At 71.4% G+C, this 57671-nt stretch carries 42 protein-coding genes (2 of these 42 cut by a window edge); 18 read left to right on the top strand and 24 right to left on the bottom strand.

Annotated features, from left to right (window positions below; translation table 11 throughout):
- The 16 genes from NGK70_RS08440 to NGK70_RS08365 all read right to left on the bottom strand — a co-directional run.
- Positions 1 to 1581, bottom strand: partial view of a putative bifunctional diguanylate cyclase/phosphodiesterase gene (locus NGK70_RS08440; RefSeq protein WP_251972805.1) — the 5' portion only. 381 nt of this gene lie to the left of the window's left edge; only the first 1581 of its 1962 coding nucleotides appear in the window; it begins with the start codon at positions 1579 to 1581; its stop codon lies beyond the left edge, outside the window.
- Positions 1578 to 2399: a substrate-binding domain-containing protein gene (locus tag NGK70_RS08435; protein ID WP_251972804.1), complete on the bottom strand. Its 822-nt coding sequence runs from the start codon at positions 2397 to 2399 to the stop codon at positions 1578 to 1580. The genes NGK70_RS08440 and NGK70_RS08435 overlap by 4 nt, the downstream gene beginning before the upstream one ends.
- 128 nt (positions 2400 to 2527) lie before the next feature.
- Complete coding sequence (locus NGK70_RS08430) at positions 2528 to 4006, bottom strand: type II secretion system protein GspD (RefSeq protein ID WP_251972803.1); 1479 nt, start codon at positions 4004 to 4006, stop codon at positions 2528 to 2530.
- On the bottom strand, positions 4003 to 4557 hold the full coding sequence (locus NGK70_RS08425; protein ID WP_251972802.1) for a hypothetical protein: 555 nt from the start codon (positions 4555 to 4557) through the stop codon (positions 4003 to 4005). The genes NGK70_RS08430 and NGK70_RS08425 overlap by 4 nt, the downstream gene beginning before the upstream one ends.
- Positions 4554 to 5177: a hypothetical protein gene (locus NGK70_RS08420; RefSeq protein WP_251972801.1), complete on the bottom strand. Its 624-nt coding sequence runs from the start codon at positions 5175 to 5177 to the stop codon at positions 4554 to 4556. The genes NGK70_RS08425 and NGK70_RS08420 overlap by 4 nt, the downstream gene beginning before the upstream one ends.
- On the bottom strand, positions 5177 to 7027 hold the full coding sequence (pilM, locus tag NGK70_RS08415) for a pilus assembly protein PilM (RefSeq protein ID WP_251972800.1): 1851 nt from the start codon (positions 7025 to 7027) through the stop codon (positions 5177 to 5179). The genes NGK70_RS08420 and pilM overlap by 1 nt, the downstream gene beginning before the upstream one ends.
- Before the next feature lie 247 nt (positions 7028 to 7274).
- A complete protein-coding gene (locus tag NGK70_RS08410; protein WP_251972799.1) occupies positions 7275 to 8780 on the bottom strand; it encodes a DNRLRE domain-containing protein in 1506 nt (501 codons plus the stop codon).
- Positions 8777 to 9325, bottom strand: coding sequence for a PilW family protein (locus NGK70_RS08405; protein WP_251972798.1), 549 nt, complete (start codon positions 9323 to 9325; stop codon positions 8777 to 8779). Before NGK70_RS08405 ends, NGK70_RS08410 begins: the two co-directional genes overlap by 4 nt.
- The gene (locus tag NGK70_RS08400) at positions 9322 to 9759 is read right to left on the bottom strand and encodes a hypothetical protein (protein ID WP_251972797.1); all 438 of its coding nucleotides are present in this window, start codon (positions 9757 to 9759) and stop codon (positions 9322 to 9324) included. Before NGK70_RS08400 ends, NGK70_RS08405 begins: the two co-directional genes overlap by 4 nt.
- A gap of 8 nt (positions 9760 to 9767) precedes the next feature.
- On the bottom strand, positions 9768 to 10346 hold the full coding sequence (locus NGK70_RS08395; RefSeq protein WP_251972796.1) for a pilus assembly FimT family protein: 579 nt from the start codon (positions 10344 to 10346) through the stop codon (positions 9768 to 9770).
- Between the two features lie 68 nt (positions 10347 to 10414).
- Entirely contained in the window at positions 10415 to 10987 is a 573-nt protein-coding gene (locus NGK70_RS08390) for a prepilin-type N-terminal cleavage/methylation domain-containing protein (protein WP_251972795.1), read from the bottom strand.
- Positions 10988 to 11133: 146 nt separating this feature from the next.
- Complete coding sequence (locus NGK70_RS08385; RefSeq protein WP_251972794.1) at positions 11134 to 12237, bottom strand: type II secretion system F family protein; 1104 nt, start codon at positions 12235 to 12237, stop codon at positions 11134 to 11136.
- A gap of 98 nt (positions 12238 to 12335) precedes the next feature.
- On the bottom strand, positions 12336 to 14375 hold the full coding sequence (locus tag NGK70_RS08380; protein WP_251972793.1) for an ATPase, T2SS/T4P/T4SS family: 2040 nt from the start codon (positions 14373 to 14375) through the stop codon (positions 12336 to 12338).
- Positions 14368 to 15942, bottom strand: a complete 1575-nt coding sequence (locus NGK70_RS08375; protein ID WP_251972792.1) for an HD-GYP domain-containing protein — start codon at positions 15940 to 15942, stop codon at positions 14368 to 14370. The genes NGK70_RS08380 and NGK70_RS08375 overlap by 8 nt, the downstream gene beginning before the upstream one ends.
- Positions 15929 to 16324, bottom strand: coding sequence for a response regulator (locus tag NGK70_RS08370; protein WP_251972791.1), 396 nt, complete (start codon positions 16322 to 16324; stop codon positions 15929 to 15931). The genes NGK70_RS08375 and NGK70_RS08370 overlap by 14 nt, the downstream gene beginning before the upstream one ends.
- Before the next feature lie 14 nt (positions 16325 to 16338).
- Complete coding sequence (locus NGK70_RS08365) at positions 16339 to 18207, bottom strand: sensor histidine kinase (RefSeq protein WP_251972790.1); 1869 nt, start codon at positions 18205 to 18207, stop codon at positions 16339 to 16341.
- A gap of 302 nt (positions 18208 to 18509) precedes the next feature.
- Between NGK70_RS08365 and NGK70_RS08360 the strand changes: the two genes are divergently transcribed.
- From NGK70_RS08360 to NGK70_RS08330, 7 genes are all read left to right on the top strand, one after another.
- A complete protein-coding gene (locus tag NGK70_RS08360; protein ID WP_251973719.1) occupies positions 18510 to 19988 on the top strand; it encodes a sigma-54-dependent transcriptional regulator in 1479 nt (492 codons plus the stop codon).
- 2 nt (positions 19989 to 19990) lie between these two features.
- On the top strand, positions 19991 to 21007 hold the full coding sequence (locus NGK70_RS08355; protein WP_251972789.1) for an NADH-quinone oxidoreductase subunit B family protein: 1017 nt from the start codon (positions 19991 to 19993) through the stop codon (positions 21005 to 21007).
- Positions 21008 to 21015: 8 nt separating this feature from the next.
- Positions 21016 to 22065, top strand: a complete 1050-nt coding sequence (locus NGK70_RS08350) for an NAD(P)H-dependent flavin oxidoreductase (protein ID WP_251972788.1) — start codon at positions 21016 to 21018, stop codon at positions 22063 to 22065.
- 377 nt (positions 22066 to 22442) lie between these two features.
- Positions 22443 to 22982: a type IV pilin protein gene (locus tag NGK70_RS08345; protein ID WP_251972787.1), complete on the top strand. Its 540-nt coding sequence runs from the start codon at positions 22443 to 22445 to the stop codon at positions 22980 to 22982.
- On the top strand, positions 22976 to 23617 hold the full coding sequence (locus tag NGK70_RS08340; RefSeq protein WP_251972786.1) for a GspH/FimT family pseudopilin: 642 nt from the start codon (positions 22976 to 22978) through the stop codon (positions 23615 to 23617). Before NGK70_RS08345 ends, NGK70_RS08340 begins: the two co-directional genes overlap by 7 nt.
- A 23-nt stretch (positions 23618 to 23640) precedes the next feature.
- Entirely contained in the window at positions 23641 to 24072 is a 432-nt protein-coding gene (gene pilV, locus NGK70_RS08335) for a type IV pilus modification protein PilV (protein ID WP_251972785.1), read from the top strand.
- A complete protein-coding gene (locus tag NGK70_RS08330; RefSeq protein ID WP_251972784.1) occupies positions 24069 to 24902 on the top strand; it encodes a PilW family protein in 834 nt (277 codons plus the stop codon). Before pilV ends, NGK70_RS08330 begins: the two co-directional genes overlap by 4 nt.
- Here NGK70_RS08330 and NGK70_RS08325 read toward each other — a convergent pair.
- Positions 24862 to 25842: an IS481 family transposase gene (locus tag NGK70_RS08325; protein ID WP_251972783.1), complete on the bottom strand. Its 981-nt coding sequence runs from the start codon at positions 25840 to 25842 to the stop codon at positions 24862 to 24864. The two genes, NGK70_RS08330 and NGK70_RS08325, sit on opposite strands and share 41 nt — an antisense overlap.
- 83 nt (positions 25843 to 25925) lie before the next feature.
- On the opposite strand from NGK70_RS08325, the gene NGK70_RS08320 reads away from it, so the two are divergent.
- The 4 genes from NGK70_RS08320 to NGK70_RS08305 are packed head-to-tail and all read left to right on the top strand — an operon-like array spanning position 25926 to position 31524.
- Positions 25926 to 26345, top strand: coding sequence for a PilW family protein (locus NGK70_RS08320; RefSeq protein WP_251972782.1), 420 nt, complete (start codon positions 25926 to 25928; stop codon positions 26343 to 26345).
- Complete coding sequence (locus NGK70_RS08315) at positions 26345 to 26962, top strand: hypothetical protein (protein ID WP_251972781.1); 618 nt, start codon at positions 26345 to 26347, stop codon at positions 26960 to 26962. The genes NGK70_RS08320 and NGK70_RS08315 overlap by 1 nt, the downstream gene beginning before the upstream one ends.
- Before the next feature lie 43 nt (positions 26963 to 27005).
- The gene (locus tag NGK70_RS08310; RefSeq protein WP_251972780.1) at positions 27006 to 30836 is read left to right on the top strand and encodes a pilus assembly protein; all 3831 of its coding nucleotides are present in this window, start codon (positions 27006 to 27008) and stop codon (positions 30834 to 30836) included.
- Entirely contained in the window at positions 30814 to 31524 is a 711-nt protein-coding gene (locus NGK70_RS08305; protein WP_251972779.1) for a hypothetical protein, read from the top strand. The genes NGK70_RS08310 and NGK70_RS08305 overlap by 23 nt, the downstream gene beginning before the upstream one ends.
- Here the strand turns inward: NGK70_RS08305 and NGK70_RS08300 are convergent.
- From NGK70_RS08300 to NGK70_RS08290, 3 genes are all read right to left on the bottom strand, one after another.
- A complete protein-coding gene (locus tag NGK70_RS08300) occupies positions 31521 to 32237 on the bottom strand; it encodes a glutaredoxin family protein (RefSeq protein WP_251972778.1) in 717 nt (238 codons plus the stop codon). The two genes, NGK70_RS08305 and NGK70_RS08300, sit on opposite strands and share 4 nt — an antisense overlap.
- An 88-nt stretch (positions 32238 to 32325) precedes the next feature.
- Positions 32326 to 32988 carry a retropepsin-like aspartic protease family protein gene (locus tag NGK70_RS08295; protein ID WP_251972777.1) on the bottom strand — a complete coding sequence of 221 codons (663 nt, stop codon included), beginning with the start codon at positions 32986 to 32988 and terminating at the stop codon, positions 32326 to 32328.
- Between the two features lie 59 nt (positions 32989 to 33047).
- Positions 33048 to 41219, bottom strand: coding sequence for an SdrD B-like domain-containing protein (locus NGK70_RS08290; protein WP_251972776.1), 8172 nt, complete (start codon positions 41217 to 41219; stop codon positions 33048 to 33050).
- 194 nt (positions 41220 to 41413) lie between these two features.
- On the opposite strand from NGK70_RS08290, the gene NGK70_RS08285 reads away from it, so the two are divergent.
- Complete coding sequence (locus NGK70_RS08285; protein WP_251972775.1) at positions 41414 to 42397, top strand: MBL fold metallo-hydrolase; 984 nt, start codon at positions 41414 to 41416, stop codon at positions 42395 to 42397.
- A 31-nt stretch (positions 42398 to 42428) separates the two neighbouring features.
- On the opposite strand, the gene NGK70_RS08280 is transcribed toward NGK70_RS08285, so the two are convergent.
- Positions 42429 to 45272: an ATP-binding protein gene (locus tag NGK70_RS08280; RefSeq protein WP_251972774.1), complete on the bottom strand. Its 2844-nt coding sequence runs from the start codon at positions 45270 to 45272 to the stop codon at positions 42429 to 42431.
- A 141-nt stretch (positions 45273 to 45413) separates the two neighbouring features.
- Here NGK70_RS08280 and NGK70_RS08275 point away from each other — a divergent pair, with 141 nt between their 5' ends.
- On the top strand, positions 45414 to 46532 hold the full coding sequence (locus tag NGK70_RS08275) for an ABC transporter substrate-binding protein (protein WP_251972773.1): 1119 nt from the start codon (positions 45414 to 45416) through the stop codon (positions 46530 to 46532).
- Between the two features lie 8 nt (positions 46533 to 46540).
- On the opposite strand, the gene NGK70_RS08270 is transcribed toward NGK70_RS08275, so the two are convergent.
- On the bottom strand, positions 46541 to 47476 hold the full coding sequence (locus NGK70_RS08270; protein ID WP_251972772.1) for a DMT family transporter: 936 nt from the start codon (positions 47474 to 47476) through the stop codon (positions 46541 to 46543).
- Between the two features lie 108 nt (positions 47477 to 47584).
- Here NGK70_RS08270 and NGK70_RS08265 point away from each other — a divergent pair, with 108 nt between their 5' ends.
- A complete protein-coding gene (locus NGK70_RS08265; protein ID WP_251972771.1) occupies positions 47585 to 48403 on the top strand; it encodes an AraC family transcriptional regulator in 819 nt (272 codons plus the stop codon).
- Positions 48404 to 48437: 34 nt separating this feature from the next.
- Here NGK70_RS08265 and NGK70_RS08260 read toward each other — a convergent pair whose 3' ends face one another.
- Positions 48438 to 50567 carry a 3-hydroxyacyl-CoA dehydrogenase NAD-binding domain-containing protein gene (locus tag NGK70_RS08260; RefSeq protein ID WP_251972770.1) on the bottom strand — a complete coding sequence of 710 codons (2130 nt, stop codon included), beginning with the start codon at positions 50565 to 50567 and terminating at the stop codon, positions 48438 to 48440.
- Between the two features lie 133 nt (positions 50568 to 50700).
- Between NGK70_RS08260 and NGK70_RS08255 the strand changes: the two genes are divergently transcribed.
- Entirely contained in the window at positions 50701 to 51624 is a 924-nt protein-coding gene (locus NGK70_RS08255; protein WP_251973718.1) for a LysR family transcriptional regulator, read from the top strand.
- 22 nt (positions 51625 to 51646) lie between these two features.
- Here NGK70_RS08255 and NGK70_RS08250 read toward each other — a convergent pair whose 3' ends face one another.
- Positions 51647 to 52024: a hypothetical protein gene (locus tag NGK70_RS08250; protein WP_251972769.1), complete on the bottom strand. Its 378-nt coding sequence runs from the start codon at positions 52022 to 52024 to the stop codon at positions 51647 to 51649.
- 218 nt (positions 52025 to 52242) lie between these two features.
- Here NGK70_RS08250 and NGK70_RS08245 point away from each other — a divergent pair, with 218 nt between their 5' ends.
- The 3 genes in view from NGK70_RS08245 to NGK70_RS26450 are tightly spaced (at most 22 nt apart) and all read left to right on the top strand, a layout consistent with a single transcriptional unit that may run on beyond the window.
- The gene (locus NGK70_RS08245; protein WP_251972768.1) at positions 52243 to 53742 is read left to right on the top strand and encodes a nickel-dependent hydrogenase large subunit; all 1500 of its coding nucleotides are present in this window, start codon (positions 52243 to 52245) and stop codon (positions 53740 to 53742) included.
- A gap of 22 nt (positions 53743 to 53764) precedes the next feature.
- Positions 53765 to 57031, top strand: a complete 3267-nt coding sequence (locus NGK70_RS08240; protein WP_251972767.1) for a PAS domain S-box protein — start codon at positions 53765 to 53767, stop codon at positions 57029 to 57031.
- Positions 57021 to 57671, top strand: the 5' end (the start) of a protein-coding gene (locus NGK70_RS26450) for a sensor histidine kinase (protein WP_310742588.1). It continues 762 nt past the right edge of the window; the window shows 651 of its 1413 coding nt (coding positions 1-651); the start codon lies at positions 57021 to 57023; its stop codon lies off the right edge, out of view. The genes NGK70_RS08240 and NGK70_RS26450 overlap by 11 nt, the downstream gene beginning before the upstream one ends.

The following is a 57671-nucleotide window of genomic DNA, read 5'->3' as shown; positions in this document are numbered from 1 at the left end:
ACGCAGGTAGGCCAGCGAGGAGTAGCCGGTGCCGAAGTCGTCGATGGCCAGCGACACGCCCAGCGCGCGCAGCTGGTGCATCAGCGCCAGGCTCTGCTCGCTCTGGCTCATCAGCAGCCCCTCGGTCAGCTCCAGCTGCAGCTGCTGCGGCGGCAGGCCGGTCTCGGCCAGCACGGCACGCACGGTCTCGACGAAGGCCTCGCCCTGGGCGAACTGCAGCGGCGACACGTTGACCGCCACCTTCAGCGCCCGGCCGTGCTCATGGCTCCAGCGGGCGGTCACGCAGCAGGCGCGCTGCATCACCCAGCGGCCTACCTCGGCAATCAGGCCCATTTCCTCCAGCACGGTGATGAATTCGATCGGCGGCACCAGGCCGCGCTGCGGGTGCTGCCAGCGCAGTAGCGCCTCGCTGCCCAGCAGCTGGCCGCTGGCCAGGTCGATGAGCGGCTGGTAGTGCAGGAGAAACTGCCCCTCGGCCACGGCCACGCGCAGGTCACCCTCCAGCTCCAGGCGGGCGCGCTGCGCCTCCTGCATCGCCGGGGCGTAGCGCAGGTGCTTGCCGCGGCCGGCCCGCTTGGCGTTGAGCATCGCAGTGTCCGCGTGCGCCAGCAGGGCGTCGGCGGTGTCGGCATCGCTCGGGTAGACCGCGATGCCGACGCTGGCGCCGATGCGGTGGACCTGGCCCTCGAAGCTGAACGGCCGGCCGCACTGCGTCACCACGCCGGAGGCCACCTCGCGGGCGACGCCGGCAGCCACCTCGGCATCGTGCGTCACGTCGAGCAGGATGGCGAACTCGTCCCCGCTCAGGCGGGCCACCATGTCGCCCTGGCGGATCGTCGAACGCAGGCGCTGGGCGACTTCGCACAGGGTGGCATCACCCGCGTCGTGGCCGAGCGCGTCGTTGATCGCCTTGAAGTGATCCAGGTCGATGAACAGCACCGCCACCGCGGTGCGGGCCTGCGCGGCCTGCTCGATTGCGGCAACCACGCGGGTGCGGAAGTGCTCGCGGTTGGGCAGGCTGGTGAGCGTGTCGTGCTCGGCGCGGAAGCGCAGGTCCGACTCGGACTGGCGCAGCGCATGCAACAGGACGGACTTGATCAGCCAGATCAGCAGCAGTGCGATCGCCAGCGACGCGGCCGACACCAGCGCCGTGCCGAGGACGAGCGGGCGGATCGACCGCTCGACCACCAGGTTCCCCACCGGGCGTCCGGCGTCGTACAAGGTGAGCGCGACCTCGATGAGCGGCCGAGGAGGCGCCTGCGGCACGTTTTCCACCGCCACCTGGCCCTTGGCATCGAGCACCCGGCGCCGCTCGCCGGGCTGGGCACCCAGCATGCTGTCGTTCACGAAGCCGACCAACCGCGCCTCCTCGAACTGCCAGTACTGCGGGTTGCGCGCGATGTACTGGGCGAGGAGGTAAGAGCGCGTCTGCGCGGTGGTGGCCAGCGTGCCCTTCTCGTACTGGAACTGGGCGACCGCATAGGTCAAGGGCACCGCTGCCGCCACGGCCAGCATCAGCCACACCGCCACGTGGTCCAGCCAGTAGGCTGCGGAGCGCAGCGGTCGCTTGGCGGAGGTCACGAGCTGCGCCCCGGCAGGTGCCCCAGCCGTGCCATGCGGGCCTGGGCGGGCGCACCGCCCACCTGCTGCAGCAGGCGCGTGGCCCCGGCGGGGGCCTGTGCCTGCGTCACCAGGCGGATCACCTTCTGCGCACGCCACCGGCCTTCGGCCAACGCACGCACGCTGGGTGCCACGCCGTTGACGTCAAGCGCCCGCAACACCCCCTTGCTGGACAGAACCAGCCCCAATGTGGTGGTGCCGATGGCGCCGGGGATCTGGCTCAGGTCATCCACCGCCTCGGTGTCGGTCATCGCCACCCGCACGCCGGGGCGCTGCAGCGCCAGCAGCAGCGCCTGGCCGAGGCCGGGGTGGAAGGCCTGCACCGCCAACGTGTCCGAGTCGCTGGCGGGGCGCAGCACCGGGCGCACCGGCACCCCGTCGGGCCACTGCGCCATCTGGCCGGTGTAGACGTCGATCAGCTCCTGCAGCTTCAGCGCGCCAACCCCGCGGTTGCGCGCGGCCACCGCCCACACCAGTGGGCTGCGGAAGGCCTCCACCGCCTGCAGCCCCTGGGCCTGCTCCTCGGCCGTGATCGGGCGGGAGATCACCGCCACGTCGATCGCGCCGGCCACCAAGGCCTTGAGCCCTCCGCCGCTGCCCAGGCTGGGCACCACGGACAGCGCCAGCCCGGCGTTCCAGGATCCGTCGAACAGCTGCGCCAGCGCATCCACGCCGCCGCCGGTGCCGCCGATGCGCACGGACACGCCATCGGCCGCCCATGTGCTGCCGAGCCACCCGAAGGCAAGAGCGGGTGCTGCGGCGAGCAGGCGGCGCCGCATGGGCTGGTCTCTGCCTTGGGGGAGTGGAGCAGGGGTCTTCATGGTGATTCCAGGGGCGTGGATGATCGACAAGGCGTCTATCGGCAAGCCGGGCACCGAACTGAGCCGGCCCGGCTCGTTGCGAGCGGCTACGGGCGGGCCTGGCGCAGCTGCCCGGCCATGCGGTTGAACCAGGCGCGCTCGTCTTCCTGCACGCTGTCGGAGGCAATGCTTTCGCCCGGAGCCGGCTGCGCTCGCGGCCCTGCGGAGGGGCCTGGCACCGGGCGGTTCGTGGCCGCGCCGCTCACGGGCGGTGCCACCTCGCTGCGCACGATGCGCGGCGTGATGACCACCACCGTCTCGGTGGAGGCGCTCGACTCCTCGGTGCTGGAGAACAGCCCGCCCACGGCCGGCAGGTCCTTGAGCAGGGGCACGCCACTGCGGCGCTGGCTGCTGACACGCTTGATCAACCCGCCGATGAACACCGCCTGGCCGTCCTCGCACAGCAGCTGGGTGGTGACCTCGGTGCTCTTCTTGGAGGGGATGCCGCCGGTCATCGTCGCCGAGCTGATTTCCGGGTGGATCGACATCAGGATGCGCCCGCGCTGGTCCACCGAGGGCGTGACCTTCAGGATCACGCCGGTCTCCAGGAACTGCACACTCTCGGTGGTCACCTGGTTGGTGGTGGTGGTGACCTTGTAGCCGATGCGCTCGCCGATCACCGCCTGCGCCTCCTGGTTCTCCAGCGCCAGCAGCTTGGGCGTGGACAGGGTCTTCACCCGCCCGGCGCCGGAGAGCGCCGACAGGTAGACGTTCAGGTTGCGGTTGACCAGGTTGAAGAAGAAGCCGGCCGCGCCGGGCGCCGCCAGGCCGCTCGTGCCGGTCGAGCTGGCCGACCCGGGGCCGAAGATGCGCGACCAGTCGACGCCGTAGGTTTCGCCCTCGTCGAGCGTGATCTCCAGGATCTTGGCCTCGATGAGGATCTGGCGCGGCTCGGCATCGATGGTGGCCAGCAGCCGCTCGATGCGCTCATGGAAGTCCGGCGCATCCTCGACGATCAGCAGGTTGCGTTCGGGCAGCGTGGTGACCTTGCCGTAGCGCGAGACGTACTTGCCCACCAGCTCGGCCACCTGCCGGACGTTGGAATACTGCACCTTGTAGGTGCGCACGGTCGTCGTGGTGCTGGGCGTGTCGCGGCCCAGCTCCTGGCGGTCCAGGATCAGGTAGTCGCCCCGGCGCGTGTCCACGGCATACCCGGCGGCGTGGGCCACCGCCTGCACGGCCTGGGCGGCATCGACATCGAACAGGTTCACCGACACGCGCCCGGCCACCCCCTTGGACAGGAGGATGTTGATGCGCCAGTGCCGCGACAGGATGTCGATGACCTCGCGCAGCTCGACATCGTGGAAGCGCATCGTGATCGTGCGCGGCGCCTCGGCCGGCCCTGCGCGCCCGGCCACGGCGGCGGTGCCGGCCGGCGCCCCCGGTGGCTGGGCGGCGGTAGCGGCGTTGGCCGTGTTGGCGGGCAGCGTCAGCATGGCCGCCATCGCCAGCGCCAGCGCCATCGCCATCGACCTCAGGCCGTTGAACCGGAAACCCCAGCGCTTGTTCATCTGATGCTGCCTCATCTCTCGCTGCCCGCCCGCTCGCTGCCCGTCTTATCGCCCAGCACCAGGGTGATGCTCTGGCGCCCCTTCGTGAACACGGCGCCGTTCTCGCTCACGGACTGCAACCGGTAGCCCTCCACGCTGCCACCCAGCTCGACCAGTTCGGCACCGACCAGCGCCAGCGAGCGTGCCCCGGCCACCACCACGGCGCGCAGGCGCGGGCGCCACTCGGGCGGCGGCGCGGCGTCGCCCGCCAGGGGCGCCGCCCCGGCAGCCGCTGCCCGCGCCCCGGTTGACGCGGCTGTTGGCGCCCCCGGAGGCGCTGCCGCAGGCATGGCGGGCCGGCTGAAAGGGTCGTGCCGCAGCGTGACGCGCATCACCCCCGGCCGCACCCCATCGGCACGCGCCGGCTCGGTCTTCGAGGCCGGGGCCCCCTGCGCCTGCGCCGCCGGCGCGCACCCCAGGGCGGCCAGCGTGCACGCCAGGGCGGCCGCTGCTGGCCGCGGATGCCTCCAGGCCGGTCGCTGTGGCTGGCCCGGCCTGCAGGGCGGACGGATGTCGATGTCGCTCATCGCGTGGCTCCCTTCGCGTCCGGCACCGGCAGAAAGGCGCTGAACTTGACCCGCAGGGACAACGGCTCCCCACCGCCCGCGCCCATCAGCTGCAGCTCGGTGACGGCCAGCGGCGCGATCTGCGGCTCCACCTCGGCCAGCCAGGCCACCAGGGCCAGGTAGCTGCCACGCGCTTCACCATCGAAGGTGGCAACCTGGATCTGCTCCTGCGGCAGCACCCCGGCGCCCGAGCGGACCTGGCCGAGCTGCACCCCGTGGCGCTGCGCGCTGCGGTCGAGCAGTGCGATCAGCTGCAGCACCATCTCGTCGTCGGCATGCGGCAGCCCGGCATCGCGCAGGGTCTGCTCGGCCTGGGCGAGCGCGCCGCGGGCCAGCAGCACCTCGGCACGCAGCGCCGCGGCGCTCACCGCAGCGGTGGCACTGCGCTGCTGCACCAGGCTGCGCCACTCGGCCAGCGGTGCACGCAGCAGCAGCAACCAGCACTCCAGCGCCACGAACACGAGCAGCGCACCCAGCAGCAAGCGCACGGTGCGGCGGTCCAGCGCCGCCAGGGCGTTCAGCCCCGCCACCGAGCGCGTGGTGCCCAGCCAGGGCAGGCCGGGCAGCGTCAAGCGCTTCATCACGGGGCCCTCCCTGCCAGCGCGTCGACCTGCGCCGACACGGTGAAGTCGACCACCTCGCCCCCCGGGTGGCGGCGCACGCCGGTATCGGCCAGCCGGGTGCTGCGCAGCCCCGGCTGTTCGGCGAGCTGGCGCACAAAGGCCATCACGCCGGCATGGTCGAGCGCGTGGCCGCGTATTTCCAGCGTCTGCCGCAGGTGCCAGCCCGCAACGACCTGCGGACCTGCCGGGCTGGCTGACGAGGCAGCCGCCTCGGCCGACGGTGCCACCACGGCCTGGGCGTAGCGCAGCTGGTCGAACCACAGGCCCGGGCTGAAGGCGGCATCGACGCTGTGCAACGCCTGCTGCCAATGGGCCGCCTCACGTTGCTGCTGCAGGCGTTGCAGGGTCTGGACCCTGGCCTCGGCCGCCTGGCGGCGCTGCGTCAGTGCGGCCAGCTCGCTGCGCTGCGCCGCGGCCGCGGCCGCTTCCTGGCGTGCGCGCTCCATCTGCGGGCGCTCACGCGAGATGCCCAGCTCCAGCCCCAGGCGCACCAGGCCGGTCGCGGCCAGCAGCGCCGCTGCGGCCAGGCCGACCCCGCGCAGCTGGCGGCCAAGCTGGCGCTGATGCAGGTGCTCGGCGGGCAGCAGGTCGATCTCCCGGCCGCGTTGCCCGGCCTGCGCGCCGCGCAGTGCCAGGCCGGCGGCCAGCGCCATGCCGGCGATCGGCTGCAGCCGCTCCAGCAGGTCATTCGGCGCCGCGCTGCGCAGGCGCCGGAAAGGGTTGAGCACCGCCACGGGGAGCGCCAGCTGGCTTTGCAGCAGGCGGTCCGCACCGGGGATGCGGCCGAAGCTGCCCAACAGGTAGACACGGTCGACGCTGCGGCCCCGGCTGCGCGAGGCGGTGTAGATCAGGGTCTTGTTGACCTCGGCGACCAGCGTGGCGATGTCGGGGCGCAGGATCTCGGCCAACGTACGCGCCATCGCCGCGTCGCCCGTCGCCGGGCTCCCCTCATCGCCCCCCTCATCGCCCCCCTTGTCGCCCCCCTTGTCGCCACCCGCACCGGCGGACGGGGCCAGCAGGCCCTTTTCCTGCAGCAGCCGGTCGGCCGTGCTGCGGTCCACGCTGAGCGCGCTCATCACGCGCTCCAGCAGGGCCTCCAGCGAGAACTCGATCTGCCGGTCAAGCATCAGCCGGCGGCCCCAGATCACGCTGAGGTGGCAGCGCTGCCGGCCGAAGTTGATCACCAGCGTGTTCGGCTGCGCCTGGTTGGTGTCGGCACCGTTCATCTGCGCGATCAGCCTGGCCACCGCGGCCGGGCCCACATCCAGCGCCTGCAGCTCCAGGCCGAGGCCCTCCAGCAGGGCGGCCCGCTGCAGCACACGCTCGCCGGGCGCGACCACCACCAGGGCGTCGCGCTGGCCGCGGTCGGCATCGTCGCCGCGGATGGGCAGGTAGTCGACCACCGCACCGTCCAGTTCGGCCCCCAGGCGGGCGCGCAGGTCGGTCGCCAGGGCGCTGCCCTCGTCCTGCCCGGGCGCAACGCCAAAGGTCACCGGAAAGAAGCGCAGGTCGCCGGGATCGGGGCAGGACACGACGCACCGGCCCTTGAAGCCGTACTGCCGCAGCGCCTTGTGCACGAAGGCCGCCAGCACCCGCGGCTGGGCGAGCAAGGCCTCGCGCGGCTGCGGGTAGGGCAGCGACGCCACCGCCTGCAGCGCCGGACCGTCGGGCCGGAAAGTGAACTGCACCAGATTGAGCCGCTCGGACGCCAGGTCCAGCCCGATCGGGCCGTGGGGGGCCGGGCGCAGCCGCGCCAGCCAGGCATGCAGGCCCACACGCAGCATGACGGTCAGCCCGGGCGACCTCATCGCCCTGCCCCGCCGCGGGCGGATGGGGTGCACCGCGTGGCGTGGCGCAGCGGCCCACGGCCACCGCACAGGGCGAGTGGCACAGCGCAACGGGCGACGGGATGCGGACGGACGGTCATGGCGGTCTGGGTGGTGGCAGCCGCCCGCACCACAGGGCAGGTCGGCTGCATGACCGGTTTTATCGGCTCGGCGGGCATGCAGCTTGAACGCGGATCCGGCCAGCGCCCCGCGGGAGCGCACCCCGGCCTCACTGGTAGGTGACGACCAGCTCGGGCGGGTTGCTCGCCGCCTCCCGGCTGTTGAAGATCAGCTCCTCGCTGGAAGCGGTGGGCAACCGCAGCAGGAAGCCGTGATTGGTGGAGGCGCTGTCCACCCAGCTCTGCACCTGGGTGGTGACGGTGAATTCCACCCACTGGCCGGGGGTCAGGTTCTTGGCCAGCGTCTTGGTGGCGATGGCCGTGCTGTTGTAGTCGCCACCCAGCGTCAGCCACAGGGTGCCGGCAAGGCTGCGCAACCAGGTCACCTCCAGTTCGTTCCACGGCTTGGAGGCGGCATAGACATCGGCCGTCAGGTTCTTGCTGAGTTTGGTCCCGGCAGCCAGGGCGCCGAAGTACATGCGCAGGGTCGCGCTCTGCACGGTCTTGCCCGCCGGGATGCCCGCGAGGTCGAACTTCAGCAAGGGTCGGGCTTCATGGCTCTTGGACAGGTACAGGTCCGGCTGGCTGCCGAAGTTGCTTGTCTGCAGAAGGAGGTCACCGTCGATGTCGGTGTCGGCCACCGGGTTGAGCGTCACGGTGGTGCTCGGCGGTGTCCAGCCGCAGGGCGGCAGGAAGGTAACGGCCAGTTTGGGGCGCTGGCTGGCGTTGGATCCGTCGCTGCTCGTGAGGGTCAGGCTGGAGATCGGGGCCGCCGGACGCACCTGCACGCCCTGGTTGGGCAGGCTGCCCTTGATCCAGCGGTCGGCCAGGGCGGCCACGTCCCAGTTCAGCCAGTTGCCAGCGCCGCTGAAGGTGGCCGAGGCGACCGCGGTGCCGTGCACATCGCCGCCAGCCGCGCTCCAGGCGGTGCTGCCGTCGCTGCTGCTCCAGTTGGCGGCCTCGGTCCAGTCGCCCGCCATGCGGTGCAGCGCCACCGGGCCGCTGTTGCTGCCACCCTCGGCATAGGCCGACAGCGTGGCGGCGGTGACGTGGCTGCCCGCGGGAATGGCGGACAGATCGAAGCGCAGGATCGGCAACGAGGTGCCCGGGCTGCCGATCAGCGTGCCCTTGTTGCCATTCGACGATGAGCTGGCGCTGTCGAGGTAGGTGTCGGTGCCCTCTGATGCCGGCTGCAGCGTCATCGTGACCGTGGAGGCCTGGTGCATCGGGACGTCCGAGCGGGTCAGCGTGATCGAGGCATCGCCGTAGGTGCCAGTGGAGTAGACCGTCACCGGCGAGCCGCTCAGGGCGCCGGCAACGGCGGAGTAGCTGGCGCCGTCGAAGGCCGTGTCCTTCGACGGGGAGAGGATGGTTGGGTAGATACCGCTGCAGCCCTTGGCATGCATGGCCATCGTGACGCGCTGCAGGCCGGCCTCGGCGGCGTAACGGGCCTTGTCCTGGTCGCGGGTGCCCGCGGCGGTGGCGCTGGCCAGTGCGGTTTCCCGGTGACCCAGGAAGCCCACCGCGGCCACCAACGCCAGCAGCAGCGCCACCGGCAGCAGGATGAAGCCGCTGCCTCGGCGGCCCTGGCGGCTGTGTCTGTGCGCCGCCTTCACAGCGTGCCGCCCCCCAGGCGCAGGCGCTCGCGCAGCGTCACAGTGCTGCCGGCAGGGCTGCGCGTGGTCAGTACCACCTCGGCACTCATCGCCTGCAGCGGCCCTGTGCCCGCCGGCTGGCTCAGGCCGAAGGCAGTGACGCGCTCGGCGATCACCTGCGTGCCGGTGCAGCCGGTGTCGGCGGTGGTGGTTTCCACCAGCGCACCAGCACCGTTGACGCAGAAGTACGCCGGGCTGAACACGTTGCCGCTGGTGTTGGCCGCCGCGGGCAGCAGGGCATGCGGCGCGGTGGCCCGTGCGGCGGCCTGCAGCCGTTCGAGCGCGAAGCGCGCCTGCTGCAGGGCCTCGGCGCTGCCGCCGGTTTCTGAACGAGCCGCCACGCCCAGGCGTGCCACCGAGCCCATACCAGCCAGCAGCAGCGCGCCGATGGCGGTGGCGACCAGCAGCTCGACCAGGCTCAGGCCCTCCAGGTGGTCGCGCCCTTGCCGCCGCCGCTGCGGGCAGGCCGCGGGTCGCCCCACCGTGCTGCCGTGACGCGGTGTCACCACCATCTGGATTTCATGGTTTCGAGCGCCAGGCCGCCGGCCTCGTAGGCCACGCGCACGCGCACCAGGCCGGTGTCGGCGGCGGACAGCGCACTGCCGTCGCTGCGGTAGAGGATGACGACGCGCCGATCCGCACCCGCCGCGTCGGACAGCGCGCTGCTCACCGAAACGGTGGTGTTGCCGCCGGCCAGGAAGGTCTCGGCATTGAGCGTCTCGAACGGCAGGCTCAGCACCTCTTCCATCTTGGCGCGCAGCAGCGCGTCCCGCCCGGCGGCGCTGGTGAGCACCGGCCCACCGCGCACACTGGACTGCAGCGCCTCCAGCGCCGGCACCAGCGCGCTGGCCACCAGCACCAGCGCGACCAGCACCTCGACATAGGCCAGCCCACCGATGCGGCGGCGGCCACCCTGGCGCCTTGCGTGCCCTGTGCTCATGGCGGGATTCACAGAATCGAGACGCGGCCGGTGGCCGGGTCCACCGCCACCGTCAGCTGCCGGTCGCCATGGGTCAGCAGCACACCGCTGCCCGTGGCGGGCGTGCCCTTGCTGGTCTTGCTGCTCACCTGGCAGACGCTTGCCGGTCGGCCCTCGGCGTCAAAGGTCAAACCGCCATAGGCGCTGCCGCCCACCAGGAAGTTGGGGGTGACCGTGACACCGCCGGAGAACGGCCCGTCGGTGACCTTCACGACGTAGGCGGACTTGGTGCGGGGATCGGTGGCCGCAGTGAAGCTGCTGAAGCTGGCACAACCGCCGCTGGTGGCCATCACGCGAACCTGCCCGGGGCTGCTTTCGGCATCGAAGAGCACGTACTTGCCACGGCGCATGGCCTCGGCCCGGCTGAAGCGCAGGGCATCGCGCACCTCGGCAGCAGCCACGTCGAGCCGCTGCCCGTCGTTGCCGCTGACGCTCGGCACCAGGACGCTCGCGATGACGGCCAGCAGGCTCACCACAATCAGCATTTCCACCAGCGTGACGCCCCGCGGCGCGGGCGTGGCAGACCGGCAGCAGGGCGACTTGGGCATGGGGAGTGGCGGCCAGTGCGGGCCGCAGCGGTGCCGCGGCCCTCGGCGTGGGCAGTTCAGCGGCGCGCTCAGTGCGTGGAGTACGCCGCGCCCTTGCTGTCGGTGGCGTTGCTGTTCATCACCACTTGGCCGGACTTGGTGTCGTAGGCCCAGCCGCCCGTGGCGGCGGCGGGCGCCAGTGGCGTGCCGGGGGTGGTGACGACGATGTCGGCCGCCACCGAGCCCTTGCCGGTGATGGCGTCGTTGGGCAGGCCCTTGCGCAGGTAGGGGCCGTATTTGTAGGTGGTGGCGTCACCGACGGTGCAGGTGGTGCCGGTGGTGCTCGAATAGGCCAGCAGCTGGTCCATCAACGCCTGGGCCGAGTCGGCCGCGCCGTTGCCGGCCGTCCCGGTGGTGTTGCAGGTGCCGCCGGAGCCACTGGTCACGTCGCCGGGATAGACGCTGTGCTGCGCCTTGTACAGCTCGACGGCATTGCGCAGGCCGGCCAGGTTCGAATCCAGCGCCGCCTCCTTGGTGTCGCTGGTGGCACTGCTGAACTGCGGGATCACGATCGCAGCCAGGATGGCCATGATGATGACGACGATCAGCAACTCGACCAGCGTGAAGCCGCGTTGGTCGGCATGGCGCAGGGTGGATGGCATGGGGACTCCGGGAACAGGTCTGGGCAGGTGGAGGCGGACACCGAGGTGAATGGTCAGAAGTCTTTTCGACCTTCGGTGCCTGAAATGAAGCCGGGCAGCAAGCGGGGATGCATGACTGGGGCCCTGGGGTGTGAACCGCTGCACAGTCAGTGCACGGCGCGGCTGAGCTTGAAGATGGGCAGGATCAGCGAGGCGACGATCAGCCCGACCAGCGCCCCCATCACCAGCAACATCACCGGCTCGGCCAGGCGCGAGATCAGCGCGATGCGGCGGTTCAGCTCGCGGTCGTAGAACTCGGCGATGCGGGTCATCACCTTGGCGAGGTTGCCGCTGTCCTCGCCGGTGGTGATCATCTGGCGCACCATCGTGGGCACCAGCGGCGAGTGCTGGAAGCCCTGCGCCAGGCCGCGGCCCTCGGTGACCTGCTCGCGCAGATCGGCCATGAAGCGGCGGAACAGCCGGTTGGGCACCAGGTCCTGGCAGGCCCGCAGTGCGTCCACCAGCGGCACGCCGTGCGCCAGGGACAGGCCCAGCACACGCAGCGTCTGGCTGAGGTAGATCTGCTGGTAGATCGTGCGCAGGCCGGGCAGGCCGAGCTTGAGTGCGTCGAGCCGCTCCAGCACATCGGGCCGGCGCAGCAGCACGGCCGCCCCGCCGGTCAGCCCACCCAGCGCCGCCATCACCCAGGGCCAGTGCAGCCGCAGGCCGTCGGACAGCGCCATCAGCACGCGCGTGCTCCACGGCAGGTCGTTGCGGATCTGCTCGAACATGTCGGCAAACTTCGGGAACACGCCCACCAGCACGAAGACGATCACCGCCAGCGAGAACACGATCAGGAAGATCGGGTAGGACAGCGCCGAGGCGATGGTCGAGCGCAGCCGATCGGCCTGCTCATCCATCTCCAGCAGCTGCTGCAGCACCTGCGGCAGGAAGCCGCCCCGCTCGCCGGCGTTGACCAGCGCGATGTAGGTGGGCGGAAACAGCGCCCCATGGGGCGCCAGCGCCACCGACAGCGGTTGGCCTTCCAGCACGGCGCCCGACACCGCGTCGAGCACCGCGGCCACGCCGGGGTGGCGCTCCTGCGCGTGCAGCTCGCGCAGCGCCTGGTGCAGGCTCACGCCGGTTTCGAGCAGCAGCAGCAGCCGCTCGGTGAGCAGCATGCGTTCGCGCGCGCCCATGCGGGTGCCGGTGCCGCCGAGGTTCATCTGCCAGCGCGACACCGGTGGGACCGAGGCGGTGGCGGTGCCCACGCCAGATTGCGCACCAGACCGCACGCCAGATCGCGCGCCACGGCTCGGAGGGGAAAGATCGAGGGCCATGGGCCAGCTCCGGTTCGTTCGCAGGTCGGTCAGCTGGCGTGCACTGCGCGGCCGACTTCTTCCAGCGTGGTGCGGCCCTCCAGGGCCCGCTGCACGCCGTCGTCGTGGAGGGTGCGCAGGCCGGCGTGGCGCGCCTGGGCAAGCAGCTCTTCGCGGCTGGCACCACGCGCGATCAGGCCCTGCAGCCGCTCGTCGGCCACCAGCAGCTCATGGATGCCCAGGCGGCCCTTGTAGCCGGAGTCGTAGCAGCTCGCACAGCCACGGCCCTTGACCAGCCGCACGGGCGGCTCCTTGGGCCAGCCGTGGCGCGCCACCAGCTCGGGCGGCGCCAGGAAGCGGGTCTTGCAGGACGGGCAGACATGCCGCACCAGCCGCTGCGCCACCACACCGGCCAGCGCCGAGGCCAGCAGGTAGGGCTCCACACCCATGTCGGTCAGGCGCGAGAGCGCGCCCACCGCGTCGTTGGTGTGCAGGGTGGAGAGCACCAGGTGACCGGTGAGTGCGGCCTGCACCGCGATCTCGGCGGTCTGGCGGTCGCGGATCTCGCCGACCATCACCACGTCCGGGTCCTGCCGCAGCACGTGCTTGAGCATGCGCGCAAAACCCAGGCCGATGGCCTCGTTGACCTGGTTCTGGTTGATGATGTCCAGCTGGTACTCGACCGGATCCTCGATGGTGACGATGTTCGTCTCCATGCTCTTGAGGTAGTTGACCGCCGCGTACAGCGTGGTGGTCTTGCCGCTGCCGGTGGGGCCGGTCACCAGGATCAGGCCGTTGCTGCGCCCGAGCAGGCCCTTGAAGGTGGCCAGGTTGGCCTCGGCCATGCCGAGCTTGGCGACGTCGAGGATGGACTGGTTCTTGTCCAGCACGCGCAGCACCACCTTCTCGCCGTGGATGCCGGGCAGCGAGGAGAAGCGCAGGTCCACCGTGCGGCCCTGGGTGCTCACCTGGATGCGCCCGTCCTGCGGCAGGCGGCGCTCGGCGATGTCCAGGCTGGCCATCACCTTCAGGCGCGAGACGATCGCCGGGTGCAGCTCGGCGCGCGGCGTCATGACCTCGTAGAGCACGCCGTCGATGCGGAAGCGCACCCGCGAGCGGCCACGCTGGACCTCGATGTGGATGTCGCTGGCCTTGTCGCGGATGGCGCGCTGGATCAGGCTGTTGACCAGGTTGATGACCGGGCTGGCACCAGCCATCTCGTCGATGGTGGTGTAGTCGTCGGGGATGCCGCTGTCGACCAGCTCCAGGTCGGCGTCGCGGTCATCGAGCAGGTCGGCACCGTAGTCGCCGCCCGTGTAGGCCTCGGAGAGGTACTTGTCGATGTCGCCCGCACGGGTCAGCAGCACGCGCACCGTGCATTTCGTCAGCCGGCGCACTTCGTCAAAGGCGGGCACCGCCTGGGCGTCCGCGGTGGCCAGGGTGAGCGTGCCGCCCACCTTGAACAGCGGCATCACCTTCAGCCGGCGGGCCGTCTCCCGCGGCAGCAGCGCCAGCGCCGCGGCATCGAACAGGCCGGGGCGCAGCGGCAGGTAGGGCACGCCCAGCTGCTCGGCCAGCGCCTGCTGCAGCACCACCTCCGTGATGCGCCCACGCCCGACCAGGATCTGGCCGACGCGCTGGCCGGTCTCCAGCTGCGCTCGCTCGGCGTCTTCCAGCTCGTCGGCGCTCACGCCAGCCTGGCGCATCAGGATCTCGCCCAGGCGGCGGTGCCGGCGCGCGCCGCCGGCATGCACCGGCTCGCTGCCGCCGAAATCCAGCCGCGCCACCGCGAGCTGCTGGTCCAGCCCGGTGATCAACAGGATGTCGCGCACCAGCTCGGTGGGGTTGATGATCTGCAGCCGCCCGCCGTGCGTCGCCAGGCGCGCCGAAGCGTCCAGCAGCAGCTCCAGCGCCCGGCCGTTCACCACGGTGACGCGGCCCAGGTCCAGCACCAGCTGCAGCTGGCCCGCCGCGGTGCTCGCGGCGATGGCGCCTTGCAGGGCGGCCAGCGCGGCCTCCTCGACCAAGGCGCCGCCGGGCGACAGGTAGGTCAGCGCACCAACGCGGCTGCGCGTGACGACCTCATCCATGGTGGCCCTGGACGACCTGGCCCAGGCTGTCGGCGGCCCCTTCGCGGCGGATGCGGAAACGCAGCAGCCACTCCGGCTCGGCTGCGCAGAGCGTGCGGAACACGGCGACGACGGACGGGTCGAGCTGGCTGCCCGAGACGCGCTCGATCTCGCGCATCGCCTCCTCGTGGCTGCGCCCCGCGCGGTAGGCACGCGAGCTGGTGATCGAGTCGTAGGTGTCCGCCACCGCGATGATGCGCGCGTGCAGGGGGATGCGCTCGCCCTTCAGCCCGTGCGGGTAGCCGGTGCCGTCCCACTTCTCCTGGTGGTGGCGCGCCCCGGGCACGGCGTCCTTGAGGTACTCGATGTGGCGCAGGATCTCGTAGCTGCGCTCCGGGTGCACCATGATGAAGGCGTACTCGTCGCGCGTGAGCCGCCCGGGCTTGCACAGCACCGCGTCGGGGATGCCGATCTTGCCCACGTCGTGCAGCAACGAGCCCCAGAAGAGGTGCTCCAGCTCGGTTTCATCCAGCTCCAGCGCGCGGCCGATTTCCATCGACAGGTGGTGCACCCGCTCGCTGTGGCCACGCGTGTACGGGTCCTTGGCCTCGACCGCCTCGACCAGCGCAGCCGCCATCTGCTCGGTGAAGCTCGACAGCCGCGCCACCAGCGTGCTGGTGTGCAGCAGGTTGGACAGCTGGCTGGCCAGGATCTCGGCCAGGCGGCGGTCGCCGTTGCTGAAGTCGGGCTTGTGAGCGTGGTTGAGCAGCACCAGCATGCTGTCCACCCGCTGGCCGTTGTTGACCGGGCAGGCCAGCACGCGGTAGGGCATGTCGGTGAAGACGTAGGCGCGCCGCGGATCGTCCGGTGCATTGAGCACCAGCGACTCGCGCGTGGACTGCACGAAGCGGAACAGGTCGCCGCGCATCTCCACCAGCACGAGGTCGAGGTTGTGGATCGGCCGGCTCAGCTCGGTGGCCCAGAGGCACTCGCCGCTGTCGGGCTTGACGTAGGCCACCACGTCGATCTCCAACTGGCGAGCGCAGTCACGCAGCAGCAGCTCAAAGGCGCGCTTGTCGTGGCCGTGGTGGCGCACATGCTCATCCACCCCGTAGACCATGTGCAGCTCCTCGTAGCGCTCGGCCAGCTCCTCGGTCATGCCGTCGAGCTCACCGCGCAGGCGGGTCCGTTCATCGTGCAGGCGGGCCTGCTCGCCCACCGAGGCGGCCAAGTCCTCCATTGCCTCGGCCAGATCGTCCACCGCCATGCTGGCGGGGTCGCCGGAACCGATGCAGGTCGCCAGCCAGCCGATGCGCTGCGAGCCGCTCTCGACCGGCCGGTACAGCAGCGTGTGGTCACTGCCCAGCGCCTGCGCGGCCAGCCCGCCCCCTTCGAAGGGCCAGGCAAAGCCGGCTTCGACCTGCGCGGCCACCCGTTCGGCCAGCTGCACATCGGCCGCCGAGCCGCCCTGCTGCAGCACGCCCCCCTGCGCGTCGCACAGCAGCAGCGGGGTTCCGGTGCCACAGGCACGTTGCAGCCAGCGGTGGATGCGGCCGAAATCGACCTCGCTCAGATCAGCTGCCCACATGGCCGGCTCCTTCGTTGCCATCGTCCAGGCCCCGCGCCAGGCATGCGACCAGCTGGCGCGGGCTGACCGGCTTCTCCAGGAAGGCCACCCGCGGGATGCGGCGCACCCACTCGCGCTCCTCGCGCTCGGTCATCGAGGTCATCACGTAGATGTCAAAGCCCCGCTGGGGCGCTTCGGCATGCAGGGTGCGCACCAGCTCGCGCCCGTCCATGCGCGGCATCTGGATGTCGGTGATGAGCACGTCCGGCGCCTCGGCCCGCGCCATCTCCAGGCCGGCCAGGCCGTCCGCGGCGGTGCGCACCTGGTGGCCGGCGCGCTCCAGCATGAGCTTGAGCACACGCATCACGTTGGGCTCGTCGTCGACGATCAGGATCCGTTTCATGCCGCTTGTGCCTGTCATGCTGGAAGGGCCTCCTCGTAGACCGCGGCGAGCTTGCGCACGCGGATGCAGAACTCGCTGCCCTGCCCCGGTGTGCTCTGCACCGTGATGCTGCCCTGGTGCAGGTCGATGATCTGGCGCACCAGGTGCAGGCCCAGGCCGTGGCCCTTGCGAGCAGCGGCACCGGGGCGGCTGTCGCTGCGGTTGTCAGCCACGCGGTAGTACTTGTCGAAGATGCGCTCGACCTGGTCGGCGGGGATGCCGATGCCGCCATCACGGATGCGGATGACCAGCGTCTGGTCGCCCTCCTCCTCGGCGCTCAGCGCAATGAAGCCACCCGGCTGGTTGTACTTGATGGCGTTGCTCAGCAGGTTGTTCAGCGCGATGCGGAACAGGTCCTTGTCCAGCGCCGCAGCACCCAGGTTGGGCGGCACGTCGATGCGGAAGTCCAGGCCCTGGCCCAGCGCGCCTTGGCGCTGCGACTCGAAGGCGTCCACCAGCAGGTCGTGCAGGTGGACGCGCTGGCGCTTGAGGGCCGTCGTGCCGGCATCGATCTTGGCGATGTTCAGCAGGTTGTTGATCAGCCCCGCCATGCGCTGCGCCTCGTCATGGATGACGTTGACCGCCTCGATGTGCAAACCGGGGTCCGCCCCATCGTCGCCCATCAGCAACTCGGCGTAGGCCACGATGCTGGCCAGCGGCGTCTTCAGCTCGTGCGAGACCTGCATCACGAAGTCCGCCCCCGCGGTGCGCGAGAGCTGCTCCTGGGTGGTGTCACGGATCACCACCAGCGTGCCGAAGACGCTGCTGCTGTCCTGCGGCGTGGGCAGAGGCTGTGCGCTCAGACTCAGGAAGCGCGGCGGCGAGCCCGCCAGCACGATGTCGGCCTGGGTGGGGAGAAACGTGGCCACACCGGCACGCATGCGCTGACGTGTCAGGAAGGCCAGCAGCGCCGGCACCTTGCACCACAGCTTCGGCGGCTGCCCCACGATCTGCTCGGGCGGCACCCCCACCAGACCCTCCAGGCTGGCGTTGGCGAACACGGGCAGGCCCGCACCATCGAGCACCAGGATGCCTTCGGGCAGGGACTGCAGCGCCACCTCGACCTTGCCCTTGTCGTAGGCGATCAGCCGGCTCGACGCCACCGCATCCAGCCGCTGCGCCTCCAGCTCGCTCATGCGCGCCTCGGTGACGCTCAGGAAGCGGCCGAAGCGCTCGACAAACTCGCTGAGCGGGTCGGCGCCCGGCGCCGCAGCCACAGCCGGCCGGCCCGAGCGTGCACCGCCGTCGGTCTGTGCAAGCTGGTCGGCCAGCCGAGCGAGCGGGCGGATCTCGCGGCGCATCAGCAGGTAGAAGAACGGCGCCAGCAGGAAGATCGGCAGCGCCAGGATCCCCGCAAAGGACAGCTGCTCCACGCCGCCCCAGGGCGGATCGGCGAAGTAGCCCAGCCGCACGAAGCCAGCGAGGTTGCCCTGGTGCATCACCGGGCCGATGAATTCGATGATGCGCCGGCCCGAGTCCGGCATGCGCAGCGCACGCTCACCGTACCAGCCTGCCGGCTCGCGGGGAAGCGCCCCTGCCGGCACCGGCGTGCCCGGCAGCGCAAATTCGACCAACGGCGCACCGGCCGGGGACACCAGCAGGGCATAGACGAAGCCCTCGCTGCGCTGTGCGCCCACGGCGGTGTGCAGGACGCTGCGCTGCCCGTCGCCCGGCACCAGCTGCTCCAGGGGCAGCAGCGCCAGCGAGCGCGACAGGCTCACCCCCTGCGCGCGGATCTGCCGCTCGTGGCGGTCGGCCAGGTAGCCGTGCACGGCCGCGACGATGAGCCCGATCACCGCCAGCGTGGCGGCAATGATCAACAGGCCCAGTCGGTTGCTCTTCATGGCGAGGTTCGGTGGTGGCGGTGCGGCAGCGCAGTGGCTTCAGGCAAAGCTGCCCGGCCTTTCTTCGGCACAACCCTGCGGCCCCTTGAGCCGCTCAGGCGGTCAGAGCGTCCGTGCCCTGCACCATAGGTGAGCCCTGGCCGCACCCGAAGCCGAAATAGCGCCCTCGTTCCCGGTGTGATCGGCGCATGCAGCCGATCCCGCACGGCCCCCTCACCCATTTACCCATCTACCCATCTCGAGTCGACACCGCCGCAGCGGGCACCGGCGGGCACAATCCGCACTTTCGCGCCACCGCCGCCATGCACCCCGACCGACCCGCCGACGATGCCCACCCGGCCGACCTGCCGCTCGTGCTGGTGGTCGACGACGAGGTGCGCTCGCAGGACGCGATGCGCCGCACGCTGGACGAGGACTTCCGCGTGCTCAGTGCCGGCTCGGCCGACGAGGCGCGGGCGCTGATGGAGCGCGAGGAGGTGGCCGTCATCCTCTGCGACCAGCGCATGCCGGGGCTGTCGGGCGTGGCCTTCCTGCGCGAGGTGCGCGAGCGCTGGCCCGAGGCGGTGCGCATCATCATTTCCGGCTACACCGACAGCGAAGACATCATCGCCGGCGTCAACGAGGCCGGCATCTACCAGTACATCCTCAAGCCCTGGGTACCCGACCACCTGCTGCAGACGGTGCGCAACGCCGTGGAGGCCCGCGCGCTGCAGCAGGGGTTGTCGCGCCTGGAACTGGACCTGCGCGCCGGCACCTCGGTGCTGCGCCACCGCCGCGCCGACCGGCTGGCGCAGGCACGCGCGGCCTTCGACTTCGATCGCATCGAGCGTGCCAGCGGCAGCCCGCTGGACGCCGTCTGCGAGATGGCCGCGCGGGTGGCGCGCTACGACCTGTCAGTGCTGATCCTGGGCGAATCCGGCACCGGCAAGGAGCTGCTGGCCCGCGCGATCCACTACGCCTCGCCACGCTCGGGCGGCCCCTTCGTGCTGGAGAACTGTGCCGCCATCCCCGACACGCTGCTGGAGAGCGAGCTCTTCGGCCACAAGCGCGGCGCCTTCACCGGCGCCTACGAGGACCACATCGGCCTGTTCCAGCGCGCGCACGGCGGCACGGTCTTCCTCGACGAGATCGGCGAGACCTCGCCGGCCTTCCAGGTCAAGCTGCTGCGCGTGCTGCAGGAGGGCGAGCTGCGCCCGGTGGGCTCCACCCGCTCGCTGCCGGTGGACGTGCGCGTGGTCGCCGCCACCCACCGCCGGCTGGCCGAGGACGTGGCGGCGGGGCGCTTCCGCGAGGACCTCTACTACCGCCTGGCCGGCGTGACGCTGCAGATGCCGCCACTGCGCGAGCGCGCCGGCGACGTTGCCCCGATCGCCCGGCGCCTGCTCGACGAGGTGGGCCGCGAGCTCGGCCGCCCCGGCATGCGCTGGGCCGATGGCGCGCTGGCCGCGCTGATGGGCTACCCCTGGCCGGGCAACATCCGTGAGCTGCGCAACGAGATCGCCCGCGCGGTGGCGCTCAGCGACGGCGAGACGATCCACGCCGCGGCCTTCTCCACCGCGGTGCTGCAGGGCCAGACCGGGCGCCACCACGCCGCCGAAGCGGGCAACGCCGCCCTGCCGCAGACCGGCACGCTGCAGGAACGGCTGGATGCCATCGAGGCGATGGTGCTGCGCGAGACCATGCTGCGCCTGCGCTGGAACAAGACCCACGCGGCCAAGGAGCTGGGCCTGTCGCGCGTGGGGCTGCGCGCCAAACTCCAGCGTTTCGGCTTGGACAAGTAGACATGCTGAACGTGCTCTGGCTCCAATCGGGCGGCTGCGGCGGCTGCAGCATGTCGCTGCTGTGCGCCGACACGCCCGACTTCGCCGGCATGCTGCGGCGCGCGGGCGTGAACCTGCTCTGGCACCCGAGCCTGAGCCTGGAGAGCGGCGCCGAGCTGCTGCAGGTTCTGGACGACTGCCTGGCCGGCCGCACCGCGCTGGACGTGCTGTGCATCGAGGGTGCGCTGCTGCGCGGCCCGCACGGCAGCGGGCGCTTCCATGTGCTGGCCGGCACCGGGCTGCCGATGATCGACTGGGTGCGGCGCCTGGCCGGCGTGGCCCGGCACGTCGCCGCGGTGGGCAGCTGCGCCGCCTGGGGCGGCATCAGCGCTACCGGCCCCAACCCCACCGACGCCTGCGGCCTGCAGTACGACGACGACCGCCCCGGCGGCCTGCTCGGCACCGGCTGGCGGGACCGCAGCGGCACTGGCCACAACGGCGGCCTGCCGGTGATCAACATCGCCGGCTGCCCGACGCACCCCGGCTGGGTGATCGACACCCTGATGGCGCTCGACGCCGGCCTGCTCGGTGCGGACGACCTCGACCCCTTCGCCCGCCCGCGCTGCTACGCCGACCAGCTGGTGCACCACGGCTGCACGCGCAACGAGTACTACGAGTTCAAGGCCAGCGCCGAGAAGCCCAGCGACCTCGGCTGCATGATGGAGCACCTGGGCTGCAAGGGCACCCAGGCGCACGCCGACTGCAACACCCGGCTGTGGAACGGCGAAGGCAGCTGCACCCGCGGCGGCTACGCCTGCATCAGCTGCACCGAGCCCGGCTTCCAGGACCCCGGCCATCCGTACCACGCCACGCCCAAGCTGGCGGGCATCCCCATCGGCCTGCCCACCGACATGCCCAAGGCCTGGTTCGTCGCGCTGGCCTCGCTGTCCAAGAGCGCCACGCCCAAGCGCGTCAAGCTCAACGCGGTGGCTGACCACCGAGTGGTGGCGCCGCAGGTGAAGAAGACCCGATTGAAGTGAGCCCCGCCATGACAACGCTGCAGCAACGCCTGGGCATCGACCTCCCGATCATCCAGGCGCCGATGGCCGGCGTGCAGGGCAGCGCGCTGGCCGTGGCCGTCAGCGAGGCCGGCGGGCTCGGCTCGCTGCCGGCGGCGATGCTCACTCCACAGGCCCTGCGCGACGAGCTGGCCGCCCTCACTGCAGGGACGCAGCGGCCCTACAACGTCAACTTCTTCTGCCACACGCCACCCGCGGCCGATGCGGCACGCGAGGCCGCCTGGCGGCAGGCGCTGGCGCCCTACTTTGCCGAGTTCGGCATCGATGCCTCGGCCATCCCCGCCGGGCCGGGACGCCGCCCCTTTGATGCCGAGGCCGTCGAGCTGCTGGAGGCCTTCCGCCCGCCGGTGGTGAGCTTCCACTTCGGCCTGCCCGACGCCGCCCTGCTCGCCCGGGTGAAGGCCTGGGGGGCGACGGTGCTGTCCTCGGCCACCACGGTGGACGAGGCGCGCTGGCTGGAAGCGCACGGGGCGGACATCGTCATCGCCCAGGGCCTGGAAGCGGGTGGGCACCGAGGGATGTTCCTCAGTGAGGACCTGGCCACCCAGCTCGGCAGCTTCGCTCTGCTGCCCCAGGTGCTGCGCGCGGTGCGTGTGCCGGTGGTGGCCGCGGGCGGCATCGCCGACGCGGCGGGTGTCGCGGCCGCCCGGGCGCTGGGCGCGGTGGGCGTGCAGGTCGGCACCGCCTACCTGCTCTGCCCGGAGGCGACCACCAGCGCCCTGCACCGCGCCGCGCTGGCCGACCCCGGCGAGCGGCCGACGGCGCTGACCAACCTCTACACCGGGCGGCCCGCGCGCGGCCTGGTGACCCGCCTGATGCGCGAGCTGGGGCCGATCAGCCCGCTGGCCCCGGCATTCCCGCTCGCCACCCCGGCCATCGCCCCGCTGCGCGCGAAGGCCGAGGCCGCCGGCCGCAGCGACTTCACGCCGCTGTGGGCCGGCCAGAACCGCCGCGGCTGCTGCGAGCTGCCCGCGGCTGCGCTGACGCGCGCACTGGCCTCGGGCTGGTCCGGCGCCTGAGCACGGCGCCGGGCGCGATCAACACGGCAGCCAGGGAAACCGGGAACGCGGGAGGCCGGGGCCCGGGAGGTAGCCCCGCCTGCGAGAACTGGCACGGCGGGTCAGCGCGGCAGGTCACGCCCATGCGCAGCCGGTGGTGCCAGGCGGCATCCGCATGAAGAACTCACGGACAGCGCGGGCAGGCGCCTCCGCAGGCCCTGTGCGCGAGCGTGCGCCGGCCGATATCGCTGGCGACCGGAGCCGCTGGCCGATGTCCCGCGCGCACCCGACGCCCAGTCGAAGGAGCTGGCCTTATGGGCCGCTGTTCGGGGCTTCGTGGCGCGATCAGGTCCCGCAAAGTCGGGGCCATCCCCGTGCGGCCCTGGGTCCGCCCTGCCATGTCCTCCTCGAACGTCGTCACCGTTGCCTCCCCATCGACTGCGTCGGCGCATCGCCCCGCGCCGTCCGATTCCCCATGCCGCCCCGGGTGGCCGCAGGGCGTCGGGCGCAACGGCCGCCGCCAGGGCGGCTTCACGCTGATGGACATGGGCATCGCCCTGGCCGTGATCGCCATCCTGGCCACCGTGGCCATCCCGTCCTACCGGGCCCATATCCAGCGCAGCCGCCTGGGTGAAGGCGTGGCGGCCCTGGCCGACCGCCGCGCTCTGATGGAACAGTACTACCTCGGCAACCGCACCTACGTCAGTGGTCCCTGCGCGACCAGCGTCACGGTGGGTGCGTTCACGCTCGTCTGCGCGTCGACCCCCACCGCCAACGCCTACACCATCACTGCCACGGGCAGCGGCACGGCCGCGGGGGCCGTCTATACCGTCGACCACCACGGCGACGCCCGCACCACGGGGCTGCCCACCGGCTGGGGCACGCCGCCCACCGGCGGCTACCCCTGCTGGATCACCCGCAAGGGCGACACATGCTGAAGCCCGGGCCACACCACCCGGGCGCCGCATCGGCCGACCAGGCGACGCTGGCGGCACGGCCACGGGGCTTCACGCTCATCGAACTGCTGGCGACGCTCGCGGCCATGGCCACGCTGCTGGTGCTGGCCACCCCCGCGCTGAGCGCCTGGCTGGCCAACGCCAAGGCGCGCAGCAGCGCCGAGCAACTGCAGAACAGCCTGCGCCTGGCGCAGAGCGAGGCGCTGCGGCGCAACCGCCAGACCGTCCTGGCGCTGACCAACGCCACGCCCGCCCTCGCCGCCACGCCGGTGGCCAACGGGAGGAACTGGTTCGTGCGCGCGCTGCCCGGGCTGTCCGGCGAAACGGCGAACGACGGCTTCTACGTGCAGGGCGTGGCCCTGCCATCGGGCATGCGCGTGAGCATCACCGGCCCGGGCGTGCTCTGCTTCAACACCATTGGCCGGCCGGTCACCAATGGCAGCACCGGACTGGGGGTGAACTGCACGGCGCCGACCAATGCGACCACGCCCGCCACCTATGACCTGACGGTCGCGGGCGCCACGCGCCGGCTGCGCGTGCAGGTCTTCCTCGGCGGTCAGATCCGCCTGTGCGACCGGGACAAGACGCTGTCGTCGTCAGTGCCGGACGGCTGCTGACAGAGCCCCCCTGGAGCCGACCGATGAGGTTGCCAACCCCTCTGACACCGATGCGACGGCGCCGCGCGACCGCAGCGTCCGAGCGCGGCACGACGATGGTGGAGGTGCTGACCGCACTGCTCATCCTCTCCTTGGGCGTGCTGGGCATGGCTGCGCTGCACAGCCGCGCGATGCAGTACTCGCTCGATGCCGAGGACCGCAACCGGGCCGCCCTGCTGGCCAACGAGCTGGCCACGACGATGTGGCTGGTGCAGTCGACCAGCCTGGCCAGCACCACGCTGACCGCCTGGCAGACGAAGGTCTCCACCCAGTCCAGCGGCGGCCTGCCCAACGGCAGCGGCGCGGTGAGCACCGACGCGGCCGGGGTGGCGACGATCACGATCACCTGGCGCCCCCCGTCCCGACCCAGTTCGGCGGGCTCCCTCCAGTACGTCACGAAGGTGCTGCTGCCATGAAGACGGCACGACATGCCGGCGTACAGGGCGGTTTCACCGCCGTCGAACTGATGGTGGCGCTGGTCGTCGGCCTGGCCGTCGCCATCGCGGCCGCCAGCGTGCTGGGCGTGACCGAAAGCGCCAAGCGAACCACCCACGCCACGTCGGACACCAACCAGGTCGGTGCCTACACCGCCCAGCTGCTGGACCGCTGGATCCGCAGCGCCGGCACCGGCTTCACGCTGGCCGCGCCGTATGCCTATGGCTGCCGCCTGCTGGCCTCGAAGTCATCCACCCAGATCCTGCCGCGGCCCAGCAGCAGCGCGCTTCCCGCCCCGTTTGCCAGCGTCACCACGGGCACCGCAGGGGTCTTCCGCCTCGCGCCGGTGGTGATCGGCGACGGCCAGACGACGCCCTCCGTCAGCGGCTCGGCGTCGGACGTGCTGATCGTGATGGGCGGCACGGGCGGCCAGGCCGAAGCGCCGATGGCCTTCACCGCCCTGTCGCAGACCTCGGCGCTGACCGTGGCCAGCACGGTGGGCGTTGCCGCCAGCGACCTGCTGCTCGTCGCCGACCGCCAGCCCAGCAGCAGCGGCCCGTCGGACTGCCTGGTGGAGCAGGTCAGCAGCAGCTTCAGCACCAGCAGCCTGACGAGCATCGCCCTGGCAGGCACGTACTACGCCGCCACGATCGGCACGTCGGCGCTGACCTCCGTCTCCAGCGAGGGGGTGGCCATGGTGCTGGGCAACGTCAGTGCCGGCAACCCGCCCAACTTCCTGCTGATCGGCGTGGGCGCCAACAACACGCTGTTCAGCTGTCAAGACCCGGGACATCCTTCGGGCGCTTCTTGAAGAGCTGAGGGTTCTTGGACCGCCAGGTCTTGAGGGAGTCGAGTGGCGTGAGATGGCCCAGGGCGCGCTGAGGGATTCGGCAGTTGTAGACCTTGACATAGTTGAGCAGGGTCTGCTCCAACTCGGCGGCGCTGTGGAAACGAGTCTGGGCGATGACGTCGGTGATACGACCGTTGAAACGCTCGACGAGCCCGTTGGTCTGAGGGTGGCGTGGCGGGCACAGGCGATGTTCGATGCCCAGCGCGCGGCAACGCACATCGAAGTGGTGCTTGCCGCTGGGTGTGCGTGCCTTGCGCTGGAAACGGTCAGTGAAACACGCACCGTTGTCGGTGAGCAGCTTGACGATGCGCATCGGGGCGGCCTCGTGCAGGCGCTTGACGAAGTCCACCGCGCTGGTGGTTTCCATGTCGGGGTAGATGCGCACGAACACCCAGCGCGTGGCCCGGTCGATGCCCACGTACAGGTAGCGCCGCGCCGCCTCGTCGGGCATCTGCGGCAGGTACTTGATGTCCACGTGCACGAAGCCGGGTTCGTAGTCCTTGAAGCGCTTGGGCTGGGTCGCCTCGGCGGGTTCCCCGCTGAGGGCGGCCTGCAACTCGCGCAGGTTGTTCACGCCATGGCGGCGCAGGCAGCGGTCCAGCGCCGAGCGAGATGCTTCGGCGTTGACGAATTCCCGGGTGATGACCAGCAGATCGTCCAGGGGCAGCAGCAGCAGGCGGCGCAGCTCGACGACGATGACCTCCTGCGCAGGCGTGAGCGTGGTGCTGAGCTTGTGGGGTCGGTGACTGCGATCCTCCACGCTGTCACGGCCCTGCCACTTCGCCGCGGTCGGCTCGGAGATGTTGTACCTGCGCGCCAGTGCCGCAGGACCTTCCTTGGACGCCTGGATCTCTGCTCGTACCCGAGGCGTCGTACGGGCTTGGGGATGGATGTCGGTCATGACACAGGCTTCACTGCAACGTTGCTCAACACATCGCGCATGGCCTCTCTGGCTCGAAGCAGAGGCCAGCTGCGACGGGGCCAATGATCACATGGGACCCAACATTCAGCTACGACCTGCTGCAGACCACCGCCGACCCCCTGCAGCCGCTGGCCGACGGCGTGTTCGAGCTGCAGGCGCTGTACGGTGTTGACAGCGACGGCAACGGCAGCGCAGACACCTGGGTGACGCCCACCGGCACCTGGGCACTGAGCGCGCTGATGAACGGCAGCAGTGCCGCTGCCGCCCAGCTGCGCCGCATCAAGGCGATCCGGCTGGGCCTGATCCTGCGCACGACGGTGAAGGGCCCCTCGGGCGGCACCCCGGCATCGCTCACGCTGTTCAGCGACCTGGGCAGCGGCCTGACCTACACGCGCACGCTCACCGCCGCGGAGCGCGCCTACCGATACCGCACGGTGGAGACGACGATCCCCGTGCGCAACAACCTGCTGCTGACCGGATGATGGCCCTGCCCCGCATCGCTCCCTCGGCCCGCCGCCCCCGACCGGCGCCAGCGCGCCAGCGCGGCATCGTCCTGCCGTTCACGCTGGTGGCGCTGGTGGTGGTGCTGCTGGCCGGCGCCGGGTTGATCCGCGCCATGGATGCCGGGCTGCTCCAGGCCGGCAACCTGGCCTTTCGGCGCGACCTGGCCAACCAGGCCGAGCGCGGCTTCGCCAAGGCCCACACGCTGCTGAACACCGGCGCGCTGTCCACCGAGAGCGCGCGCGAGGCCAACAGCCTGGCCAACAACTACTCCGCCACCCGGCTGGCGAGCAACAGCCAGGGCATCCCGAACGTGCTGGTCAACGACAGCAGCTTCACGGGCGCGGCCTTCACGGGCGCCGACATCAGCGACAGCGCCACCGGCGTGACGCTGCGCTGGGTGATCGACCGCCAGTGCGCCGCCGCTGGCAGCTACGTGTCCACCAGCTGCGCCGTGGCCAGCCGCAGCACCGACAGCGCCGCCGATGACCGCTACAAGCTCGTCAATGCCGAATCGCAGCCGGTGTACCGCATCAGCGTGCGCGCCACCGGCCCCCGCAACACGCAGGCCTTCTTCCAGGCCACCGTGGTGCGCTGAATGCCACAGATGGCCGAGTGATCTGCCCGAGTTGCCGACTGCCATGCCGAGACCTGCCGCCATGATCCGCCGCACCCACCCCCAGGGTACCCCGGGTACCACGGGCATCCCGGGCTGGCGCCAGGCCGCCAGCATCCTGGCCCTCATGGCCCCGCTGGGGGCCAGCCACGCCATCGACCTGGCCGACTCGCCGCTGTTCGCCACCAACACCGCGCCCGGCAACCTGCTGCTGGCGCTGTCGGTGGAATACCCCACCGCCTCGACTGCGGCGTACCTGAACTCGACGGCCTACGCGACCGGCTCGGCCTTCCTGGGCTACTTCGACCCGGAGAAGTGCTACCGCTACGTCTACAACAGCACCACGCCGGCGGACAGCTATTTCGAGCCCACCGGTGCGGCCTCCAGCCGCAGCTGCAGCAGCACCGCCGGGCAGCCGCGCTGGAGTGGCAACTTCCTGAACTGGGCCTCGATGCAGACACTGGACGTGTTCCGCTGGGTGCTCACCGGCGGCACCCGCAAGGTGGACGCCGCGACCCAGACCATCCTGCAGAAGACCTACTACAGCTCGGGCCAGGCGGACGTGAGCTACAGCCCCGCCAAATCGGCAACGGGCAGCACGGTGATCAGCGGGGCGACGCCGTTCAGCTGGACCGACGTGCGCAGCAACATCTGGTCGCACGGCCACGAGCTGTGGATCTCCGGCACCGGCGACGTGGACACGGGAGCGGCCGTGGACTACAGCGGCCAGAGCTCGGCGGCCGGCACCGCCGTCGCAGCCACGGTCTACCGGTTGTACATCCAGGTGAAGGTCTGTGACAGCAGCGTCGGGCTGGAGAGCAACTGCACCGCCTACGGCAGCAACTACAAGCCCGAAGGGCTGATGCAGAAGTACGCCCAGCGGCTGCGCTACTCCGCCTTCGGCTACCTCAACGACGGTGCGGCCTGGCGCGACGGTGGCGTGATGCGGGCACGCATGAAATACATCGGCCCGACCTCGCCGGTACCGGGCTCCACGCCCCTGACCAACGGCGCCGCCGAATGGAGCGCCTCCACAGGCGTGATGGTCACCAACCCCGACAGCGCCGACGCCACGGCCACCGCCAGCGCTGCGCTCTCGCAAAGCGGCTACACGATCACCGTGCCCAACAGCGGGGTGATGAACTACCTCAACAAGTTCGGCCTGGCGGCCCACACGTACAAGGGCCTCGACCCGGTGGGCGAGCTCTACTACGCCGGCCTGCGCTACTTCCGCAACCTGGGCAACGTGCCGAGCTACTCCAGCCTCGGCGGGGCCGCCAGCGCCGCCGAGGTGTCGCAGTGGGTGGACGGCTTCCCGGTCGTCTCCAACTGGTCGGATCCGATCGCGTACTCCTGCCAGCGGAACTTCATCCTCGGCATCGGCGACGTCTACACCTGGAACGATGCCAACCTGCAGGGCTCGACCCTGCGCGTGGACGAGCCAGCGATGCCCACCGAAGTCTCCGGCGACACCGCGGTGGACGTGGCAACCGCCACCAACATGGTCGGCACGCTCGAAGGTGTGGCCGGCCTCGGCAGCTACAGCTCGGGGCGCAACAACAGCTACTACCTCGCCGGCCTGGCCTTCGACGCGCACACCCGCGACCAGCGCAGCGACCTGACCGGGACGCAGACCGTCGCCACCTACTGGGTCGACGTGCTCGAACGGCAGGTCTACGAATCCCGGAACCAGTACTGGCTGGCCGCCAAGTACGGCGGCTTCACGCTGCCAGCGGGCTTCTCGCCCTACTCGGCCAGCAACAGCGCGAGCACGCTGACCACGTCGATGTGGACCACCACCGGCGACACGGTGGGCACCGACCCGCGGCCAGACAACTACTACACCGGCAGCCAAGCCGACGACATCCGCGAGGGGCTGTCCAAGGCCTTCGCCAAGATCGCCTCCGAAGCCGCGGCCACGACCAGCACGGCGTTCTCGTCGGCCTCGCCCAATGAAGCCTCCAGCGGCAGCCTGAGCTACTCGGCCGGCTATGACCCGCAGACCTGGACCGGTTCACTGGTGGGGTCGAGCGTCAGCTACGCCAGCGACGGCACCCCGAGCCTCACCTCGGTCTGGGATGCCTCGGCCCTGCTCGACGGCACGGCCGCCGCCAGCCGCAAGATCGTCACCTGCTGTACCAGTGCCGGTGCCGCGCTGCCGTTCACCAGTGCCAGCCTGTCGGCCGCCACGCTGTCGTCGCGCACCTACTGGGCCTCCTTCGCGGCAGTGCCAGGCGTGGCCACCTCGCTGCAGTCCCAAGCGAGCTACCTGGACTACCTGCGCGGCGATCGCAGCCGGGAGCAGAGCGCCGGCGGCCCCTACCGCACCCGCGCGCACCTGCTGGGCGACATCGTCAACGCCAAGCTGGCGGTGGTGGCCGCGCCCAGCGCGACCTACTACGACGCCACCAACCCGGGCTACAACAGCTTCAAGCGCAGCTACGCGGCACGCAAGGCCGTGGTCTATGCCAGTGCCAACGACGGCATGCTGCACGCCTTCGACGCCAGCGCCAGCGGCACCGGCGCCGGCGCCGGGAGCGAGCTGTTCGCCTACATCCCCAGCTTCGTCTACGGCAGCAGCAGCACCGCGGCAGACAGCGGGCTGGCAGCGCTGGGCAACCCGGCCTACGACCACCGCTACTACGTCGACGCCACGCCGCAGGTCTTCGACGTGGACTTCAACCGCGCCGGCACGGCCACCGCCGCAGCCACGAGCGACTGGCGCTCGCTGCTCATCGGCGGCCTGGGCAAGGGCGGCAAGGGCTACTTCGGCATCGACGTCACGGACCCCTCGGCCTGGACCACCGAAACCGCCGTGGCGGGCAAGGTGCTCTGGGAGTTCACCGACAGCCGCATGGGCTACAGCTACGGCGACGCCCGGGTGGTCAAGACCGCCAAATGGGGCTGGGTGGCGCTGATCCCCTCGGGCTACAACAACAGCGACGGCAAGGGCTACCTCTTCGTCGTCAACCCGAAGACGGGCGCGCTGCTGGAAACCGTCGCCACCTCCCTCGGCAGCACATCGGCGCCGCTCAACCTGGCGCACGTCACCGCCTTCATCCCCGACCTGACCGACTTCACCGCGACCGCCGTCTACGCCGGCGACATGCAGGGCAACCTCTGGCGTTTCGACATCAGCGCCAGTTCGGGCAGCTACCCGTCACCGACCCGCATCGCCACGCTGGCCAACGCGAGCGGCACGGCGCAGCCGGTCACCTCCCCGGTCCGCGTCATGGTCGACCCGGCCACCGCCAAGCGCTACGTGCTGGTCGGCACCGGGCGGCTGCTGGCCGACAGCGACGCCGACACCACGCAGATCCAGAGCTTCTACGCCCTCATCGACGGCACCGCCTCAGCCTTCTACACCACGTCGACCCTGCCCACCGGCGTGACCTTCCCGGTCACGCGCGCCAAGCTGAATGCCAACACCTCGCTGACCACGGGCATCGGCGCGTCCCCCGCCCAGCCGATGGGCTGGTACTACGACCTGGGCACCCATGCCACCACCGGCGTGGCCGAGCGCATCACGATCGCACCCGCGGTGAACTACGGCGTCGTCGGCGTGGCCATCAACACGCCCGATGCGCAGCCCTGTTCGCCATCGCCGACCAGCAAGGTCATGGCAGTGAACTTCGCCACCGGCCAGACCGCACTGACCAACAGCAGCGGCAGCGCGATCACGATGACCACCGCAACCGCGGGCATCACGTCCGACCTGGCGTTCAAGAACATCGGCGGCAAGATCCGGCTCATCGCCGGGCGCAGCAACGGCCAGGTCAGCAACCTGCCGGGCAATTTCACCTCCGCCGCCGGCCTGCGGCGGCTCAACTGGCGTGAAGTGCCCACCATCAACTGACCTGCGCCCGGCCCCCCCCTGGCGGCAGGGCCGTCGCGGCGGAACGCTGCTGGCTGCAACGGCCGCCGCACTGGCACTGCATGCGGGCGTGCTGGCCACGCTGACGTCAGGCCGGCAGCCGCCTGAGGCCCATGCCACCGAGCCCCCCGGCCGATCGGCAACGGCCATCCAGCTGCTGACCCTGCCCGCCCGCGCGGCGGCGTCGGTCCAGCCGGTCCAGCCGGTCCAGCCGGTTCAGCTGGTTCAGCTGGTTCAACCGGACGAGCCGGGCCGCCTCCCCGCCGTGCGCAATCACAGCGCAACGCCCCCCGCGAGGCAGCCTGCAGGTCGGACGGACGCCACGAAGCCGGTCAGCCACACCGCCGAACCGTTCTATCGCCCCAACGCCACGCTGGCCCGCCCCGCTCTGCCCTACTCCGAGCCCGACTGGTCGCTGCTGGACGGCGTGCCGGCCAGCGGCTTGCCGCTGCGCCTGCGCCTGCTCGTCAACGCCCGGGGTCAGGTCGACGCCGTCGAGCTGCTGCAGGCCGGCCCGGACGACGCCGCGCTGCTGCAGGGCCTGAAGCGGGCCCTGCTGGCCACCCGCTACATCCCTGGCCGCGATGCCGGGGGCGATGTGCCGGCGGCGATCGAGCTGCTGATCGAACCCGGTGCGATCGACCCGCCCTTCGCCCTCGCCAAACCCTAGAAGCGGAAGCCGCCGGGCGTGACCGGTGCGACCGGTGAGAGGGCCGGCTCGGCGGGCGGCGCTGCCCGCGTCGCGGCGGCACGGGGCGCCGCGGTGGCCTCCACACGGCCAGACACCGTGCCGGCCAGCAGCCGGGCCGCGGGTGCACGGTAGCCCGCCGGCAGCACCACCGCCGGGGGGTAGCCGGCGGCATCCAGCATCGCCTGCCAGTCCGACGCGGCAAAGCCGACCAGGCGCTGCCGCCCCACCATCAACACCGGCAGCTCGCTGGCGCCGACCTCGCGTTGCAGCAGGTCGATGTCCTCGCTGCGGTTCACGCCGTACTCCAGCAGCGGCACGCCGCGCTGCTGCAGGAATTGCTGCGCCGCGCTGCAGGGAGCGCAGCCGCTCGCGGTGTACAGGCGCACCGGGTAGCGCTGCACCACCTGCCGCAGTGCATAGGGCAGGCCAGCGGCCAGGGCGGCTTCCTCACCGTTCGCCCCGTTCGCACCGGTTGCCCCGTTGGCGGCAGCCTGGCTGCCCGGCGCCGGCACAGCTGCATAGGACGGCGGTCGGTCGGTGTAGGTCACGCGCCCACCCGGCTCAGTCACCTTGTACTGGGCCAGGGCCGGTGCGGGCGCCGCCAGCGCCAGCATCTGCGCACACAGCAGCCCCCAGGCCGGGGAACCAGCACCGATGAGGAAGGAGAGGCGGGGAACGAGGGATCGCGTCATGGCAGGCTCCTGCACGCAAGAACGTCGGATGCGCGGCACAGCAGCGCTGCGTCGATGCTAGCAAGCCCGCCTGGGCTGGGCGCCCAGGTCAGTTCGCGCGCGCCAGCGTCAGCTGGCTGTCCTCGGTGAGCACCCGGTAGCGCCGCAGGAAGCTGTTGCCGATCAGCAGGTGGGGCAGCTCCGTCTCCAGCACCACCGCCTCGACGTCGCGCGCCTCCAGCCCCCCCACGCTCAGGCGCTCCAGGCGGATCGACCAGCCCCTGACCGTGCCGTTGGCAGTCTGGATCGTGGCGGGCCGGCCGCGCGACCAGTCCACGCCGAGCGACGACGCCAGCGCCGTCGACATCGACACCAGGCTCGCGCCGGTGTCGACCACCCCGGCCATCGGGCGCCCGTTGACCTTGCAGTCGACGTGGTAGAGCTGATCCGCCCCCGCCCGCAGCACCAGGCTGGCAGCCACACGGCCCCCTGGCGGTGCCCCGACAACCACCGGCGCATGGGCCGCGGTCAGCCGCTGGCGCACACCGGCGACCTCGTACTCCACCGCGCCCGCACTGACACGCAGCACGCGCACCCCGTCGATCACCGACCCGGCGCCGGCCACTTGGAGGCGCCCGTCGATCACCAGCAGGACGCGTTCGCCCATCGACCCGGCCCAGGCAACCGTCTGGGCGGCCGCCGGCACGGCCACACAGGCCGCCAGCCCGATCAGCAGGCCAGCCAGGAAAGGGGGGCGCGTGGACGTCTTCATGCCCGTTGATATCGGCCGCGCGGGCGGGGACTTGACGCACAGGCCCCCACCCGCGCCGTTCAGCAGCCCTCTCCGTGGGAGCGGGCCGGCTCCAGCAGGCCCGCCAATGGCGACTGGCAGCCACTCCCCGCCGACCACCCCAGGTCATGCGAGACCTGGCCCGGCCCGGCCTCGGCCGCGGTGGCGTCGTCGCCAGCGCAGCCTGCCCCCCCGGCGGCGGTACCTGCTTCGCATCGGGCCACCGGCTCGCAGCCGCCGGTGTCGCGCGAGCCTCCCTCCCGACCGCCACGGTCTTCACCACCGTCAGGCGCGCCCTGGCCACCGTCGCTCAAGGCCCGCTGCAGCGCCGACTCCAGGTCGAGACCGTCGAGCAACCCCGCCCCACCGCCCTCCCGGCCACCGCCCAGCAGATCGCGCAGGTCCAGCGACATGGGCAACGGCCAGTCGCCGGCCGCGCCACCCGAGAGCAGGTCGGCCGGCGCACAGCCGGACTCACCGCCCGGCCCCACGCCCACCGTCGGACCCGGGTCCACCAGCCGCCAGGCCAGCACGTCGGCGCCACGCGCAAAGTCATGCACCAGGCCATCGAGCAGCCCGCCGACCCGATCGGCCGGCGATGCCGACGCGTCGTCACAGGCCGCATGCGCTGCCTCGTGCGAGGGCCGCCCATCATCGCTGCCCCCTTCGCGGCCGCCATGGCCCCCATGACCACCGTCCTGGCGGCCCTGCAGCACGTGCGCGGGCCAGGCGTCATCCAACCCGGCTGGCACCGTGGCACACCAGCCGTCGTCGTCAGCGGACGCATCTCCATCGGCCTCACCGCCTCCGCGCCCCGATCCGCCATGGCCATACCCATGACCGCCGTGGTCATCGCCCCCCGGTGCCGGCGTGGGAGCGGGTGCCGGGGCAGGCTCTGGCGCCGGGTGGTCGCCACGGTGGTCACCGTCGTCCCCGTCATCGTCGCCATCGCCGCAGCTGCCACCGTCGCCGTCCGACCCGCCATCACCTTGGCCCGGCCCGCCATGGCCATGCCCATGACCGCCGTGGTCATCGCGCCCCGGTGCCGGCGTGGGAGCGGGTGCCGGGGCAGGCTCTGGCGCCGGGTGGTCGCCACCGTGGCCACCGTCGTCCCCGTCATCGTCGCCATCGCCGCAGCTGCCACCGTCGCCGTCCGCCCCGCCATCACCTTGGCCCGGCCCGCCATGGCCATGCCCATGACCGCCGTGGTCATCGCGCCCCGGTGCTGGCGTGGGAGCAGGTGCCGGGACAGGCTCTGGCGCCGGGTGGTCGCCACGGTGGTCACCGTCGTCCCCGTCATCGTCGCCATCGCCGCAGCTGCCACCGTCGCCGTCCGACCCGCCGTCACTGTGGCCCGACCCGCCATGGCCGTGCCCATGACCGCCGTGGTCATCGCGCCCCGGTGCTGGCGTGGGAGCAGGTGCCGGGGCAGGCTCTGGCGCCGGGTGGTCGCCACCGTGGCCACCGTCGTCTCCGTCATCGTCGCCATCGCCGCAACTGCCGCCGTTCTCACTGCCATGAGAACCGTGCCCGTGGCCATGCCCTCGCCCGTCGTCGTCATCACGGCCAGGGCCGGGCGGCGGAGGAGGGGGAGGGGGAGGGGGAGGAGGCGGCGCCTCCACCACCAGGCCGGCATCGACGCTGCCGTCGTGCTCACCGCTGTCCAGCGTCACGCTGGCCGTGCGGCCGGTGGCGTTGTCGGCATCGCTGTCGCTGGCGTCGCTGCCGCTGTTTGCCGCGGTGAAGCTGAAGCCGTCCGGGCGCACGAATTCGACCGAGTAGCTGCCAGGCACCAAATCGGTGAACAGGTAGTCGCCGTTGGCATCGGTGGTCTGCGTGGCCACAACTTGGCCCGCGGCGTTCAGCAGCCGCACGGTCACACAGCCCAGGCCGGCTTCGCCCGCGTCCTGCTGGGCGTCACCATCGCTGTCGACCCAGACCTTGTCGCCCAGCGAGGCGCTTCGGTACAGGCCCGCGTCCACGCTCAACTCGCTCTCGCCCGGACTCAGGCTGATCGCACCGCTGCGCCCGTTTGAGCCGATGTCGCTGTCGGCAGCATCGTCAGTGCCGGCGTCGGTGGGGCTGACGTTCCAGCCTGCTGGCGGCGTGACCTTGACGCTGTAGGTGCCGGCGTGGACTTCGAAGCGGTAGTTGCCCTCGCTGTCCGTCACCGTGCTGGCCACGGGACGGCCGCGCGCGTCCAGCAGCTGCACAGCCACGCCGGACAGGCCTTGTTCGCCTTCGTCCTGCACGCCGTTGGCGTTGCTGTCCTCAAACACGCGGTCACCGATCTCGCCGGGTGCACAGGGGGGTGGCGGTGGCGGTGGTGGGGGAGGTGGTGGTGGCGGGGGTGGCGGTGGAGGAGGCGGCGCCTCCACCACCAGGCCGGCATCGACGCTGCCATCGTGCTCACCGCTGTCCAGCGTCACGCTGGCCGTGCGGCCGGTGGCGTTGTCGGCATCGCTGTCGCTGGCGTCGCTGCCGCTGTTTGCCGCGGTGAAGCTGAAGCCGTCCGGGCGCACGAATTCGACCGAGTAGCTGCCAGGCACCAAATCGGTGAACAGGTAGTCGCCGTTGGCATCGGTGGTCTGCGTGGCCACAACTTGGCCCGCGGCGTTCAGCAGCCGCACGGTCACACAGCCCAGGCCGGCTTCGCCCGCGTCCTGCTGGGCGTCACCATCGGCATCGACCCAGACCTTGTCGCCCAGCGAGGCGCTTCGGTACAGGCCCGCATCCACGCTCAACTCGCTCTCGCCCGGACTCAGGCTGATCGCACCGCTGCGCCCGTTTGAGCCGATGTCGCTGTCGGCAGCATCGTCAGTGCCGGCGTCGGTGGGGCTGACGTTCCAGCCTGCTGGCGGCGTGACCTTGACGCTGTAGGTGCCGGCGCGGACTTCGAAGCGGTAGTTGCCCTCGCTGTCCGTCACCGTGCTGGCCACGGGACGGCCGCGCGCGTCCAGCAACTGCACAGCCACGCCGGACAGGCCTTGTTCGCCCTCATCCTGCACGCCGTTGGCGTTGCTGTCCTCAAACACGCGGTCACCGATCTCGCCGGGTGCACAGGGGGGTGGCGGTGGCGGTGGCGGTGGTGGGGGAGGTGGTGGTGGCGGGGGTGGCGGTGGAGGAGGCGGCGCCTCCACCACCAGGCCGGCATCGACGCTGCCATCGTGCTCACCGCTGTCCAGCGTCACGCTGGCCGTGCGGCCGGTGGCGTTGTCGGCATCGCTGTCGCTGGCGTCGCTGCCGCTGTTTGCCGCGGTGAAGCTGAAGCCGTCCGGGCGCACGAATTCGACCGAGTAGCTGCCAGGCACCAAATCGGTGAACAGGTAGTCGCCGTTGGCATCGGTGGTCTGCGTGGCCACAACTTGGCCCGCGGCGTTCAGCAGCCGCACGGTCACACAGCCCAGGCCGGCTTCGCCCGCGTCCTGCTGGGCGTCACCATCGCTGTCGACCCAGACCTTGTCGCCCAGCGAGGCGCTTCGGTACAGGCCCGCGTCCACGCTCAACTCGCTCTCGCCCGGACTCAGGCTGATCGCACCGCTGCGCCCGTTTGAGCCGATGTCGCTGTCGGCAGCATCGTCAGTGCCGGCGTCGGTGGGGCTGACGTTCCAGCCTGCTGGCGGCGTGACCTTGACGCTGTAGGTGCCGGCGTGGACTTCGAAGCGGTAGTTGCCCTCGCTGTCCGTCACCGTGCTGGCCACAGGACGGCCACGCGCGTCCAGAAGCTGCACAGCCACGCCGGACAGGCCTTGTTCGCCCTCATCCTGCACGCCGTTGGCGTTGCTGTCCTCAAACACGCGGTCACCGATCTCGCCGGGTGCACAGGGGGGTGGCGGTGGCGGTGGCGGTGGTGGGGGAGGTGGTGGTGGCGGGGGTGGCGGTGGAGGAGGCGGAGGCGGCGCCTCCGCCACCAGGCCGGCATCGACGCTGCCGTCGTGCTCACCGCTGTCCAGCGTCACGCTGGCCGTGCGGCCGGTGGCGGTGTTGGCATCGCTGTCGCTGGCGTCGCTGCCGCTGTTTGCCGCCGTGAAGCTGTAGCCATCCGGACGCACGAACTCCACCGAGTAGGTGCCGGGCTTCAGGTCGTTGAACAGGTAGTCGCCGTTGGCGTCGGTGGTATGCGTGGCCACGACTTGGCCGGCGGCGTTCAGCAGCCGCACGGTCACACAGCCCAGGCCGGCTTCACCGGCGTCCTGCTGGCCGTCACCGTCGCTGTCGATCCAGACCTTGTCCCCCAGCGAGGCGCTGCGGTACAGGCCCGCGTCCACGCTCAACTCGCTCTCGCCCGCGCTCAGGCTGATCGCGCCGCTGCGCCCGCTTGAACCGATGTCACTATCGGCAGCATCGTCATTGCCTGCATCGGCCGGGCTGATGTTCCAGCCTACCGGCGGCGTGACCTTGACGCTGTAGGTGCCGGCGTGGACTTCGAAGCGGTAGTTGCCCTCGCTGTCCGTCACCGTGCTGGCCACAGAACGGCCGCGCGCGTCCAGCAGCTGCACAGCCACGCCGGACAGGCCTTGTTCGCCCTCGTCCTGCACGCCGTTGGCGTTGCTGTCCTCAAACACGCGGTCACCGATCTCGCCGGGTGCACAGGGGGGTGGCGGTGGCGGTGGCGGGGGTGGCGGTGGAGGAGGCGGCGCCTCCACCACCAAACCGGCATCGACGCTGCCGTCGTGCTCACCGCTGTCCAGCGTCACGCTGGCCGTGCGGCCGGTGGCGTTGTCGGCATCGCTGTCGCTGGCGTCGCTGCCGCTGTTTGCCGCGGTGAAGCTGTAGCCATCCGGGCGCACGAATTCGACCGAGTAGGTGCCGGGCACCAAATCGGTGAACAGGTAGTCGCCGTTGGCATCGGTGGTCTGCGTGGCCACGACTCCGCCCGCGGCGTTGAGCAGCTTGACGGTCACGCCGCCCAGGCCGGCTTCACCCGCGTCCTGCTGGGCGTCACCATCGGCGTCGACCCAGACCTTGTCGCCCAGCGAGGCGCTGCGGTACAGGCCCGCGTCCACGCTCAACTCGCTCTCGCCCGGACTCAGGCTGATCGCACCGCTGCGCCCGTTTGAGCCGATGTCGCTGTCGGCAGCATCGTCAGTGCCGGCGTCGGTGGGGCTGACGTTCCAGCCTGCTGGCGGCGTGACCTTGACGCTGTAGGTGCCGGCGCGGACTTCGAAGCGGTAGTTGCCCTCGCTGTCCGTCACCGTGCTGGCCACGGGACGGCCGCGCGCGTCCAGCAACTGCACAGCCACGCCGGACAGGCCTTGTTCGCCCTCATCCTGCACGCCGTTGGCGTTGCTGTCCTCAAACACGCGGTCACCGATCTCGCCGGGTGCACAGGGGGGTGGCGGTGGCGGTGGCGGTGGTGGGGGAGGTGGTGGTGGCGGGGGTGGCGGTGGAGGAGGCGGCGCCTCCACCACCAGGCCGGCATCGACGCTGCCGTCGTGCTCACCGCTGTCCAGCGTCACGCTGGCCGTGCGGCCGGTGGCGTTGTCGGCATCGCTGTCGCTGGCGTCGCTGCCGCTGTTTGCCGCGGTGAAGCTGAAGCCGTCCGGGCGCACGAATTCGACCGAGTAGCTGCCGGGCACCAAATCGGTGAACAGGTAGTCGCCGTTGGCATCGGTGGTCTGCGTGGCCACAACTTGGCCCGCGGCGTTCAGCAGCCGCACGGTCACACAGCCCAGGCCGGCTTCGCCCGCGTCCTGCTGGGCGTCACCATCGCTGTCGACCCAGACCTTGTCGCCCAGCGAGGCGCTTCGGTACAGGCCCGCGTCCACGCTCAACTCGCTCTCGCCCGGACTCAGGCTGATCGCGCCGCTGCGCCCGTTTGCACCGATGTCGCTATCGGCAGCGTCGTCATTGCCTGCATCGGCCGGGCTGATGTTCCAGCCCGCTGGCGGCGTGACCTTGACGCTGTAGGTGCCGGCGCGGACTTCGAAGCGGTAGTTGCCCTCGCTGTCCGTCACCGTGCTGGCCACAGGACGGCCGCGCGCGTCCAGCAGCTGCACAGCCACGCCGGACAGGCCTTGTTCGCCCTCATCCTGCACGCCGTTGGCGTTGCTGTCCTCAAACACGCGGTCACCGATCTCGCCGGGTGCACAGGGGGGTGGCGGTGGCGGTGGCGGTGGTGGGGGAGGCGGCGCCTCCACCACCAAACCGGCATCGACGCTGCCGTCGTGCTCACCGCTGTCCAGCGTCACACTGGCCGTGCGGCCGGTGGCGTTGTCGGCATCGCTGTCGCTGGCGTCGCTGCCGCTGTTTGCCGCGGTAAAGCTGTAGCCATCCGGGCGCACGAATTCGACCGAGTAGGTGCCGGGCACCAAATCGGTGAACAGGTAGTCGCCGTTGGCATCGGTGGTCTGCGTGGCCACGACTCCGCCCGCGGCGTTGAGCAGCTTGACGGTCACGCCGCCCAGGCCGGCTTCACCCGCGTCCTGCTGGGCGTCACCATCGGCGTCGACCCAGACCTTGTCGCCCAGCGAGGCGCTGCGGTACAGGCCCGCGTCCACGCTCAACTCGCTCTCGCCCGGACTCAGGCTGATCGCGCCGCTGCGCCCGTTTGCACCGATGTCGCTATCGGCAGCGTCGTCATTGCCTGCATCGGCCGGGCTGATGTTCCAGCCCGCTGGCGGCGTGACCTTGACGCTGTAGGTGCCGGCGCGGACTTCGAAGCGGTAGTTGCCCTCGCTGTCCGTCACCGTGCTGGCCACAGGACGGCCGCGCGCGTCCAGCAGCTGCACAGCCACGCCGGACAGGCCTTGTTCGCCCTCATCCTGCACGCCGTTGGCGTTGCTGTCCTCAAACACGCGGTCACCGATCTCGCCGGGTGCACAGGGGGGTGGCGGTGGCGGTGGCGGTGGTGGGGGAGGCGGCGCCTCCACCACCAAACCGGCATCGACGCTGCCGTCGTGCTCACCGCTGTCCAGCGTCACGCTGGCCGTGCGGCCGGTGGCGTTGTCGGCATCGCTGTCGCTGGCGTCGCTGCCGCTGTTTGCCGCGGTGAAGCTGAAGCCGTCCGGGCGCACGAATTCGACCGAGTAGCTGCCAGGCACCAAATCGGTGAACAGGTAGTCGCCGTTGGCATCGGTGGTCTGCGTGGCCACAACTTGGCCCGCGGCGTTCAGCAGCCGCACGGTCACACAGCCCAGGCCGGCTTCGCCCGCGTCCTGCTGGGCGTCACCATCGCTGTCGACCCAGACCTTGTCGCCCAGCGAGGCGTTGCGGTACAGGCCCGCGTCCACGCTCTGGTCACTCTCACCCGCGCTCAGCTCGATGCTGCCGCTGCGGCCATCGGTGCCAATGTCGCTGTCGGTCGTGTCGTCGGTTCCGGCGTCGGTGGGGCCGACGTTCCAGCCTGCGGGCGGCGTGACCTTGACGCTGTAGCTGCCTGCCGGCACTTCAAATTGGTAGTTGCCATTGGCGTCCGTGGTGGTGCTCCCCACCGGGTTGCCACTGGCATCCAGCAGTTGGACGCCCACGCCGGCAATGCCGCGTTCACCTTCGTCCTGCACGCCGTTGGCGTTGCTGTCTTCGAAGACGCGGTCGCCCACCGTGGCCGGCGCGGGTGGCGGAGGGGGCGGAGGGGGCGGAGGCGGGGGTGGTGGTGGAGGCGGCGGCTCCGGGGCGGGCTCCGGAGACGGGCCGGGGGGCGTCACGTCCGGGGGAGGCGGTGCGACCGGCGGTGCGGGTTCGTTGCCGCGCTGGAGGTCGTCGTAGTCCTTCGACGAGATGACCTCGAACTCGCGCTCGACGCGCAGGCCGGGCTGCAGCGGGCTGTCGCCACCGCCACCGGCACCCGGTGGGTCGATGTTCAACTCGCCGTCGTCGCGGCAGACGATGGTGTAGGTCTTGCCTGAATGGCGGATCTCGACGATGCCGTCCTGCGAGGTCAGCACCACGTCACCCTTGCGCAGCTGATCGCCGATGTGCAGCTTGTGGACCTTGCCTTCCAGCGGCTTGACCACGGCCGAGCCCTGGATGTCCACGACATAGCCCTCGGGCAACCGCGAGGGCTTGTAGCCCTTGTTGAGGTGGTGGACGGGCTTGGGCTTGGGCGGGGGAGGCAGCTCCGGACCGACGAGTTCGTGCGCCGGCTTGGTGAGCGCGGGCAGTTTGGACTTGACGATCGGCTTGCGCACCGCCGGGCTGCGCTGGGGCGCAGGGGTCAGCGAGAGGGGAGAGTCGTTGCCGGCACCGATCGGCGGGTCGCAGTTCACAGCCATGGCTGGTCTTTCGCAGAGAGGGTCGCGTATCAGGGCCAGCCCGCAGGACTGGCGCTTCAGTGATCGGCCTCCTGCACGCGAACTTGAACCGCACCCCCTCGATCCGAGGCCATCGCCGCGGTGACAGCGCCCCCCTTCGCCCCCCGCTACGATCCGGGGCTTTCGTCGTCACCCCGGCCTCACGCCCCACTGTCATGAGCGCACCGACCCACTTCCAGACCCACGCCGACGGCCTGTACGTCATCGACACCGGCTTCGAGCGCGATCTCTTCGACGCGGCCTACCTGCTCGTCAGCCCCGAGGGGCGCGCCGCCTTCATCGACACCGGCCACAACGCCGCGGTGCCTCGCCTGCTCGCCACGCTGGCGGCGCTGGGCCTGCGCGTGGAGGCGGTGGACTGGGTCATCCCCACGCACGTGCACCTGGACCATGCCGGTGGCGCCGGCCTGCTGATGGAGCAGCTGCCGAACGCCCGGGCCCTGATCCACCCCCGTGGCGCGCGCCACCTGGTCAACCCGCTGGCACTGGTCGAAGGGGCGCGCGCGGTCTACGGCGCGGAGGTGGTCAAGGCGACCTACGGCGACATCCGCCCGATACCGGCCGAGCGCGTGGTGGAGAGCCACGATGACATGACGGTGCAGCTCGGCAGCCGCGCGCTTCGCCTGATCGACACGCCCGGCCACGCGCGCCACCACCACTGCATCTGGGACGAGGCGAGCCGCGGCTGGTTCACCGGCGACACCTTCGGCATCAGCTACCGCGAGTTCGACAGCGCGGCCGGCCCCTGGCTGTTCCCGACCACCACGCCGGTGCAGTTCGAGCCGGCGGCGATGCGGGTCTCCGTGCAGCGCATGCTGGCCGCGCAGCCGCAGGTGATCTTCCCGACCCACTTCGGCCCGATCACGGCGCTGGATCGGGTGACGGCGCAGTTCAATGCGCTGCTCGACACGTTCGAGAGCGGCGGCCTGGCGCTGCGCGAGACGCTGCAGCGCGAGGGCCGCTACGGCGACAAGGCGGCCGTCGAGGACGCCCTGATGGCCTTCATGCAGCGCGAGCTGGTCGCCTCCGCGCTGGCCAGCGGCGCCCCACTGGACGAGGCCCGGGCACGCGAGCTGCTTAGGCTCGACGCCACGCTGAATGCCCAGGGCATGGCGGTGTGGCTGGCCAAGGCGGGCTGAAAGCCAGGGCGGGGCCGGCGGCAGACGCCGCTCAAGCCGCCGGGATCCAGATCGTGACGCTCGTGCCCTGGCCCGGCTCGCTGGTGATGTCCAGCTCGCCCTGGTGCAGCTCGACGATCTCCTTGACGATGGCCATGCCCAGGCCGGTGCCCGGGATATTGCCCGAAGCGTCGGCACGGTAGAAGCGCTCGCAGACATGGCTGCGCTGCTCCTCGGTCATGCCGATGCCTTGGTCGCGCACCTCCACCCCGTGGCACTCGATGCCCGCGTGATCGCCCAGCCGGTAGCCGATCTCGACCGCACCGCCGCCGGGTGAATACTTGTAGGCGTTGGCCACGATGTTCAGCAGCGCCTGTTGGAGCTTCTGGCTGTCCCCCCGGATGCGCAGCGGCTGCGCGCAGGTGGCGATCACCGGGGAGTCCCGGCCGGCCGGGGGCTGGTAGCCGGCGGTGACCGATGCGACGACGTCCTGCAACGCCAGGGACTCGAACTTGAAGTCCTGCCCGCGGCGGGCCTCGATGCGGGCCAGGTCCAGCAACTGGTTGATGATGGTGATCATCAGCTCGGACTGCTGGGCGATGGTGGAGAGCAGGTCGTTGCGCCGCGGCGCGTCGAACTCGCGCATGCGCAGCAGCTTCACGAAGCCGTAGATGCTGGTCATCGGCGTGCGCAGCTCGTGCGCGGCCGTGGAGAGGAACTCGCTCTTCATGCGGTCCACCTCGGTCTCGCGCGTCACATCGCGGAAGTACAGCACCTGCGAGACGTTGTCGGCCTGCGCCATGCGGATGCCCACCTCCACCACGCGCGGGCGCGGCTGCAGCAGCTCGAAGCTGCGGCGCAGTTCGGCCGGCGCTGGCGGCAGAGGCGCCCCCGGGGTCTCGTCGGGCAAGTAGCTGCTGGACGCCGCCTCGGTGGCACGCTGCCGCTCCGCACGCAACTGCGCCACCTGCGGAAAGGGCGCACTCTCCCGGCAGGCCGCCTGGAGCCGCCTGGAGAAGGCGACTTCGTCCATGCCCACCACGTCCGCCATCTCCAGCCCCGACAGACGCAGGAAGGCGCGGTTGGCAAAGCGCACACGCTGCTCGCCGTCGAAGGAGACAAACCCGTCCGGACTGAGCGCGAAGATGGCATCGAGCTGCTCGCTGCGGTCGTTGAGTTCCGCGGTGCGCTGCTCCACCAGCCGCTCCAGGTCGCTGCGGTACCGCGCCAACTCGGCCTCCACCGCCTTGCGCTCCGAGATGTCGCGCAGCAGCAGGAAGACAAAATGCCGCTCGCCCCAGGTCGCCACGCTCACCGACACCTCGGCGGCGTAGCTGCTGCCGTCGCAGCGGCGGTGGGTCGTCTCGAAGAACAGGCCCTCCTTGGCCCCTTCGGACCCCTGCGAGAGCAGGCGGTCCAGGCGCTCCTGGCGGAAGCCCGTGTCCCAGTCGCCCAACCGGCTGCGCTGCAGTTCGTCGATGCTGCAGCCCAGCATCTGCGCCGCCTTGGGGTTGGCCTCGAACACGCTGCCATCGGCGTTCAGGATGACCACGCCGTCGCGTTCGTTCTCGAACAGCGCCCGGCGCCGCGACGCCTCATCCGCAATCGCCTGCTGCGCGGCACGCTGGCGGGCGTCCTGCTCCTCGATGGTGTTGAGCAGGACGTCGAAGTGCTGCGACAGCCGCCCCAGCTCGTCATCGCGCAATGGCACGCCCACGCGGGCCTGGCGGTCGCCCTGGCGCACCAGCGACATGGTCTGCGCGATGCGCTCCAGCCGCTGCGTCAGCTCCCGCCCGGCGCGCAGGAACAGCACCGAGATCAGCAGCAGGGTCAGCGCCAGCAGCCCGGCGATCATGCCCAGCAGCACCCAGGTCATGCGCTGATACGGCGTGTCCGGAAAGCCGGCCCCGATCATGCCGATGACCTGCCCCTCGCCATCGCGCAGGTCGGCGTAGCCGGCCATGTAGGAGGTGCCACCGACGTCGAGCAGGCCGGTCCAGTGCTGGCCGGCACGCATCACCCGCTCCACCGCCTCGGGCGCCGCCTGCGTGCCCACGGCCCGCTGCCCCTGCAGGCGCTGGCGGCTGGTGGCCACGCTGACGCCGCCGAGGTGGATGGAGGTCATGCCCTCGGCGTCATCGGGCAGGCTGCCCACCGGGTAGATGACCTCGCGCATGTGCTCGATGAGCGGGAAATTGCGATTGAGCAGCACGCCGCCCACCAGGATCACGTCGCTCACCCGCACCGACAGCGGAAAGTGCGCCGCGGCGTTGATCAGCAGTGCGCGTGTCTCGGCGCCCTGGTTGCCTTCGAGGGCAATGCGCGCCTGCTCCGGAAAAGCCGGCGCAAAGGCCAGCAGCTGCCGGGCCTCGAACCGTTCGTAGGCCGCATTGGCCACGCCGATGCGCGCCTGGCGGATCACCCAGGAGTCGGGGATGCGCTGCCCCTGCGCGACGTTGGTGCTGGAGCCGATCACGCTGCCATCGGCGGTGGCGGCGATCAGGAAGTCCAGCCCAGCGCCCTCGGCGGCCGTGCGCAGGTGGCGGTCCAGCTCCCGGCGGCTGCCCGGGTCATCGACCAGCTGCACCAGGCGCTCGGAACGGGCCAGCTGCGACACCCGGGTGGCGGCCTGGGTCTTGAGCTGATCGAGGTAGTTGCTGGCCGCCGAGAGGTTGCTCTGCAGGTTCGAGCTGAGCAGGCTGTTGGCACGCTCACCGCCCACCAGCACCAGCACCGCGATGACGAAGGGAAATGCGCCCACCAGCGGCATCAGCCCGAGCGCCATCAGCCGAAAGCGCAGCGAGCCATTCCAGGCCTGGCGCCAGCGGCCGAGGCGAGAAATCGCCAGCTTCGACGCTAGAACGGAAGCAGCAGCAACAGGACGCGTCGAATTCATCGGGTTTTCGGGCACTCCTGGGCTTATCGGCCGCTGAGCGTACTACTTAACATCGCTGCGCCGCGGCGGCGCAAGCGCTCTGACAAGCCCTCCCGATCCACGCCCGCGCGCCCACCTGTGCAAGCCAAAGGACACACCTCCATGCATCGACGCACCCTGCTCTGTGCCACCCTGTCGGGCGTGGCCAGCCTCGGCGCCCTCGCGCTCACCGGCTGCGGCCCGCAGAAGCCCTTCCAGCTCGGCTTCATCGGCGGGCTGTCCGACCGCAACTCGGACAACGGCCAGTCCGGCCTGAATGGCGTGATCCTGGCCGTCGAGGAGTTCAACCGCGCCGGCGGCGCCGGCGGGCGCATGGTGGAACTGATCCAGCGTGACGACGCGCAGAACGCCGGCACCGCCGCCAAGTCGGCCAGGGAGCTCGTGGAGGCCAAGGCGGAGGCGGTGATCGGCCCCTTCACCAGCGGCATGGCCAAGGTGATCGTGCCCATCACGGGCGCGGCCGGCATCTTCCAGGTCAGCCCCACCATCACCTCGATGGACTTCTACGGCAAGGACGACAACCTCTTCCGCATCAACCGCACCACGCGCGACAACGCCAGCGACTACGCCAAGGTGATGCTCGGCCGCGGCCAGAAGGCCATCGCGGTGGCCTACGACACGCGCAACCGCAACTTCACGGAGTCCTGGCTGAAAGAGTTCCGCACGGCCGTGACCGCCACCGGCCAGAAGCTGGCCGCCGAGGTGCCCTATGAATCGGCCGCCGATGCGGACTTCGCTGGCGTGGTGGGCAAGATGCTGGCCAGCCAGCCCGACAGCCTGTTCTTCGTCTCCGGTGCGCTCGATGTGGCCAGGCTGGCCCAGCAGGCCCGCAAGCAGGCGCCGAGCCTGCCCATCGGCGCGTCCGAATGGGCGGCCACCGAGCAGCTGATCGAGCTGGGTGGCCAGGTGGTCGAGGGCCTGCTGATCGTGCAGAACTTCGACCGCGACGACACGACGCCGCGCTTCAAGGAGTTCTCCGAGGCCTACTTCAAGCGCTTCCAGCGCAAGCCGGGCTACAGCTCGGTGTCGGCCTACGACGCCGCCACGGTGGTGCTCACCGCACTGAAGAACCGCAAGTCGGGCGAGTCGATGAAGGACGCCGCCCTGCGCAGCGGCCCCTACCCCGGGCTGCAGCAGACCATCACCTTCGACGCCAACGGGGACACGCCGCGCAAGGTCTTCTTCACCGAGATCCGCGACGGGCGCTACGTGCGCATCTGATCGGGCGTTCAGGCGGCCCTGGCCCGGCCCACCGCCAGCCGCAGCCAGCCCGAGCCGCTGACCAGCACGATGCCGCCCAGCACCAGCGCGCTGCCCGCCACAAAGCCAGCTTCCACCGGCTCGCCGAGCAGCCAGATCCCCAGCAGCACGCCGAACACCGGCGTCAGGAACGAGAACACGCCCAGGCGCGACGCCAGGTAGTGGCGCAGCAGCCAGAACCAGGCGAGGAAGCTGGCGAAGGACACCACCACGCTCTGAAACGCCAGGTGGCTCCAGGCGTCGGGCGTGGCCGCGAAATGCCCTTGGCCGAACAGCAGTGCCGCCGGCAGCAGCAGCACACAGGCACACACCAGCTGGTAGAGCAGCGACTCGGTGGCCGGCACCCGGGCCAGCACCGTGCAGCGGATCGTCACCGTGGTCGCGCCCCAGGACACCCCGGCCAGCAGCGCCAGCGTATCGCCCAGCAGGACCGCCCCATCCCGGTGAGCAGCGCCAACGGCTGCGCCGCGGCCCAGGAAGGCCACCGCGATGCCGAAGAAGGCGATGCCGATACCCAGCCACTGGCTCCAGTGCAGCCGCTCGGCCGGCAGCCGCGCGTGCAGGCCGAGCGCCGCGAAGATCGGCGCCGTGTAGAGGAACACCACCACATGCGAAGCGTGCGCGAGCAGCAGCGCCTGCGCCACCAGCAGGTACTCGAAGGCGAACAGCGCGCCCACCACCAGGCCGGCGCGCCAGCCGCCGGGGGTCAGCCGCAGCGGCTCGCCCCGCCAGCGCATCAGCGCGACCACCAGCAGCGCGGCGATGCCCGAGCGCAGCCCGACCATCAGCATCGGGCCCACATCGGGCGCCGCGGCCTTGAGCGAGATCTGCTGCAGGCTCCAGACGACGCACAGCAGCGTCATCAGGCCGGTGGCGCGGCCATCGAGGGCGAGGCGTTGGTCCATTGGGGGGCTCGTTCGGGCGGGGTGGTGGCGACGCCCGCATTGTCCCGATGGCTTGTTTCATCGAGATAGCGAATTCCGGACAATCGATCGCTGCAACCCGACAACCCCATGCCTCGCAACGCCCCCACGCTGCACCAGCCGCCCTATCGGGATGCGCTGCCCGCGCCGATCGTCTTCCGTGCCGAGCAGATGCCGGCCCAGGCCACCTACCCGACGCACCGCCACGCCTGGGGCGAGTTCGTCTACGCCTTCAGCGGCGTGATGGAGGTGGAGCTGGCCGAAGAGCACTACCTGGCGCCGCCGCAGTTCGGCATCTGGCTGCCGCCGGGGGTGGAGCACCGCGGCCTGAACCGGCGCGAGACGCTGTTCAGCTCGCTCTACGTGAGCGCCGAGCTCTGCGCGGCGCTGCCGGTCACGACCTGCGCGCTGGCGGTCAGCCCGCTGGCGCGCGCCGTGCTGGAGCACCTGCGCGCCGAGCCGCCCGCGCTGCCGCACAGCCCCGATGCGCAGCGCCTGCTGCAAGTGCTGGTCGACCAGCTCGCGCACGCCCGCTGCGTGGGCAGCTACCTGCCGCGCTCGGACGACCCGGTGCTGGGCGCGCTGCTGCAGGCGCTGCAGGCCCACCCCGGCGACAGCCGGGCGCTTGCCAAACTTGCCGCGCAGCACCACAGCACCGAGCGCACGCTCAGCCGCCGCTGCCAGCGTGACCTGGGCATGACCTTCGCCGAATGGCGCCAGCGCCTGCGCGTGGTGGCCGCTCTGCCCCGGCTGGAGGCGGGCGAGAAGGTCGAGACCATCGCCCTGGACCTGGGCTACGCCAGCGCCTCGGCCTTCATCGCGATGTTCCACCGCATGACCGGCGTCACGCCCGATGAGCAGCGCACCGGCCGCCTGACCGCATCCTCTGCCCGCGCAGCAGATCGCTGAACGACGGGCACGCGACGGCGCGCCGGGCTGTTGTTCAGGCCGCCGCCTGCTGCTGCAGCCAGGGCGACGGCGTCCAGAACGCCGCGGCATGCACGTCACCCACCGCCTGCGCCTGGGCGGCAAAGTCACCCATGCGCGCCACCACCTTCGCCCAGCCGACCTCCTGCGCGTAGGCCATCGGCCCGCCGCGCCAGGCCGGGAAGCCGTAGCCGGCGGTGTAAACCACGTCGATGTCGCTGGCGCGCTGGGCGATGCCCTCGTCCAGGATGCGCGCGCCCTCGGCCACCAGCGCGTAGATGCAGCGTTCGACGACCTCCTCGGCGCCCACCGCGCGCGCCGTCACGCCCTTGGCCTGGCGGTAGGCGGCGATCACGGCCTCCGTCTGCGGCTCGGGCTGCGGCGTGCGGTTGCCGGCCTCGTAGCGGTACCAGCCGCTGCCGGTCTTCTGGCCGAAGCGGCCGGTCTCGGCAATGCGGTCGGCCAGCAGCGTCACGTCGCGGCCCTGCTGGGCGCTGCGGCGACGGCGCGAGGCCCAGCCGATGTCGATGCCGGCCAGGTCGTTCATGCGCAGCGGCCCCATCGCCAGGCCAAAGCCCTCGATGGCGCGGTCCACCGCGGTCGGCTCGGCGCCTTCGAGCACCGCCTGGTTGGCCTGGGCAAAGTAGCCCGCCAGCATGCGGTTGCCGATGAAGCCGTCGCACACGCCGCTGACCACCGGCTTCTTGCCGATCTGCCTGGCGACCTCCAGCGCGGTGGCCAGCACCTCCGGCGCGGTGGGCACCGGCGTCTTCACGCGCACGATCTCCAGCAGCTTCATGATGTGGGCCGGGCTGAAGAAGTGCAGGCCCACCACGTCGGCCGGGCGCGCCGTCACCGCCGCGATCTCGCCCACGTCCAGCGTCGAGGTGTTGCTGGCCAGGATCGCGCCGGGCTTGCAGACCGCGTCGAGCTGGCGGAACACGCTGTGCTTGACCGCCATGTCCTCGAACACCGCCTCGATCACCAGGTCGCAGTCGGCAAAGGCGGCGTAGTCGGTCGACGCGGTGACCAGCGTGGCGCGCTGGGCCACCTGCTCGGCGGTGAAGCGGCCCTTCTTCAGGCCGTCCTCGTCGTGCTTCTTCAGCGTGGCCAGGCCACGCTGCAGCGCCTCGTCCTTGGCCTCGACCAGCACCACCGGCAGGCCGATGGCGATGAAGTTCAACGCGATGCCGGTGCCCATCGTGCCAGCGCCGACCACGCCGACGCGGCGCACGGCGCGCGTGGGAGTGTCGCCAGGCAGGTCGGCGACCTTGGCGGCCAGCCGCTCGGCCTGGAAGAGGTGGCGCAGCGCGCGCGACTGCGGCCCGGCCTGCAGCGCCAGGAAGAGCTCGCGCTCACGCTGCAGCCCGGCGTCGAAATCTCCGCTGAGTGCGCCTTCGAGCGCCTGCAGCGCCGCACGCGGCGCATCCAGCAGCTTCTGCTTGGCGACCCCGGCGCGCGCATCGGCCAGGTCGGCATCGCTGCCCAGCAGCGCGCGGTCGCGGGTGCGCGGCGAGCCCCCCGCAGGCAGCTGCTGCGCGAAGGCCACCGCCGCGGCCAGCAGGGCGGCGCGATCGGCCTGAGCGCCATCCACCACCTGGTCGAGCAGCGCCGTGCCGGCCAGCGAAAGCGCCGAGACGCTGCGGCCCGACAGCACCAGGTCCGCCGCCTGCGCCAGCGGCAGCAGGCGGGGCAGGCGCTGGGTGCCGCCGGAGCCGGGGATCAGGCCGAGCTTGACCTCGGGCAGTCCAAGCTGAGCCGTGGCCAGCGCGACGCGGTGCTGGCAGGCCAGCGCCAGCTCCAGGCCGCCGCCCAGGCAGACGCCCGAGATCGCCGCGACCACCGGCTTGGCGCTGTTCTCCACTGCTGCCAGCACGTCGCGCAGCAGCGGCTCGGTCAGCTGCGCGGGCGTGCCCAGCTCGCGGATGTCCGCCCCGCCGGAAAAGGCCTTGTCGCTGCCGATCAGCACGATGGCGCGCACCTGGTCGTCGGCCTGCGCGGCCGTGACGGCGGCGTGAATCTGCCGGCGCAGCGCCAGGCCCAGGCCGTTGACCGGCGGGTTGGACAGGGTGACGACGGCGACGTCGGCCGCACCGTCAGCAGCGGCGCCTTGCAGTTCGTAGTTGGGCTGGGTGCGGTGGCTCATCGGGTTCCCTTGTCTCCTGCAGCCGGTTTCCGGCGGTGGGCGGGATTGTTCAGCGTCTCAGCCTGTTTGACAATTCCAGCAAACATTGACAATCCGTCAAACACCATTTGACAGACTCCACCCCATGACGCCGCTGGACGCCTCCGCCCTGACCTTGCTGGTCGACATCCTGGACGCCGGCAACCTCAGCCAGGCCGCGCGCAAGCTCAAGATGACGCGCGCCAACGTGAGCTACCACCTCAACCAGCTGGAGCGCGCGGTGGGCATGCAGCTGGTGCGGCGCACCACGCGGCGGGTCGAGCCCACCGAGGCGGGGCTGCGGCTGCTGCAGCACGGCCGGGCGATCCAGGGTGAGCTGACGGCCGCGCAGGAGGCGCTGGCCAGTCTCGGCCAGGGTCTGCACGGCCGCGTGCGCCTGGGCGTACCGACCGGCTTCGGCCAGGTGGTGCTGGCGCCCTGGCTGATCGACTTCAAGCGTCGCCACCCGGGCATCGTGCTGGACGTGCTGTTCGACAACCGCGTCGACGACCTGCTGCGCGACGAGGTGGACCTGGCGGTGCGGGTGATGAGCGAGCCGCCACCCACGCTGGTGGCGCACACGCTCGGCCCGGTGCGGCACGTGGCCTGCGCCGCGCCCCATTGGATCGCGGCCAACCCCATGGCGCTGGAGCCCGAGGCGCTGAGCCAGGCACCGGTGCTCACCGCCGGGGTGTCGGGCCGCTCCCTGCGGCTGGCGGCCTACCGCGGCAGCGAGCGCCGCGAGGTGGCGCTGGAGCCGACGCTGACGTCAGAGAACTTCCAGTTCCTGCACCAGGCGGTGGACGCCGGGCTGGGCATCGAGCTGCTGCCCGACTACGTGGTGGCCGCCGACGTGGCCGCCGGCCGGCTCGGCCTGCTGCTGACCGATTGGCGGCTGTCGATCTTCGGCACCCACATGGTGGTGCTGCACATGCCCGACCGCTACCAGACCCGCGCGATCCGCACCTTCCTGGACGAGCTGCTGGCGCTGGGGCGCACCCGCCTGGCCGAGGCGGCGCAGGTCGGCGCGCCCGCGTAGGCCGGCTCTCGCCGTCCTGGCTTCAGCGGCGCGCGGTCTTGCCTGCCGTCTTGCGGGCGGTCTTCTTCGCCGGGGCCGCCGGCTGGGCGCCGGGGGGCGGTGCGGTGAACAGCTTGGCGGCGCGGCCCTTGAGTTCGAGCAGCTCGTCGGTGGTGATCGAGTACTTGCGGCCCATGCGGTCCACCTCGATGCGGAACTCGACTTCCTTGCTGCCGTTGCTCAGCGTGCCGCAGGTGAACTCGTAGTCCTCGCTGTCGGCGGGGAAACCGTCCTCGGCGAGGTCGTGGTCGATGTACTTCACGTCGCGGATGTCACCGCTGGCGAGATCGAGCATGCCAGTGGCCTCGATCACGTCATCGCTGAGTTCGTCGTGGATGCGGATGGGCAGTTGCAGGTCCATGGGGTGTGCGGCCGGTCGCGGCATCGCCTGGCGCGCCGGAGCCCCGGCCTGGTGCGAGGCTAGGAAGGGGGAGAAGGGCGCGGATCATGCCACAGCCCCCCGCACGGCAGGGCCACTGCCGCGGCTGGCATCATGCTGGCTGGGCCGCCGGCCCGCTGCCTCCGCTGCGCCTCCCTTCCTCTGGCCTCGCTGCCTTCCTGATTCCCGCTGCTGCTGCCATGACCCGCCTGATCGTCGGCCCTTTCAACCGTGTCGAAGGCGACCTGGAAGTACAGCTTGAGGTCGCCGATGGCCAGGTGCGCAGCGCGCAGGTCAACGCGCCGATGTACCGCGGCTTCGAGGCCATGCTGCGCGGGCGCGACCCGCACGATGCGCTGGTGATCGTGCCGCGGCTGTGCGGCATCTGCTCGGTGTCGCAGTCGGTGGCCGCCGCAAGGGCTCTGGCCGACCTGGCCGGCATCGAGCCGGCGCCCAACGGCCGGCTCGCCACCGAGCTGATGCTGGCCTGCGAGAACCTGGCCGACCACCTGACGCACTTCTACCTCTTCTTCATGCCGGACTTCACCCGGCCGGTCTACGCCGACCGGCCCTGGCATGGCGAGGCGCTGCGGCGCTTTGCGGCACTGTCGGCCAGCGGACAGGGCGAGCACGCCCGGCGTGCCACCGCGGCTCGGCAGCGCTGGTTCACGCTGATGGGCACGCTCGGCGGCAAGTGGCCGCACACCCTGAGCATCGAGCCGGGGGGCAGCGCACGTGCCATCGAACGCGCCGAGCGGCTGCGCCTGCTTGCGCAGCTGCGTGAGTTCCGCGCCTTCCTGGAAACGGGCGTGTTCGGCGTCCCGCTGGAGGTGGCGGCCGGCTGGCACAGCGAGGCTGCGCTGGACGCCGCCCTGCCCGCCCGCGCGCCGATCGGCCCGGCGATGAGCGACCTGCAGCTCTTCCTGGCCATCGCTGCCGACCTGGGGCTGGACCAGCTCGGCGCCGGCCCGGCGCTCTACCTCAGCCACGGCGCCCATGCGGATGGGGCCGGCACGCCCCGCCTGCCGGCGGGCGTGTGGGATGCCACGGCGGGCACGCTGCGGGCCTTCGACCCCGCCGAAGTGAGCGAGGACCTGCAGCACGCCTGGCTGGCTGACCCAGCCACCGCCAGCGGCAACGCCCCGCCGCGCCACCCGGCACAGGGCGTGACCGAACCGGCACCCGACAAGCCCGGCGCCTACACCTGGAACAAGGCGCCCCGCCTGGCCGGCCAGGTGGTGCAGACCGGCGCCCTGGCGCGCCAGCTGGTGGCCGGCCAGCCCCTGCTGCGCGCCGCAGTGGCCCGCAGCGGCGGCACGGTCTACACCCGCGTGCTTGCCCGGCTGTTCGAACTGGCGCAGGTGCTGCCCTGGATGGAGGACAGCCTGGCGCAGCTGCGCGACGGCGCCCCCTGGTGCCACCCCCTCAGCCTGCCGCGCGAGGGCCGGGGCTGCGGGCTGGTGGAGGCCGCGCGCGGCGCGCTGGGCCACTGGGTGGAGGTGCAGCAGGGTCGCATCGCCAACTACCAGATCGTCGCGCCCACGAGCTGGAACTTCTCCCCGCGCGACGCGCAGGGCCGCCCGGGCGCGCTGGAAGCGGCCCTGGTCGGCGCGCCGGTGCGCCCGGGCGAGACCACGCCGGTGGCGGTGCAGCACATCGTGCGCTCCTTCGACCCCTGCATGGTCTGCACGGTGCACTGATGGACCACGCCACGGAACTGCCATGACCGACGCCATCCCGTCCGACCTGGAGGTGCTGTCTGCGCTGGCCGACAGCTCGGACGACGCCATCCTGGCCAAGGACCGGGACGGGCGCTACCTCTTCGTCAACCGCCGCGCTGCCGCCCTGCTGGGCCGCACGGCCACGGAGCTGATCGGGCGCAGCGAGGCCGAAGTGCTGCCGGGCGCGCAAGCCGACGAGGTGGCTGCGCTGCGACAGCGCGTGCTCGCCAGCGGCCAGCCGCATGTGCGCGAAGAGCAGCTCGCCACCCCCGAGGGCCTGCGGACCTTCCACTTCGTGCTCGGCCCGCTGCGCGACCGGGCGGGCCAGCCGATCGGGGTCTACGGCGTGGGGCGCGACATCACCGAGCGCCGCCTCGCCGAGGACCGGCTGCGCGCCCGCTCCGACCAGCTGCTGGAGGCACAGCGCATCGGCGGCGTGGGCCACTACGTGCTGGACACGGCCAGCGGGCTGTGGACCTGCTCGCCGATGCTCGACGAGATCCTCGGCCTGGATGCGGACGAGCCGCACGACGTCGCCGCCTGGGTGGACCTGCTCCACCCGGACGATCGGTCCGTGATGCAGGCCTACCTCACCGGGCAGGTGCTGGGCCAGGCCCGGCCCTTCGACCGCTGCTACCGCATCCTGCGCCGCCGCGATGGCGAGGAGCGCTGGGTGCATGGCCTGGGCCGGCTGGAGTGCGATGCGCAGGGCCAGCCGCTGCGCATGATCGGCACGATCCAGGACGTGACCACCCAGCACCTGGCCGAGCAGGCCCGGCGCGACAGCGAGCAGCGCCTGGCGATGGCCATCGAAGGCGCGGCGCTCGGCCTGTGGGACTGGGACATCCCGAGCGGGCACGTGACCTTCAACGAGCGCTGGGCCGACATGCTGGGCTACCGCCTGGGCGAGATCGAACCACACATATCGACCTGGGAGCAGCTGATCCACCCCGACGATGCCAGCGCGGCCAACGACGCGCTGCTGCGCCACCTGCGCGGCGAGACGCCCTCCTACCACTGCGAACACCGCCTGCGCCACCGCGATGGCCACTGGGTCTGGGTGGCAGACGCCGGCCGGGTGCTGGTGCGCGACGAGCAGGGCCGTCCGCTGCGCGCGGTGGGCATCCACCAGGACATCAGCGAGCGCAGGCGCCTCGATGCGGAGCTGGGGCAGCATCGCGACCACCTGGAAGAGCTGGTGACGCAGCGCACCGCCCAGCTCGCCGAGGCACGCGAGCGCGCCGAGGCGGCCAGCCGCGCCAAGAGCGCGTTCCTGGCCAACGTCAGCCACGAGATCCGCACCCCGATGAACGCCATTGTCGGGCTGACGCGGCTGCTGCGCCGCTCGGCGGCCACGCCCGAGCAGACCGAGCGGCTCAAGAAGGTCGAGACGGCCTCGCATCACCTGCTCGCGCTGATCAACGATGTGCTGGACCTGTCCAAGATCGAGGCCGGCCGGCTCGAACTGGAGCAGGCCGACTTCGCGCTGGCCGGCGTGATCGAGCACGTGGGCACGATGATCACCGAGGCCGCGCAGGCCAAGCACCTGGCGCTGCGCAGCGAGCTGGTCAGCCAGCTGGGCCCGGGGCAGCCCATGCCGGTGTGGCTGCGCGGCGACCCCACCCGGCTGCGCCAGGCACTGCTGAACTTTGCCGGCAACGCGGTCAAGTTCACCGAAGCCGGCCACATCACCCTGCGCGTGCGGCTGCTGGAGCGCGCCGGCACGCGCGTCAGGCTGCGCTTCGAGGTCGAGGACAGCGGCATCGGCGTGGGAGCCGAGCAGCGCCAGCGCATCTTCGAGCCCTTCGAGCAGTCCGATGCCTCCATCAGCCGCCGGCATGGCGGCACCGGGCTGGGGCTGGCGATCGCGCGCCGGCTGGTCGAGGCCATGGGCGGCGAGGTGGGCCTGCGCAGCGAGACGGGCCAGGGCAGCTGCTTCTGGTTCACCGTGACGCTGGAGGAGCTGCACCCGGCGGGTGCGGCCGGTGTGGAGCCGCCGCCCCTGTCGGACTTTGGCGCCCTGGTCGACCTGGCCCAGCTGCCCCGCCGCAGCGCGGAGCCCGCGGAGCAAGGGCTGCGCCGCCACCACCGCGGCGCGCGCGTGCTGCTCGCCGAGGACAACTCGATCAACGCCGAGGTGGTCACCGAGTTGCTGACGCTGGCCGGGCTGCGGGTGGACGTGGCCGCGGACGGCCACCAGGCGGTCGAACGCGCCCGGCAGGGCACCTTCGACCTGGTGCTGATGGACGTGCAGATGCCCGGCATGGACGGCCTGGAGGCCACCCGGCGCATCCGCACCCTGCCTGGCCTGGCCCACCTGCCCATCATCGCCCTCACCGCCAACGCCTTCAGCGAGGACCGCCACGCCTGCCTGGCGGCGGGCATGAGCGACTTCCTCGTCAAGCCGGTGGACCCCGACGCGCTCTATGCGGCGGTGCTGCGCTGGCTGTCCGCCGCACAGGCAACGCCGACCGCACCAGCCACCCCACGCCCCTCGGCCGAGCCGGCCCCGGTCACGCTGGAGCAGATCCGGCTGGACCTGCCCGCCCCCATGCTGCAGCCGGCCGGGCCGCCCCCACCGGTTCCTCCCGCGACACCGCCCGCACCGCCCGGACCGGTGGCCCAAGCTGCACCGGCCACCGCGGCCGCGTTGCCCGAGGTGCTGCTGCACCTGCCCGGGCTGGACAGTGCCCGCGGCCTGGCGCTGGTGCGCGGGCGCACCGCCACCTACCTTGCCCTGCTCGGCAGCTTCGCCGCCCGCCACGAGCGCGATGGCGACGAGCTGCAGCGCCTGGTCGACGCCGGCGAGCTCGAGCACGCCGCCCAGCTGGCACACACGCTCAAGGGTGTGGCCGGCAACCTGGGCGCGCGGGCGCTGTTCAAACAGGCCGACACGCTTTGCGAACGGCTGCGCGGCCGCGACGGGGCGGGCGCCCCTGCGCTGGAGACCTTGCTGGCCGGCACCCGCCGCGAGCTGCAGCGGCTCACCAGCGCGATCCACCAGGCCCTGCCCCCCGGCACCACGCCGCGCACAGCCGCGGCCGCGGCCGGCAGCCCGGTGGACCTCGACCTGCTCGCCGAGCAACTGCACCGCGGCGATCCGGGTGCCCGCGCTGCGCTGGAGCAGCAGGCCGTCGCGCTGCAGGCGGCCCTGGGCACGGCGGCCACCGAGCAGCTGCGCCGGCAGGTGGCCGCCTTCGACTTCGACACCGCGCTGCAAACCCTGCGCCACGCGCGGGGCACCAGCCGCCACCGCCATGACCCCTGAACACCTCACCGGACTGAAGCGCCCCGCCCTGCCGGGCCTGCCCGCCGTGCCCGGCGAGGACCTGGCCGGCGTGGACGAGTCCACCTGGCTGGACGTGATCCACAAGATGGACGAGGTGTACTCCCAGCTCGTCGCCGACGAGGTCGCGCTGGAGGAGAAGAACGCCCAGCTGGAACAGTCGCAGCGCTTCATCTTCAGCCTCCTGGAGGCGATGAGCGACGTGCTGGCCGCCTGCAACAGCGCCGGCGAGATCGAGGAAACCAACGCCGCGCTGTGCGAGCTGGTCGGCCGCGACGAGCGCGCGCTGCGCGGCAGCCCGCTCACCCGGCTGATGGCCGACGAGGCCAGCGCCGCCCGCATCCGCCAGGTGCTGGACACCCCCGCGCTGCAGCGCGGCGGCACCGTCGTCGAGGTGGAGCTGCGCGACGCCCAGGGCCAGCGCGTGCCGGTGGACTTCAACGGCACGCCGCGCTTCGACGCCAGCGGGCGGCGCGTCGGCATGGTCTTCGTCGGCCGGCCGATGGGCGAGCTCAAGCGCGCCTACCACCAGCTGCGCGAGGCCCACGAGGCGCTCAAGCGCACCCAGCAGCAGCTGCTGCACTCGGAGAAGATGGCTTCGCTGGGCCGCCTGGTGGCCGGC

The sequence above is a fragment of the Sphaerotilus microaerophilus genome, assembly GCF_023734135.1.
GTDB classification, from domain to species: Bacteria; Pseudomonadota; Gammaproteobacteria; order Burkholderiales; family Burkholderiaceae_C; genus Sphaerotilus; species Sphaerotilus microaerophilus.
The sequence above is the reverse complement of the archived record's forward strand: the minus strand, read 5'-3'. Positions and strand labels throughout refer to the sequence as shown.

Bases quoted from the DNA above. Each gene is read 5' to 3' on its own strand.
- NGK70_RS08310 (WP_251972780.1), top strand. From the start codon at position 27,006: ATGCCGAGACCTGCCGCCATGATCCGCCGCACCCACCCCCAGGGTACC.
- pilM (WP_251972800.1), bottom strand. From the start codon at position 7,027: ATGAGGTCGCCCGGGCTGACCGTCATGCTGCGTGTGGGCCTGCATGCC.
- pilV (WP_251972785.1), top strand. From the start codon at position 23,641: ATGAGGTTGCCAACCCCTCTGACACCGATGCGACGGCGCCGCGCGACC.
- NGK70_RS08325 (WP_251972783.1), bottom strand. From the start codon at position 25,842: ATGACCGACATCCATCCCCAAGCCCGTACGACGCCTCGGGTACGAGCA.
- NGK70_RS08350 (WP_251972788.1), top strand. From the start codon at position 21,016: ATGACAACGCTGCAGCAACGCCTGGGCATCGACCTCCCGATCATCCAG.
- NGK70_RS08330 (WP_251972784.1), top strand. From the start codon at position 24,069: ATGAAGACGGCACGACATGCCGGCGTACAGGGCGGTTTCACCGCCGTC.
- NGK70_RS08390 (WP_251972795.1), bottom strand. From the start codon at position 10,987: ATGCCATCCACCCTGCGCCATGCCGACCAACGCGGCTTCACGCTGGTC.
- NGK70_RS08260 (WP_251972770.1), bottom strand. From the start codon at position 50,567: ATGAGCCACCGCACCCAGCCCAACTACGAACTGCAAGGCGCCGCTGCT.
- NGK70_RS08345 (WP_251972787.1), top strand. From the start codon at position 22,443: ATGTCCTCCTCGAACGTCGTCACCGTTGCCTCCCCATCGACTGCGTCG.
- NGK70_RS08355 (WP_251972789.1), top strand. From the start codon at position 19,991: ATGCTGAACGTGCTCTGGCTCCAATCGGGCGGCTGCGGCGGCTGCAGC.
- NGK70_RS08360 (WP_251973719.1), top strand. From the start codon at position 18,510: ATGCACCCCGACCGACCCGCCGACGATGCCCACCCGGCCGACCTGCCG.
- NGK70_RS08435 (WP_251972804.1), bottom strand. From the start codon at position 2,399: ATGCGGCGCCGCCTGCTCGCCGCAGCACCCGCTCTTGCCTTCGGGTGG.
- NGK70_RS08285 (WP_251972775.1), top strand. From the start codon at position 41,414: ATGAGCGCACCGACCCACTTCCAGACCCACGCCGACGGCCTGTACGTC.
- NGK70_RS08275 (WP_251972773.1), top strand. From the start codon at position 45,414: ATGCATCGACGCACCCTGCTCTGTGCCACCCTGTCGGGCGTGGCCAGC.
- NGK70_RS08280 (WP_251972774.1), bottom strand. From the start codon at position 45,272: ATGAATTCGACGCGTCCTGTTGCTGCTGCTTCCGTTCTAGCGTCGAAG.
- NGK70_RS08290 (WP_251972776.1), bottom strand. From the start codon at position 41,219: ATGGCTGTGAACTGCGACCCGCCGATCGGTGCCGGCAACGACTCTCCC.
- NGK70_RS08295 (WP_251972777.1), bottom strand. From the start codon at position 32,988: ATGAAGACGTCCACGCGCCCCCCTTTCCTGGCTGGCCTGCTGATCGGG.
- NGK70_RS08265 (WP_251972771.1), top strand. From the start codon at position 47,585: ATGCCTCGCAACGCCCCCACGCTGCACCAGCCGCCCTATCGGGATGCG.
- NGK70_RS08395 (WP_251972796.1), bottom strand. From the start codon at position 10,346: ATGCCCAAGTCGCCCTGCTGCCGGTCTGCCACGCCCGCGCCGCGGGGC.
- NGK70_RS08340 (WP_251972786.1), top strand. From the start codon at position 22,976: ATGCTGAAGCCCGGGCCACACCACCCGGGCGCCGCATCGGCCGACCAG.
- NGK70_RS08365 (WP_251972790.1), bottom strand. From the start codon at position 18,207: ATGAAGAGCAACCGACTGGGCCTGTTGATCATTGCCGCCACGCTGGCG.
- NGK70_RS08320 (WP_251972782.1), top strand. From the start codon at position 25,926: ATGATCACATGGGACCCAACATTCAGCTACGACCTGCTGCAGACCACC.
- NGK70_RS08315 (WP_251972781.1), top strand. From the start codon at position 26,345: ATGGCCCTGCCCCGCATCGCTCCCTCGGCCCGCCGCCCCCGACCGGCG.
- NGK70_RS08430 (WP_251972803.1), bottom strand. From the start codon at position 4,006: ATGAGGCAGCATCAGATGAACAAGCGCTGGGGTTTCCGGTTCAACGGC.
- NGK70_RS08245 (WP_251972768.1), top strand. From the start codon at position 52,243: ATGACCCGCCTGATCGTCGGCCCTTTCAACCGTGTCGAAGGCGACCTG.
- NGK70_RS08380 (WP_251972793.1), bottom strand. From the start codon at position 14,375: ATGGATGAGGTCGTCACGCGCAGCCGCGTTGGTGCGCTGACCTACCTG.
- NGK70_RS08370 (WP_251972791.1), bottom strand. From the start codon at position 16,324: ATGAAACGGATCCTGATCGTCGACGACGAGCCCAACGTGATGCGTGTG.
- NGK70_RS08250 (WP_251972769.1), bottom strand. From the start codon at position 52,024: ATGGACCTGCAACTGCCCATCCGCATCCACGACGAACTCAGCGATGAC.
- NGK70_RS08420 (WP_251972801.1), bottom strand. From the start codon at position 5,177: ATGAAGCGCTTGACGCTGCCCGGCCTGCCCTGGCTGGGCACCACGCGC.
- NGK70_RS08425 (WP_251972802.1), bottom strand. From the start codon at position 4,557: ATGAGCGACATCGACATCCGTCCGCCCTGCAGGCCGGGCCAGCCACAG.
- NGK70_RS08270 (WP_251972772.1), bottom strand. From the start codon at position 47,476: ATGGACCAACGCCTCGCCCTCGATGGCCGCGCCACCGGCCTGATGACG.
- NGK70_RS08240 (WP_251972767.1), top strand. From the start codon at position 53,765: ATGACCGACGCCATCCCGTCCGACCTGGAGGTGCTGTCTGCGCTGGCC.
- NGK70_RS08300 (WP_251972778.1), bottom strand. From the start codon at position 32,237: ATGACGCGATCCCTCGTTCCCCGCCTCTCCTTCCTCATCGGTGCTGGT.
- NGK70_RS08400 (WP_251972797.1), bottom strand. From the start codon at position 9,759: ATGAGCACAGGGCACGCAAGGCGCCAGGGTGGCCGCCGCCGCATCGGT.
- NGK70_RS08375 (WP_251972792.1), bottom strand. From the start codon at position 15,942: ATGTGGGCAGCTGATCTGAGCGAGGTCGATTTCGGCCGCATCCACCGC.